This is a genomic window from Ruegeria sp. BHSC043, assembly GCF_059612985.1.
In genome coordinates, this window is record NZ_JBXWRS010000006.1 from 1 (window position 1) to 54,145 (window position 54,145).

Below are 54,145 nucleotides of genomic sequence, written 5' to 3' on the forward strand. Positions count from 1 at the left end.
AGCGCCGACATCCAGCTGATCCAACGGATCCTGCCGCATCGCTATCCGTTCCTGCTGGTTGACAAGGTTGTCGAGATCAACGGCTATCAGTCGGCGGTCGGCATCAAGAACGTCACCATGAACGAGCCGCATTTCCAGGGTCATTTCCCCGGAACGCCGATCATGCCCGGCGTGACAATCGTCGAGGCGATGGCCCAGACCGCTGGCGTGATGCTGGGTGTCGGCATGGACGTGATCGACAGCGAGTTGCTGATCTATTTCATGAACATCGACAAGTGCAAATTCCGCCGCAAGGTAGTGCCGGGCGACGTGCTGAAGATGCATGTGGAAACCGTGCGCGGCAAGAAAGGCGGCAAGATCTTCAAGTTCAGCGGCCGCGCGACCGTGGACGGTGAAGTGGCGGCCGAAGCCGAGTTCTCGGCCTATGTCGATTGGGACATGGAAAAGACAGCATGAGCCGCATTCATCCCAGTGCCATCATCGAAGACGGTGCGCAGATCGGTCAGGATTGCGTGATCGGTCCGTTCTGCCATATCGGCCCCAAGGTCCGGCTGGGCGACCGGGTCGAGTTGAAATCGCACGTGATCGTGACCGGCGACACCTCGATCGGAGAGGACTGCGTAATCTTCAACTTCGCCGTGATCGGTGAAATCCCGCAGGATCTGAAATTCGGCGGAGAGGACACGCGGCTGGAGATCGGCAAACGCAACCGCATCCGCGAGCACGTGACGATCAACACCGGCACCGAGGGCGGCGGCGGCGTGACCCGTATCGGCGATGACTGCTTGCTGATGGCCGGAGTTCATGTGGCCCATGACGTACAGATCGGTAACCGGGTGATCATGGTGAACCATTCCGGCGCCGCCGGTCACTGCATCATCGAGGATGACGTGATCATCGGTGGCATTTCCGGCTTGCATCAATGGGTACGCGTGGGCCGCGGCGCCATCATCGGCGCGTTGACCATGGTGCCCAACGATGTCATCCCCTATGGCTTGGTTCAGGCTCCGCGGGGCGAGTTGGAAGGTCTGAACCTGGTGGGCCTCAAGCGGCGCGGGGTACCGCGTGCGGACATCTCGGCCCTGCGTGCCGCGTTCCGCGAGATGGCGCAAGGCGACGGAACGTTCCTGGACCGCGTCAAGCGGCTGGGGGACGACACCGACAGCGACTATGTCCGCCGGATCGTGGAATTCGTGACCGGCGAGTCCGACCGGTCGTTCCTGACGCCGAGGAAATGAGCCGATGCTGGCCTTGATCGCGGGGACGGGCGTTTTGCCGGATGAACTGGTCTCGCATCTGGCCGAACGTCCGCTGATCTGCGCCCTTGAGGGGTTCGAGCCCGACAGGTTGCGCCCCGACATCACCTTTCCCCTGGAGCATCTCGGCAGTTTCATTGCCGAGCTGAAGGCGCGCGGCGTGACCAATATCTGCATGGCCGGTGCGGTGCGCCGCCCAAAAATCGACCCGGGCCGCATCGACGCGCAGACCGCGCCGCTGGTTCCGATCATCCAGCAGGCGCTGGTGTCGGGCGACGATGGCGCGTTGCGGGCGGTGATCGGTGTTCTCGAGGATGCCGGTCTGCAGGTGCAGGCCGCGCACCAGATCGCGCCCGATCTGCTGCCCCCTCTGGGATGCCTGACCCAGGCGCAACCGACCGAGGCCGAGCTGGCCGATGCCAACCGGGCCGTCGGCGTGTTGCGGGCGATGGGGGCCGCCGATATCGGGCAGGCCTGCGTGGTGCATCAAGGGCAGGTTCTGGCGGTCGAGGGCGCATTCGGTACGGCGTGGATGCTGCAGTCGCTGGCTGCGCGCCCCGATGCCGGCGGCGGCATTCTGTTCAAGGGGCCCAAACCCGGTCAGGACCGGCGCGCCGATCTGCCCGCCATCGGGCCAGACACGGTGACCGGCGCGGTTGCGGCTGGCCTGACCGGTATCGTCGTCGAAAAGGGCGGGGTGATCGTGTTGGACCGGCCCCAAGTGATCTCGGAATGCGACCGCCTGGGCTTGTTTCTCCACGTGCACGAGCGGGCAATGTGATGCGGGTGTTTCTGGTCGCCGGTGAGCCGTCGGGCGACCGTCTCGGCGGTGCGCTGATGGAGGGGGTGAAGACCCTTGTTCCGGATGTCGAATTCGACGGGGTCGGCGGGCCGCTGATGCAGGCCCAGGGTCTGGTCAGCCGCTTTCCGATGTCCGAGCTCAGCGTGATGGGCCTAGTCGAGGTTTTGCCCAAGTTCTTTCACCTCAAGCGCCGCATCGCCGAAACCGCGCAGGCCGTTCTGGACACCCAGCCCGACGTTCTGATCACCATCGACAGCCCCGACTTTTCGCTGCGCGTGGCCAAGCAGGTCAAGGCGCGCAGCAATATACGGACCGTGCACTATGTCGCGCCTAGCGTCTGGGCCTGGCGCCCCAAGAGGGCGGACAAGATGGCCAAGGTCATCGACCATGTTCTGGCCCTGCTGCCGTTCGAGCCGCCCTATATGGAAAACGCCGGAATGGAGTGCGACTTCGTCGGCCACCCGGTGGCCAGCGAGCCGGTTGCAACCGACGCGCAGATCGCGCAGTTCCGCGCCGATCACGGTCTTGGCGACGCGCCGATCCTGCTGGCCTTGCCCGGCTCGCGCCGTGGTGAGGTCGATCGGCTGGCGCCCGTATTTGGCGCGGCGCTTGAACTATACCTGAAAGACCGCCCCGACATGCGGGTGGTGGTTCCTGCGGTCGCGCATGTGGCCGATACCGTGGCCGCCCATGTCCGGTCCTGGCCGGGTCAACCGGTCGTGGTGGACCCCCGCAACATCGACACGGATCAGGCGGTGGCCAGCAAGCGCGCGGCCTTTGCCGCAGCCGAGATCGCCCTGGCCGCGTCCGGCACGGTCTCGCTGGAACTGGCGGCCCAATCTACGCCGATGGTGATTGCCTACAAGCTGACTTGGCTGACCCAGAAGATCGCCGAGCGCATGGTCAAGCTGGATACGGTCACACTGGTCAACCTCGTATCCGAGACCCGAACGGTGCCGGAATGCCTGCTGGATGATTGCACGCCCGAAACCATCGCCGCCGCGCTTGGCGCCGTGTCGGCCGCGCCGGGCGCGCAGGAACAGGCAATGGCCGTCACGATGGAACGTCTCGGCCGCGGTGGCGAAGCGCCCGGTCTTCGGGCTGCACGCGCGGTGTTGGAGCGGATGAAGCCGTGATGCTGGACCATGTGGTCTTTGCGGCCTCGGCCTTCATGGCACAGGTTCTGACCAATCTCGACAACCTCATGGCTCTGGTCGCCCTGATGATCGTCACCGGTCCGCAGCGCGCCGTTCTGGGGTTCCTGCTGGCACAGGGGCTGGTGATCGGCGTGGCCTTCCTGCTGGCACTGGGGGTCGAGGATGTGGTGCCGCACCGGGCTGGCTACCTCGGCACCATCCCTCTGGCCTTGGGGCTTTTCGGAGCCTTTCGACAGCTTCGCGGTGCAAAGGCGCAGGCCGCCCCCGCTGTGCCGGGCAGCGCCTCGGCACTGGTGACCATGCTGGTGTTCACGAGTCTTTCGATGGACACGTTTGCGGTCCTCGCCCCCTTGCTGGCCGACTCGACCCCCGATTTCCGGCTGGCAGGTGTGCTAGGGGCCGGCCTGGCCGCTCTCTTTCTTGCGGTTGTGGGGCTGATCGGTGGGCGCGCCCAGATCATGACGGGACGTCTGGCACAACGTCTGGAATACTTTGTGCCCTATGTCATGATCTGCGCCGGGCTTTATATCCTCAGCAACTCGTGGACCGACGCGGTTCAGTAACCGCGCCAGATCCAGCCACCGCCAAAAATGCGGCTGCCCCCGGTTTCATAAAACACGCAGGCCTGCCCAGGAGAAACACCTTCCTCTGGCGTCAGCAATTCGACCTCGGCAGTAGTGTTCGACAGAGGGCGAATGATCGCCTCGCGCGGGGGGCGGGTCGAACGTACCTTGACCGAGACATGCCATTCCTTTTGCGAAGTAAAGGGTTCGTCGCCCAGCCAGTTGATCTCGCGCACGGGGATGGTGCGGGTGGCCAGCATCTCCTTGGGGCCGACGACGACCTGTTTGCGGTCCACGTCCAGCTTGACGACATAGAGCGGCTCACTGAGCCCGCCGATGCCAAGACCGCGTCGCTGGCCGATCGTGTAGTGGATCACGCCCTCATGCTGACCCAGAACGCGGCCGTCGGCGTGAACGATCTCGCCGGGTTCGGACGCGCCGGGACGCAGTTTCTCGATCACGCTGGCATAGTTGCCGTTGGGCACGAAGCAGATGTCCTGGCTGTCGGGCTTGTCCGCCACGCTCAGCCCGTATTGCGCAGCCATTTGCCGGGTCGCGTCCTTGGACGGCAAGTGCCCCAGCGGAAAGCGCAGGAATTCCAGCTGCTCGGGCGTGGTCGAGAACAGGAAATAGGACTGGTCGCGGTTGGCATCTTCGGCGCAGTGCAATTCGGGGCCATTGGGGCCCATCTTGCGCTGGATGTAGTGGCCGGTGGCCATGCAGTCGGCCTCGAGATCCTTGGCCGTTTCCAGCAGATCTTTGAACTTGACGCGCTCATTGCAGCGGATGCAGGGCACCGGAGTCGCGCCGGCCAGATAGCTGTCGGCGAACTCGTCGATCACGGCGTCCTTGAAGATGTTTTCATAATCCAGAACGTAGTGCGGAAAGCCGCGCTCCTCGGCCACGCGGCGGGCGTCGTGGATGTCGATCCCGGCGCAACAAGCGCCCTTTTTGGCCAGCGCCGCCCCGTGGTCATACAGTTGCAGCGTCACACCGACCACGTCATAGCCCTGATCCGCCAGATAAGCCGCCACGACCGAGCTGTCGACACCGCCCGACATGGCAACGACCACCCGCGTTTCCGACGGGGGTTTGGCAAAGCCAAGCGAGTTCAGAGGAGTCTCGGTGTCGAGGGCCATGGGCTGTTCCAGTCCGGGTTAAGAAAGACCGGCAGAATATAAGAAAATTCTACGCACTCTCAAGAGGCGGTTTCACGCCGCATTAAGTAGACTGACGCCAGCTTTGTGACAAAAGAAAAAGGGTCGCAGGATGTATTTGCACAAAGTTGAGGGACCAAGGTCGATAACCCTGCCGGATGGAACGGTTCTGTCGCGGGCCGATCTGCCGCCGCCCGATACCAGTCGGTGGGTCGCCTCTAGGAAGGCCATGGTAGTGCGCGGCGTACTGTATGGCCTGATCACGTTGTCGGACGCCAAGAAACGCTATGGGCTGAGCGACGAGGAGTTCAACAGCTGGGTTGCGGCGGTGGCCGAACACGGAATCGATGCGCTGAAGGTGACGGCCTTAAAAAAATATAGACGCCCTAAAGGCGAAAGCGAATAAATGAATCAACGGTAACGTCAGATTAACCATTTGTGGTCAGGCTCGGATCAAACCGGAATGAACAGACCTGAACTGGAGCAGCAGAATGCGCATACTTCTTGTCGAGGATGATCCCACAACGTCGAAAAGCATCGAACTGATGCTGACACACGCCAACCTGAACGTCTATGCGACGGATCTGGGCGAGGAAGGGATCGATCTGGCGAAACTGTATGACTATGATCTGATCCTTCTGGACCTGAATCTGCCGGATATGAACGGTCATGAAGTGCTTCGCCAGCTGCGCATCGCCCGAGTTGAAACGCCGATCCTGATCCTGTCGGGGGCCGATGATACCGAAAGCAAGATCAAAGGGTTCGGTTTCGGGGCCGATGATTACCTGACGAAACCGTTCCACCGCGAAGAACTGGTGGCCAGGATCCACGCAATCATCCGACGGTCGAAGGGGCATTCGCAGTCGATTATCCGCACCGGCAAGATCGCGGTGAACCTGGATGCCAAGACCGTCGAGGTGGACGGGCAGGCGGTTCATTTGACCGGCAAGGAATACCAGATGCTAGAACTGCTCAGCCTGCGCAAGGGTACGACCCTGACCAAGGAGATGTTCCTCAACCACCTCTACGGCGGGATGGACGAGCCGGAACTGAAGATCATCGACGTCTTCATCTGCAAGTTGCGCAAGAAGCTCAGCAATGCCACCGGTGGCGACAACTATATCGAGACGGTCTGGGGGCGGGGATACGTGCTGCGCGACCCCCAGAAGGACGGTATCGAGGAAAACCGCCTGGCCGTCGGCGCCTGATCGGCCTCGAGCACGCCGCCGGAGGTCCAGGGCGGCAATTCCACTCCCGGCTCAGCACGTCTGGACCTAGCCATGGCCTCGCCCTATCACTGGTGCCAACCAGACATGACAGGGCGAGGCCATGAGCAATCCGATTCCCGTGCAAGACCTGACCGAAGACCAGGCCAAGGAGGAGCTGGCGCGCCTGGCGTCCGAGTTGACGCGGGCGAATGATTTGTATCACGGTGAGGACGCTCCAGAGATTTCCGACGCGGAATATGATGCGCTGAAGCGCCGAAATCAGGAAATCGAGGCGCGGTTTCCGCATCTGAAACGCCCGGACAGCCCGAGCGAACAGGTCGGGGCTCGCCCGTCGGACGGGTTCGAAAAGGTTCGTCACGCGGTTCGGATGATGTCGCTGGGCAACGCTTTCGACGAGGCGGATGTGCGGGACTTCGTTCGGTCGGTCCAGAAATACCTGGGGCTCCAAGAAGACAAAGTGCCTGAATTTACCGCCGAGCCGAAAATTGACGGGTTGTCACTGTCCCTGCGCTATGAAAACGGCACGTTGGTTCAGGCCGCGACCCGCGGTGACGGTGAGGTAGGCGAGAACGTCACTGCCAACGCGATGACCGTTCGCGACATTCCGAAAACTCTCACCGATGCGCCCGAGATCCTGGAGGTCCGGGGCGAGGTCTACATGTCGCATGAGGATTTCGCCCGGCTGAACCAGAAACAAACTGAAATCGGGGGCAAGCTGTTTGCAAACCCCCGAAACGCGGCGGCGGGATCGCTGCGCCAGTTGAACCCCGAAGTCACCCGTTCGCGCCCACTTCGGTTCTTCGCCTATGCTTGGGGCGAGCTGTCCGAACCGCTGGGGCGTACCCAGGTCGATGGCCTGTCCCGGCTGGCCGCCTTGGGGTTTGCCACCAATGAATTGACGCAACTGTGCCGCTCGGTTGATGAGATGCTGGCCCACTACCGGGCGATCGAAGAGCAGCGCGCGACACTGGGCCATGACATCGATGGCGTGGTCTACAAGGTTAACGACCTGGCGCTGCAGGCGCGGTTGGGCTTTCGCTCGACAACGCCGCGTTGGGCGATCGCGCACAAGTTTCCGGCCGAAACGGCCTGGACCGGGCTCGAAGCAATCGACATTCAGGTCGGCCGAACTGGCGCGCTCAGCCCGGTTGCGCGCCTGCACCCGGTGACCGTGGGGGGCGTGGTTGTATCGAACGCCACGCTGCACAACGAAGACTATATCGCCGGGCGTGACGCCAAGAGCAACGTGATCCGCGATGGCAAGGATATCCGCGTCGGCGACTGGGTGCAGGTCTATCGTGCCGGTGACGTGATTCCAAAGATCGCCGACGTCGATCTGAGCAAACGCCCCGACTGGGCCGTGCCTTTCGAGTTTCCGACCAAGTGCCCCGAATGCGGCAGCGATGCCATCCGAGAGGAGGGCGACGCAGTGCGCCGCTGCACAGGTGGGGTCATCTGCCCGGCGCAGGCCGTTGAAAAGCTGAAACATTTCGTTTCGCGCAAGGCTTTCGACATCGAAGGTTTGGGCGCCAAGCAGATCGAGATGTTCTATGAAGATCCTGATCTGCCCGTGAAAACTCCGGTGGACATCTTCACGCTGCAGCAACGCGACGCGAAGAACCTGAACAAACTGGCCAACCGCAAGGGCTGGGGCCGGCAGAGCGTTGCAAAATTGTGGGCCGCGATCGACGAAAAGCGCACCGTTCCGCTGGCCCGGCTGTTGTTTGCACTGGGGATCCGCCATGTGGGCGAAGCTGCGTCGAACCTGTTGGCCAACCACTATGGCTCGTGGGAGGCGTTTGAAAAAGCGATGACCGCCGCCGCCGATTTTGAGGGCCCCGAATGGCAGGAACTGCTGAGTATCGATGGCGTGGGCGAGGTAATGGCCCGCACCCTGGTTTCGACATTCGCGCAAGAGGCCGAGCGGAAAACCATTGACGACCTGGTGGCGCAGTTGAACGTGCTGGATGCGGTCCGGCCCGATACAAGCAACAGCCCGGTCGCGGGAAAGACCATCGTGTTTACCGGAACGCTCGAGAAAATGACCCGCGCCGAGGCCAAGGCCCGGGCCGAGGCATTGGGGGCCAAGATGTCCGGCTCGGTGAGCAAGAAAACCGATATCGTGGTTGCGGGTCCGGGTGCCGGGTCCAAGGCCAGAAAGGCGGCCGAACTTGGCGTCAAGGTCCTGGATGAAGACGAATGGCTGCACCTGATCGGGGACGCATGAGCGGGCGCCCCGAGCAGCTCTTCCCGCTGTTTGCGGGACTCGAGACGCTGGACGGCGTCGGCCCCAAGACGGCCCGTCTGTTGGGGCAGATGGGGCTCGAGACGCCGCGCGACCTGCTGTTCGCCTTGCCTTATGCGGTGATCGACAGGCGCAGACGTGACACGATCCACGGCGTTGACCTGCCGGCGACCCTGACCGTCGAAGTGACCGTGGGTGCCCATCGTCCGCCGCGCAACCGGGGCGGCGCCTATCGGGTGTTTGTGCAGGACAGCCAGAGTGATTTCCAACTCGTGTTCTTTCATGCGCGCGGCGACTACCTGAAGAAAATCCTGCCGGAAGGGGCGCGGCGGGTGATTTCGGGAAAGCTGGAACTGTTTGACGGTACGGCCCAAATGGTTCACCCCGATCATGTTGTGCCGATCGATCAGGCCGGGTCGATCCCGGAATTCGAGCCGATCTATCACTTGACCCAGGGGGTGACGCAGAAAACCGCCTTCAAGGCGGCGCAAAGCGCGCTGGCCCGGGTGCCGGATCTTGCAGAATGGGCGGACCCGGCCTTGGTTCAGCGCCGGGGATGGCCGGGATGGCCCGAAGCGATCCGCGACGCCCACAATCCACGCGGTGCCGATGACGTTGCCCCATTCGCACCCGCACGCGAGCGTCTGGCCTATGATGAGCTTTTCGCCCACCAACTGACCCTTGCCCTGGCGCGGCAGCGTGAGCGCAAGTCGCGCGGGATCGTCAGCGTCGGCACCGGCGCTTTGCAGTCGAAGGTGCTGAAAAAACTGCCCTATCAACCGACGCAGGCACAACAGCGCGCAATCCGCGAGATCGCGGCCGACATGGCCTCGGACGCGCGGATGAACCGGTTGCTTCAGGGCGATGTCGGCGCGGGCAAGACATTGGTGGCCTTCATGGCCTTGTTGATCGCCGTCGAGGCCGGCGGTCAGGGTGTGATGATGGCGCCGACCGAGATTCTGGCCCGTCAGCACCTGGAAGGGCTGCGCCCGCTGGCCGAAGATGCCGGTGTGGTGCTCGAGATCCTGACCGGGCGCGACAAGGGCGCCGAGCGGCGCGCGAAACTGGCGGCCTTACAGGCCGGGGACATCCAGATTTTGGTCGGAACCCATGCGGTGTTCCAAAGCGATGTCGCGTTCAAGGATCTGCGGCTGGCCATCGTGGATGAACAACACCGGTTCGGGGTGCGCCAGCGGATGGAACTGTCGGAAAAGGGCAGGGGTGCCGATGTTCTGGTCATGACCGCCACGCCGATCCCCCGCAGCCTGGCGCTGTCGCAATACGGCGACATGGACGTGTCGGTGCTTGATGAAAAGCCGCCCGGGCGCAAACCGGTCAAGACCGCTATCGTCAGCACGCAACGCATGAACGAGGTTGTGGACCATCTGCGACGTGCGATCGGCGAGGGGCGGCAGTGCTATTGGGTCTGCCCTCTGGTGGATGAATCCGAGGTTTCGGATCTAACCGCCGCCGAGGAGCGGTTCAAACATCTGCGGGCGCAATTGGACGAAGGCGTGGTCGGGCTGGTGCATGGCCAGATGCCTCCGTCCGAGAAAGACGCGGCCATGGCGGCCTTTCAGGCGGGGCAGACTAAGGTGCTGGTGGCCACGACGGTGATCGAGGTCGGCGTTAACGTGCCCAATGCCACGATCATGGTTATCGAACGCGCCGAGATCTTTGGCCTGGCGCAGCTGCACCAGCTGCGTGGGCGGGTCGGGCGCGGCGAGGGGGCCTCGACCTGCCTGTTGATGTACCAAGCCCCGCTGAGCGAGGGCGGTCGCAGGCGGCTGGAAGTGCTGCGCGAAACCGAGGACGGATTCCGCATCGCGCAGACCGATCTTGAAATGCGCGGAGCAGGCGACCTGATCGGGACGGCGCAGTCCGGTTTGCCCCGGTTCCAGATCGCCGACTTGGAGAGGCAGGCCGGATTGATGGAAATCGCCCAGACGGATGCCCGTGCATTGCTGGCCATCGACCCCAAGCTGACCACCGAGCGCGGCAAGGCGGCGCGCGTTCTTCTGTGGCTGATGAAACAGGATCAAGCGATCCGTTTGATTTCAGTGGGTTAGGGTCTGATTCCCCGAATAGTTCACAAATGTTCTCAAAAAGTTCTTTACCGACTCGGGGAAATATGAGAACAAAAGGTCAACAAAGCATTAAAGCCAGACCGGAGGAGACGCCATGCTGAGCCAGATCAAGACCGCAATCAGCCGTTCGCAGAGCACGCTGCTGCAAGATGCAGCCGGCGCGGCGTCCTTGATCGTGATGCTGATGGTGGCGCTGCATCTGCCTGTCGGGTTCTGACCCTTTCTGCCTGCGATCTCGTGCCGATAGCACCGCGCTGTCATCCCCATCTCAGTCAAGGGTGACCTGCCTGTCCCAAACCCCTTGAAGGGGCCGTGCCTCGGCCCCGCGCGGAACCCGGACCCCACACGAGACACGCATGACTGCCGCCGCCCTTTCGCCCGGAAGGAGCGGCGGTTTTTTATAATTGTCCCGTCTTGATGATTTCCAGCAGCGCCGACAGAACCGAGTTGGCCGCGACCGAGGCGAGGATCATGCCCATCACGCGGCTGATGATGGCAGCGCCGGAATGTCCGATCAGGCGGATGATCGGCTCGGCCAGCAGCATCAATACAAAGGCGGCCGCCAGCACCGTCAGCATGATCAGCGCGGTGATGCCCTGATCGACCAGGCTGTAGCGGTGATTGTCGGTCAGGATGACGATGGCCAGCATCGCTCCGGGCGAGGCCAGAGACGGCACCGCCAGCGGGAAGATTGCGGGGTTGTGCTGGTGCAGCTGGTCCTGCCGGTCTTCCTCGGCCACGCGTTGGTCGACCTCGGGTTTGCTCTCGCCAAAGATCATCGACAGGGCGAACAGAAACAGGATGATTCCGCCAGCCACCTGGAACGAGTTCAGGCCGATATCGAGCGCCTCGATCAACAATTGGCCGAACACCAGGAAGAACAGCAGGACGCCCGCGCTGACAAGGGCCGCCTGCAGGGCGGTCCGTCTGCGCGCGGCGACATCGATGCCGGCGGTTACGGCGATGAAAACCGGAATGGTGCCGATCGGGTCGATGACGACCCACAGGGTCACGAAATGTTCGAGCAGGTTTTCCATTGAAATCTCCGGCAAATATGGCCGGAGGTTAAATGCAACGTGCTGAAAATGCCATGTTCAGGCGCAATTGGCCTGTTCCGCCTGCGCCATGGCCTCGGCGGTGGCGTCCAACGCCAGCATGATCGAGGCGTGGCGGTTCTTGTAGTCGCGCGCGGGCATCAGCACCTCGAGCCCGTCAAAAGGCGCGTCAGGGGCGGGGCCGTCCTGTTTGAGCATGGCCTTGAGTTGATCGCGCGCCTGCTCGATCTGAGCGCGCGTCGCACCGATCACGGCACCGCCGACCACCGAGGCCGCGGCCTGGCCAAGCGCGCAGGCTTTCACATCCTGCCCGAACTCGGAAACCCGGCCATCCTTCACTTTGACGTCCACGGTGACGGTCGACCCGCACAGGGGCGAGCGTTTCTTGACGGTTGCACCGGGGCTTTCCAGGCGCTGCAAATGCGGGATGTCGGCGGCCAGTTCAAGAATGCGGCCGGAATAAAGCTTGATCAGATCGGTTTCGCCGGACATGGGTTCCCCTCGCTGCGTGTTCCCCATACATAGTGGCCATGTTCTGGGATGCAAAAGGTTTTTGCCATGTCGCGCGCCGTCTCATTTGACCCGTCAACGCTGAAATTCAACGAAACGGGGCTGATCCCCGCCATCGCCCAGCAGCACGACACCGGAGAGGTGCTGATGATGGCCTGGATGAATGCCGAGGCCGTGCGCAAGACGCTGGAGACCGGGCGCGTGACCTATTGGTCTCGCTCGCGCCAAGCGTTCTGGATCAAGGGCGAAAGCTCGGGCCATGTGCAAAAGCTGGTCGATCTGCGGGTGGATTGCGACCGCGACTGCCTGCTGGTTCTGGTCGATCAGACCGGCCCGGCCTGTCACACCAATCGGCGCAGCTGCTTCTACACCGCCGTCCGCGATGGTGATGAGGTCGAATTGATGGCGCCGTTGGCCTGACGGCGGTGCCTCACAACCCGACCATTGCGCGGATGTCCTGCGGCGAGGCGCCTTCCTCGCGATATTTCGCGATTGCGCGGGCGTCGTCGCGTTTGGCCAGCCGCTTGCCCGTGTCATCGCGGATCAAGCGGTGATGGTGATAGATCGGCGTCGGCAGTTCCAGAAGACGTTGCAGCACAACGTGGATGCAGGTGGCCTCGAACAGATCCTGCCCGCGCACCACATGGGTGATCTGCTGCGCGGCATCGTCCAGAACCACCGACAGGTGATACGAGGTGCCCATTCCGCGTCGGGATAGAACCACGTCACCGACGGCACTGCGCAGTTGATCAGCCTCGATGGTGATGGCCCCGGTCTCTCCGCCGGGACCGTGACCTTGCTCGATGAATGCCAGCGCAGAATTAGTCGTTTTAGCAGATGGTTGGAGGGCGGAGTTGATCTGTTTCAAGGCCTCGGCCATGTTCAGGCGCAAGGGCAGGTCGGTCGGTCGCGGCTGGCGCGCGGACTCGGGGGTCCAGCGTGAGCGGCACGTTCCGGGATAGACGATCCCGTCCGGGCCCAGCATTGGCTGGCCTTCCTGCGGCGCGCTGGCGGCCGCGGCGATGTCGCGGCGGTTGCAGGTGCAGGGATACAGCAGGCCGCGCGCCCACATTGCGTCCAACGCGCGGTGATACAGGTCCAGCCGATCCGATTGCCGCATGACCGGTTCGGGCCAGCTGAGGCCCAGCCAAGCCAGATCGTCTTTCAGTTGCGCCTCCCAATGGGGGCGGGCGCGGCTCTGGTCGATGTCGTCGATCCTCAGCAGAAACGTCCCGGCCCTGGCGTGGGCCATGTCATGGGCCAGCAGCGCGGAATAGGCGTGCCCTAGATGCAGGGGGCCGGTTGGAGATGGGGCGAAACGGGTGATGAATGTCACAGTTTTTCAACGATATAAACGTCGGACTTCAAATCCAGACCCGGAAGGTGTGGCCCGTGTTCGCGAAACAGCAGCCGCGCGGCGCCGATGTCCAGCCATTCGCTTAGGCGGACGGTATAGGCCGGGTCCTGCAGGGTATGATCGTTGAACGAAAAGGCCAACAGGCCCCCTTTGGGCAAGGCCTTCATCAGCATGTCGAAGGTTTCGGGCGGCGCTGCGCCTGCGCCGATCACACCGATGGCCGTGATGGCGCGATAAGCGCCGGTTTGCACGGGGCTGGGGTCGGTAATCTCGAAGGGGGTCAGGCTGCGATACACTCCCTTGGCCTCGGCCCCCTCCAACATGCGCGGGGTCGGGTCCATACCGTCGATCACGCGAAATCCGGCCTTGTGCAACGCAACGCCCGACAGACCCGTGCCGCATCCGTAATCCAGTACGGGTTCCTGCGGGTGCGGAAACCTGTCCCACAGCGCCTCGGCCACGCGGCCCGGAGTGGCATAGCCGTGTTCGGCCACTTCATCCTCGTAGGACGCGGCCCATTTCTGATAATGCGCCTGCGTTTCCTGGGGCGAATTCAGCTCATAGGTCTTGTCGAGGTATTTTTTGCTCATGCGCTCAGTCTAGGCGGGCGCGGCGTCCTGCGTCCAGTCGGCTTGGGCCAGCCACGCCTGCCATGCGGCCTTGGCGCGGTCGGTATAGGCCTTGTAGCGGTCCTTGCGGCCACGCCGTCCGCCTTTCAACCCGTCGACCGGCCGGAATAGGCCGAAGTTGACGTTCATCGGCTGAAAGGTCTTGGCCTCGGCCCCGCCGGTGATGTGATGGATCAGCGCGCCCATGGCGCTGTCCTGCGGAACCGGGGGCAGGGAGTGGCCCAGAATCTCGGCAGCCGCCAGACGTCCGGCCAGCAGACCCATCGCGGCGCTTTCGACATAGCCTTCGACCCCTGTGATCTGTCCGGCGAACCGGATGTTCGGCCTGGTTTTCAGCCGCATCTGCGCGTCCAGCAGGGTGGGCGAGTTGATGAACGTGTTGCGGTGGATGCCGCCCAGCCGGGCAAAGCTGGCATTCTCGAGCCCCGGAATCATCCGGAACACCTCGGTCTGCGCGCCGTATTTCATCTTGGTCTGGAATCCCACGATGTTGAACAGCGTGCCCAAAGCGTTGTCGCGGCGCAGTTGTACCACCGCATAGGGTTTGACGTCCGGCTGGTGCGGATTGGTCAGGCCCACCGGTTTCATCGGCCCATGGCGGAGGGTCTCGCGGCCCCGTTCGGCCATCACCTCGATCGGCAGGCAGCCGTCGAAATAGCCGGCGGTCTCACCTTCGTGGAACTCGGTCTTGTCGGCGGCCAGCAGCGCATCGATAAAAGCTTCGTACTGGTCGCGGTCCATCGGGCAGTTCAGATAGGCGGTTCGTTCTTCCTCGGTCTCGCCCTTGTCATAGCGCGACTGCATCCACGCCTTGCTCATGTCGATCGTGTCGGCATAGACGATCGGGGCGATCGCGTCGAAAAAGGCCAGCGCTTCGGCGCCGGTCTCGCGCTGGATTGCCTGACCCAGGGCGGGTGAGGTCAGAGGGCCGGTGGCAAAGATCCAGTGGCCTTGGTCCGGCAGCTCTGTCACCTCTTCATGGCTGACGCTGACCCGGGGGTGCGCTTTCAGGCGCGCGGTGACGGTCTCGGCAAAAGGCTCACGGTCGACGGCCAAGGCACCGCCGGCGGGCAGGCGGTGGGCATCAGCGCTGGCCATGATCAGCCCGTTGGCCGCGCGCATCTCCCAATGTAGCAGGCCGACGGCGTTCTGCTCGTCATCGTCCGACCGGAACGAGTTCGAACACACCATCTCGGCCAGGTTGCCGGTCTGGTGCGCAAAGGTGCCAGTTTCGGGGCGCATTTCGTAAATCACGACGTCCACGCCCATCTCGGCGGCCTGCCATGTGGCCTCGGATCCGGCCATGCCGCCGCCCACGATATGCAATTTCTGTGTCATGCGCGTTCACATAAGCCACGCTGGCCGATTGCGCAACGGTCAGCCACAGTTACACGCACTGCTGCGGCAAGCCATTGAAAAAAGGGAAAATCTTGGGGTCGCCGCTGCGGGAATCTTAGCGCCAGTGAGAGAGACCGGCTGGAGGGACCTTCCGCCCACGGCGACCCAAAAGAATGTCAGAGCCTCGGCTCTGTCCCAGCATTGCCACAGAGTTGCCCTTTTGGAAAGTGAAAAAATGCGAACATTCGAGAATTTTGTTCATCACCTTTGCGTCATTGCGTCCAATTGGGCGGTCGTTTTTCGATGAAGGCGGAAATTCCTTCCTCGGTGTCGCGATGCATCATATTCTGTGCCATTACCTCTCCGGTATAGGCATAGGCCTGTTCCAGCGGCATCTGGATCTGCTCATAGAACGCCTGCTTGCCGATCTTGACGGCAGCCCCCAGTTTCGAGGCCAGCTTTTCGGCCAGGGCCCATGTTTCCTGTTGTAACTCGGTTTCGGGGACCGCGCGATTGATCAGGCCCAACTCGGCTGCGCGTTGGGCCGGGATGAAGTCGCCGGTGGTCAGCATTTCAAAGGCCTGTTTGCGCGGGATGTTGCGGCTGAGCGCGACCATCGGCGTCGAGCAGAACAGGCCGATATTCACGCCGTTCACACCGAACCGGGTGCTGTCTGCCGCGATGGCCAGATCACAGGTCGCCACCAACTGGCATCCCGCTGCGGTAGCGATCCCGTGAACCTGCGCGATCACCGGCTGGGGCAGCGACTGGATCGACATCATCATCCGCGCGCAACGGTTGAACAGGTCGGTGAAATAGGCCTTGCCGCCGTCCTCGGCCTGACGGCCCGCCGTCATCTGTTTCAGGTCGTGGCCGGCGCAGAAAGCCTTGCCTGCGCCCGACAGGATCACCGCGCGGATGGACCGGTCATCGCGCAGAGCGTCCAGTTCGGTTTGCATCGCGGCCAGCATCTCGTCGCTCAGGGCGTTCAGTCGCTCGGGCGCGTTCAGTTTCAGATGGGCGATCGCCCCGGTGTCGCTACGTTCCAAAATTGCCATCTTGCCCTCCCGCTGGCTGTCGGGCCAACTCTAGGTCGGCAAATCGAGGAGGGGAAGCATGTCATTGGCAATGAACAAGGAAGAACTGTCGCAGTACCTGGCGCAGGTCTTTCCGCAGGTACACAGGGATTTCGTGATCGAAGCCCTGACCGAGGACACGATCACCATGCGCTTGGTTGTCGAAGACCGGCACCTGCGCCCGGGCGGCACCGTGTCCGGGCCCTCGATGTTCGCCCTGGCCGATGTGTGCGTCTATTCGATGGTTCTGGCGCGAAGGGGCCGGCAATCGCTGGCGGTGACCACCAACAGTTCGATGGATTTCCTGCGCAAGCCCGAAGGCGGCACCGATCTGATCGCGCATTGCCGGTTGCTCAAGCTGGGGCGGTCGCTGGCCGTGGGGGACGTGCTGATGTATTCGGACGGGGCCGACGCCCCCTGCGCCCGGGCCAGCATGACCTATTCGCTGCCCCCCGCGGGCTCGGCTGCGGCGGCGTTCGGATGAAAAAAAGGCCGGGGACTGACCCCGGCCCAGGAAGAGGTCCCGCGAACGGGACTGGGGATGCTTTATTCGATCCAGAAATGGCGTCGGCTTTCGCGGTCCGCCTCGAAACGGTTCAGCCCGACATCGCGCAGCAGGCGATCATCCAGCTTGCCCAGATTGATGCGGCTGCGGCGCCGGCGTTCCCATTTGGTGACAGTCGCCGCAAACCGTACGGCCAATGCGGCGACCAACGGCAGCCGCGGGCTGTCGTTCAGCAGCAGAAGGGCGGAGGTGTGCATTGCGCGTGTCATCTGGGTATCCTTCCAAAATTGTATTGACACAAAACTTAAATGCTCGGTACATTGTCGTGGTACACTCGGGATTGTGATGAAGGCAAAGGAAGAATTGTAATGGATACAATTTGGCCGCAGGCGTTGCCTGAATCCAAGGGACCCAAATATACTCTTGTGGCGGACACAATCCGAAGGGCCATAGAAAACAATACGCTAAAGGTTGGAGCGAAACTGCCGCCGGTGCGCGAGCTGGCCTATCGGCTGAAGATCACCCCCGGTACGGTGGCGCGGGCCTATTCGATCCTGACCGACGAGGGATTGCTGAGCGCCGAGGTCGGACGTGGTACATTCGTGGCGCCGCCCAAGACGCCTCTGCTGGATGACGTATGGTCGCGGCAGTTGCATTTGCGCGATGACAAATACGAAAAGAATGTGAGCCTATTCAGCCCCCGTCTGCCGGATGTGGGGCAGGTGGCCCTGATCCGGTCCTGCCTTGCCCGCGTGGCGCAGAGCGATCCGGCCTTGTTCATGAACTATCCCACCCGCGACGCTTATCAGGGCGTGCGGCAGGCGGTGGTCGACTGGCTTTCCGACCTGCCGCTTGGCGCTTTGAACGCCGACGACGTCGTGCTGACCCATGGTGGCCAAAGCGGGTTGTGCGTTGTGTTCCAGACCCTATTGCGCGGGCCGAAACCCGTGGTTCTAGTCGAGGACCTGTCCTATGCCGGGTTCCGCCGCGCCGGTGAGTTGATGCGGGCCGAGGTCGTCGGGGTAAAGATGGACAAGTGGGGCATCGACCCCGAAGCGCTGGATCATGTACTGCGCCAGACTCCGGCGCAGGCGATCTGCGTCTCGCCCGAGGTGCAGAACCCGACCGGCAGCCACACGCCACTGGAGCGGCGTCAGGAAGTGGTCGAGATCGCCCGACGGCACGACCTGCAGATCATCGAGGACGATTGCTATCGCATGGGCGAGGCGCGTGCGCCCAGCTATCGGGCGCTGGCGCCCGATCGCGGCTGGCATGTCTCGTCCATTTCCAAGACCCTGACTCCGGCCCTGCGTGTGGGTTTTGCTATCGCTCCGCGTGACCGCGGCAGTGATCTACGTCGGTCGGCCGAGTACGGCTATTTTGGCCTTGCCCAGCCTTTGGCCGAGCTGACCCGTCTGCTGCTGACCGATCCCGCGGCCCGTCGGCTGGCACGGGATGTGCGGGTGAAGATGGGGGAGTATGTGCGTGTGGCGGTGAATGCTCTGGGCGGGTTCGATTTGAGCTGGGACCCGGAAATTCCCTTTGTGTGGCTGCACCTGCCGTCAGGCTGGCGCGCCGCTGCTTTCAGTCGCGCGGCCGAGCGTGAGGGGATCCAGATTCGATCCGCCGATGAATTCGCCCTGCGGGACGGGCGCGCACCCAACGCTGTGCGCATCGCGATGAACGGACACGTCTCCCTGCGGAAATTCGAAGAAGCAATGTTGCGCCTGCGTATCCTGCTGGACAATCCACCGGAGCAAATCAGCGTCTGACTTTGTGGGGTAAATAAATACCTATTTTGCAAGTTATTGAAATTCCTCGCTTAAAACACTTCGGTTGCGCTTGACCTGAAGTTTCCTTGCGTCTAGATACCCATCCATCGAATTCGGGCCGCCTCGGCAGGGGCGGTCTTTCACATCAAACAGGATTGTCCTGACATGAAAACCTTCTCTGCAACTCCTGCAGACATCGACAAGAAGTGGATCCTGATCGACGCCGAGGGCGTTGTTCTGGGCCGTCTTGCCTCGATCGTCGCCATGCGCCTGCGTGGCAAGCACAAGCCGTCGTTCACCCCGAACATGGACATGGGCGACAACGTCATCGTCATCAACGCCGACAAGATCCAGATGACCGGAAAGAAGCGCGACGAGCACTTCTACTGGCACACCGGCCATCCGGGTGGCATCAAGTCGCGCACCAAGCAGCAGATCCTGGAAGGCGCGCACCCCGAGCGCGTGGTCTACCAGGCCGTCAAGCGCATGCTGCCGGGCAACCGTCTGTCGCGCAAGCAGATGACCAACCTGCGCATCTATGCCGGTGCCGAGCACCCGCACGAAGCCCAGGCCCCCGAAGTTCTGGATGTCAAATCCATGAACAAGAAAAACACCCGGAGCTAATGACCGATGGCTGATCAGATCAATACTCTCGAAGAGCTGAGCGCCGTCGCAGGCGTTGAAACCGTGGCCGAAGAAACCGTCGTGCGCGAGCCTGTGCGTGACGAGCTGGGTCGCTCCTATGCAACCGGCAAGCGTAAAGACGCTGTTGCCCGCGTTTGGATCAAGCCGGGCTCCGGCAAGGTCACCGTGAACGGCAAAGACCAGGACGTGTATTTCGCACGGCCCGTTCTGCAGCTGATCCTGCGCCAGCCGTTCCAGGTTGCCGGTGTCGAAGGTGAATTCGACGTGGTCGCAACCGTCAAAGGCGGTGGCCTGACCGGTCAGGCCGGTGCGGTCAAGCACGGCATCTCGAAAGCGCTGCAGCTGTACGATCCCAGCCTTCGCGGCGCGCTGAAGGCCGCGGGCTTCCTGACCCGCGACAGCCGCGTCGTGGAACGGAAGAAATACGGCAAGCGCAAAGCCCGCCGTTCATTCCAGTTCTCGAAGCGTTAATCGCTTCCGAGGGCACAAAATGGAAAGGGCTCGCATCCGCGAGCCCTTTTTTCGTGGTCGGAAGTTGGTGTTATTCCTCGTGCATCTTCTTCCACGCCCCGTTTTCCACCACGCTGACATAGACCGTATCGGCGCCCTGATGGTCGTCGGGGCCAAAGGTCATGTGGTTGCCCACCAGATCATCCTGATAATCCAGTGACTCCATCGCAGCGATAAAGCTGTCATGTGTCAGCTCGGGGCCGGCGGCCTCTAGCGCCTTGACCATCATTTCGGCCGCCGCATAGCCCAGCATCGAAAAGCCCACCGGATCTTCGCCGGTGGCGGCCTTGTATTCCTCGATGAAGGCCTTGGGGGCGGGTTCATCCGCGCGGGCCCACAGGTCCTGCCACGAAGCGGCGGCGTAAAAGCCGTCGGTCACGCCACCCGGCACCTGTGCCACCACGGTCAGGAAACTGGCCGAAGTGCCTAGGAACTTCATGTCGGTCAGGCCCATCTTCTTGGCGGTGCCGACCACGGTGATGGCCTGCCGCACGCCCAAGGCGATTGTTACGATGTCGCAACCTTCTTCCTTCAGCTTGCTCAGCGAGCCCACGAAATCGGTTTCGTCAGGTTTATGAGTGGTTTCCGCGGCAAAGGTAATGCCGGCTTCATTGGCGCCTTCCTGGCTGCCTTCAAGGATTTCTTTGCCGAAATCGGTGGGCAGATACATCGTGCAGACCTTGTCGCCGCCGAATTCCTGCGCCAGATATTTCACGCCCGCGCGCGCCTGGTCATAATAGCTGGAAAACGAGGTGAACTTGTTCTTCATCGGTTCCTGCAGCATCTGCCGCGCGGCCGACAAGGGGGCGACATTGGGAATGCCTTTTGGGTCCAGCAGTTTGAACCCGGCCAGATTCATCGGCGTGCCCAGCGATTGCAGCATCGCAAACACCTTGTCGCGGTTCAGCAGCTTGTTGTAGCCCTGCATCGCGCGCGGCATCTGGTAACCGTTGTCTTCGACCACATAGCGGATCTTGCGGCCATGCACGCCGCCATTTGCATTGACCCGGTCGAACACCACGTTCGCGCCCTTGGTGGCCGGAACCCCCACGGCGGCAAAAATGCCGCTGAGGTCATTGACCGAGCCGATGACGATCTCATCGTCGGTCACGCCTTGGGTTTCGGCCCAGCCCATCGAGGCCAGGGCGGAAAGGGCGGTTGCTGCCGCCAGCCGTCTGATTGCTTTGGTCATGTGTCTTCCTCCCTTGGGATTGATCCCTGTTCTATTTGTACATGTCTTCAATGAGATGCGCGTGTTTCTTTTCCACCAGGCTGCGTTTCAGTTTCATCGTCGCGGTCAGTTCGTCATCTTCGGCGGTCAGCAGCACGTCGATCAGGCGGAAATCCTTGATCTGTTCGACCCGCGCGAATTCCTTGTTCACCGCGGCCACTTCCGCGCCGATCAGTTCGCGCACTTCGGCGGCGGCGCAGAGCGAGGCGAAGTTTGAGAACGGCACCTTGCGGTCCTGCGCGAATTTTTCGACATTTTCCTGATCGATCATTACCAGCGCCGTCAGGTACTTGCGGCGATCGCCGATGATCACCGCGTCCGAGATGTAATGCGAGAATTTCAACCGGCTTTCGATCTCGGCCGGGGTGATGTTCTTGCCACCGGCGGTGATGATGATGTCTTTTAGGCGGCCGGTGATGGTGACATAGCCGTCCGCGTCCAGATGCCCCATATCGCCGGTGCGCAGCCAGCCGTCGGCGGTGAAGGTCTCGGCAGTCTTGGCATTGTTGCGCCAGTAGCCCTGGAACACGTTCAGGCCACGGATCTGGATTTCGTCCCCGTCCGAAATGCGCAGATCGATCCCCGGTGCGGGCTTGCCGATGGTGCCGATGCGGTTGGCCTCGGGCGTGTTCAGCGTGGCGATGCCCGAGGTCTCGGTCATGCCAAAGCCCTCGACCAGTGGCACGCCGATGGCCCAGTACCATTTCAGCAGCTCGGGCGAGATCGGGGCCGCGCCCGACCCGCCGCGCCGCAGCCGGTCCATGCCCAGCATCCGGCGCAGGTTGCGCAGCACCAGCCGGTCCCACAGCCAGAAATTCGCGGCCACCGCTGGCGGCACCGGTTTGCCCTGCAGGATGTACTCGGCCCGTTTCATCCCGGCCTTCAGCGCCATGCCAAAGGCGGCACGCCCGGCCGGGGTGGCCTCTTGCGCCATGATCAGCACCTGCGAATAGATCTTCTCCCACACGCGCGGAACGGCGGTGAAGGTCGAGGGCGACACTTCCTGAAGGTTGGCAAAGACCGTCTCGGGGCTTTCCGCGAAGTTCACCGTGCATTTCGAGGCCAGCGGGAAGTAAATCGAAACATCGCGTTCCAGGATATGACACAGCGGCAGAAAGCAAAGCTGCTCATCCGTCTCCAGCGCGGGCAGGCAGCGTGCGCCGCATTCGATCGCGGCCATGATGTTTTCGTTACTAACCATCGCGCCCTTGGGCATGCCGGTGGTGCCCGAGGTATAGATCAGCAGCGCCGTGTCCTGCGGCGTGGCCAGCGCGATTTCGGCTTCGAATCGGCCCGGCTCTTCGCGCTCGGCCTCACGGCCGAGGGCATAGAGATCCTTGATCATCATGCAGCGGGGATGGGCCAGGTCGTGCAGGCCTTCGTCTTCAAGGATGATGACCTTCAACAGGCCGGGCACCTCGTCTTCAATGTCCAGAAACTTGTCCAGCTGCTCCTCGTCCTCAACGATCAGAAAGCGGCTGTCGCTGTCATTGACCAGGTATTTCAGCTGGCTGGCGGAATCGGTGGTGTAGACTCCCGAGGCGATGCCGCCGACGCATTGGATGCCCAGATCGAACCAGGCCCATTCCTTGCGGTCCTCGGACAGGATCGAGACGACCTCACCGCGTTGCAGTCCCAGATTGCGCAGCGCCAGCCCGATCCATTTGGCGTGCTGCCAGTAGTCGGCCCAGGAATAGGATTTCCAGATGCCCAGATCCTTTTCCCGATGCGCGGTGCGGTCGCCCAGGGCGGCGCAGCGTTTCTGGAACAGCTCGGGGATGGTAACGCAGCCATCGACCCTCACGGGGCGCTGGCCGGGCGTGGCGTTGAATTGAACGCCGTTGATGGTGGTCTGCGGGGGCAGGGTGGTCATGTTCATCCGGCTCACCTCCACGTCTTTTTGCGTTTCCAGCGGCGGTTTTCCCGCGCGCCTTCCTCCTGCACGCCCAGATAGAAGTTCTGGATGTCCTCGGACCGCATCAGCACGTCGGCGGGGCCGTCCATCACGATGCGCCCGACCTCCATGACATAACCATGATCGGCCAGTTCCAGCGCGGCGTTGGCGTTCTGCTCGACCAGCATCATGGTCATGTTTTGCTCGTCGTTCAAACGTCTGAGGATGCCAAAGATCTCTTGGACCAGCAGCGGCGACAGGCCCAGCGAGGGTTCGTCCAGCAGCATGATGCATGGGTTGGCCATCAGGCCGCGGCCGATGGCCAGCATCTGCTGCTGCCCACCCGACAAAGTGCCGGCCTCTTGATTGCGGCGTTCCTTCAGGACCGGGAAGTAAGAAAACACCAACTCGCGGTCGCGCTCGATCTGGGCCTTGTCGTGCAGGGTATAGGCCCCCAGGCTGAGGTTTTCGTTCACCGTCAGCAGCGGGAACACCTCGCGCCCCTCGGGCACATGCACGATGCCCTTCTGGACGATCTTGTGCGGCTCTAACCCTTGGATTTCCTCGCCGTCGAAGGTGATGGTTCCCTTTTCCGGGTCCATCACGCCCGAGACGGTCTTCATCAGCGTCGTCTTGCCCGCCCCGTTGGCGCCCAGGATCGAGACGATCTGGCCCGGGTGCACGTCCAGCGACACGCCGCGGATCGCCATGATCGGGCCATAGAAGCTTTCGATGTTGCGGATGCTCAGAATCGGTGCGCTCATGAGGCTTTCCCCAGATAGGCTTCGACGACGGCGGGGTGCGATTGCACCTGCGCCGGTGTCCCTAGGGCCAGTTTCGCCCCATCGGCCATGGCCAGGACCCGGTCGGATACGCCCGAGACCAGCCCCATGTCATGTTCGACCATCAGCACTGTGATCCCCATCTGCCGCCGGATGTCGTCGATCCACCAGCGCATGTCGGTGGTTTCTTCGACCGACAGCCCCGAGGCCGGTTCATCCAGCAGCAGCAGCTTGGGGTCAGTGGCCAGCGCGCGCGCGACCTCGACCACCTTGCGGACGCCGTAGGGCAGGCCGGCGATCATCTTGTCGCGATAGGCCTGCAGGTCGAGGAAATCGATGATCTCTTCAACCTTCTCGCGGTTCTCCAGCTCTTGCCGGCGGGCCGAGGGAGTAAAGAATACCTCAGACAGCAGGTTGGTACGCCGGTGGCGGTGCCGCCCGACCAGCAGGTTCTGCAACACGGTTGCATGATCGAACAGTTCGATGTTCTGGAAGGTGCGCGCCACGCCATAGGCGGCCACGCCCGAGGGCTTGACCTGCAGCAGATCGTGCCCGTCGAACCGGATCTGGCCCGCGTATGGGTCGTAAAAGCGCGAGATCAGGTTGAACACCGTGGATTTGCCCGCCCCGTTCGGGCCGACGATGGCAAAGACCTCGCCTTCCTCGACCGAAAAGGACAGGTCGTTCACCGCCGTCAGGCCACCGAATTTCAGGGTGACGTTCTCGAATTCCAGCAGGCTCATCTCAGGCGCTCCGTCTTGAGATAGGATTTCTGCCGCTTGAACATGTCCTTGCGGTAGAAGGGGAACAGCTCGAACCAGGTGCGGATTTTCAGCCAGCGACCATAGATGCCCATCGGCTCGAACAGGATGAACCCGATCAGGATCATGCCGAAGATGCCGAATTCCAGCCCCGGAATGGCGACGGTTCCGCCACCGAACAGGGCGCCTGCATATTCCTTGGCGATCGACAGGAACTGCGGCAGAAACCCGATGACGATGGCGCCCAGAAACGCGCCGTGGATCGAGCCCAGCCCGCCGATCACGATCATCATCAGCAGCTGGATCGAGATCACCACGCTGAAGGTTTCGTTGTTGAAGGCCCCGGCATAGAGGCCCATCAGCGCACCCGCCCATCCGGTAACGGCGCAAGACAGGGCGAAGGACACTGTCTTGGTGCGCGCGATGTCGATGCCCATCGCCTGCGCGGACACTTCCGAGTCACGCACCGCGATGAAGCTGCGCCCCAGCGGCGTACGCAAAAGGTTGATATAGCCCAGCGTGACCAGAACCGTGACGGCCAGCACCAGCCAGTAGAACTGCTCGGGCGTGCCCCAACGATCGACCAGATGGCCGAATATTTCGACTCCGCCCATGTACTTGCCCGCCACGCCGCCGGTGATTGGTTCGGCAAGAACGATGAGGTCGTCCATCAGGATCGACAGAGCCAGGGTGAAGATCGCCAGATAGATGCCGTGCAGCCGCAGGGCAGGAATGGCGACCGTGACCCCGGCGATGCCGGTCAGAATGCCGGCCAGCGGAAATGCCACCAGAAACGGCACGCCGGCCTCGATCAGGATCACGTTGGCATAACAGCCAAAGGCCAGAAACGCCGCGTGGCCCAGGCTGGCCTGGCCGGTATGCCCGGTCAGGATCATCAGGCCCAGCCCGGCGATGGCCCAGATCAGAACGTTCGTCAGCTCTCCCAGATAGAACGCGTCCAGCCACCAAGGCGCGGCAATGACTACCGCCAGCAGGATCAGATAGAGCGACAACTGGTATCCGTCCTTCCACGGGCGGATGTCCTGCATGTAGTCGGTTTTGAAAACGATCCTCATGCGCTCAGACCTTCTTGACCCGGACCTGGCTGAACAGGCCGTGCGGACGGAAGATCAGCACCGCCAGCAACAGCGCGTAAGGCGCGATCTGGCTGTAGCCCGCGGCGATGTAGCGGCTGGCGAAGGGTTCGATCACGCCGACGATCAGGCCGCCCGCCAAGGCTCCGGGCAGGCTACCGAACCCGCCGATGACTGCCGCCGCAAAGGCCTTGATCCCCAGCAGCCCGGTGGTTGGATCGACCGAGCCCTTGGCGGCAAACAGGATGCCCGCGATTCCGGCCACGACACCGGCCAGCCCCCAGATGAAACCCTGCACACGCTTGACCGGCACCCCCATGTAATAGGCTGCCAGCTGGTTCTGCGAGGCGCCTTGCATCGCCAGACCCAGCTTGGTCTTGCTGAAAAACACGTAGAGCGCCCAGGTCAGCAGCACGGTCACGACGATGACCGCCACGTCCTCCATCCCCAGAACCAGGCCGCCAAAGCGGACCTCCTTGCCGGCCAGCGGATTTTCCAACGTCTGCGGCTCGTGGCCCCAGATCAGCCCGGCGACAAAGCGGATCACGAAGCCCAGGGCGATGGTCAGGATGACCACGGCGGTCTGGCTTTCTCCGAACAGGCGGCGGATGATCAGCCGATCCAGCAGATACCCCAGCGCGCCCATGATCCCCAGCGAGATGGGTAGGGCCAGCCAGAAGGGCAGGCCCATATATTCGGTATTGGTCAACCCGATGGTGACGAAGGCGCCCAGCATCATGAAATCGCCCTGGGCGAAGTTCACCGCTTCGGTCGCCTTGTAGATCAGCACGAAGCCAAGCGCGATCAGGCCGTAGACACAGCCATTCGCCAGCCCGCTGATCAGCAGCTGTGCGTTGTCCAAATTCTCCTCCCAATTGCCGGTTGGCCCGGCGTCTTTTGCGCACCCCGGATCTCCTCCAATCTCCGGGGGGCTTATTCTACTATGGCGTGATGATGACCTTCCCGTCACTCTTTTTCAGCGCATCGGCCAGGCCCGATAGGATGTTCCGTAGCGACAGTTGCGCGGACACGTCGGTTTTCCAGCGTCCGTCGGCAAACCGGGCCTGCACTTCGGCCACCACGCGCATCTGGTCCTCGGGCGGCGTGGACATCATCCACTGAGTCAGCCAGAACCCTTCGATCCGCTTGCTCATGAAAATCAATTGCCCCATCTGGGTCAGTCGCGGGGCCTCGGTGCTCAGCTTGCCATAGCTGACCCAGCGCGCGCCGTTGGGCATGGCGCAGAAGATCTGCTCGGACAGCTGGTCGCAGACCGCATCCAGAAATACGCGCGGTTTCAGGGTTGCGCTGGTCTGCGCGAATTTCTCGACAACATCGCTGTCGGTGGTCACAAGAACCTCGGCCGCGCCGTGGAATTTCAGCAATTCGACCGCCTCGGCCCGGCGAACCATGGCGATGGGCTTCAGCCCCAGATCACGCCCCAACCCGCACATCAGCTTGCCCAACTGGCTGGTTGCCGCCGATACGACAAAGGACTCTCCGGCCGATTTGGCGATATCGACCATCGCCATCGCAGTCAGCGGGTTCACGATCTGCGCGGCCCCGTCGTCATCCGAAATCTCGGCGCGCAACGGGATGCACATCTGTGCCTGGGTCAGCGCATATTCGGCCCAGGCCCCCGAACCCGAGGCGACGAAAGCCACGCGCTGGCCCATCAGCGCCTCGGCCCCTTTTCCGGTGGCGACCACGTCACCGCACCCCTCGAAGCCAGCCGGGGCGCCCTTGACGCGTGGCTGGCCGTATTCACCCTTGATGAAGTGGATGTCGGACGGGTTCACCGAAGCGGCGCGCAGACGGATCAAAACCTGACCGGGCCCCGCAGCGGGCACCGGGATTTCGACCTCGTCCAGCCAGTCCGAGGCTTGCTCGATCACAGGTCCGGTGGCGGTTTTGGCGTATCCTTCGAATTTCTGCACCACGGCGAACATGGTTTTGGGCAACTCGGTCACTTTGCTCTTCCTCTTGGGTCGTTACCCGATTGTTTGTGGCCCGTCCCAAGCGGGTGGATTGCCCGCACGCTGGGATCAACCAAGGCCACAGCCGATCAGGGCAGCCTGTTGAAGCCAAGCCAAGCAAATGCGGCCCTGTCCGTCAATCGACCCGTTCCGTTACGTTACGGAAGCCACTCGGCATGGCCGGACATCCTGGGCCAGGCTGCCGGGCGGCCCAGGAAAACCTCATTGGATCAGCAGGTTGCGTAATTCCTGCAGCTTCAGGGCGGCGGTTTCCGGGGCGGCCTTGATCTCGTCCAGAATGGCAATGACCTTGGCCTGGATGTCCTGGCTCAGCTGACTGTTGCGCACCTCGTCAACCATCTTGTCATAGTCGAACTGATCCGCGGTCAGCATGCCCTCCTGAACCCAAGCGTTGATCAGTTCGCTTCCTTGAGCCGTCAGCGCAGCCACCTGATCGCTGGTCTGATCGGCAAGGTCAGTGGCGGCCTGACCCGCCTGCTCGGCAGTTTCCGAGGCCTGCTCGACGACTGAAGACGCAGCTTCGCTGGCTTGATCTCCAGCTTCCGAAAGTGCTTGCTCTGCGGCTTCGGTCACGGCGGTCGCGGCGTCGCCGATGGCCTCTCCGGCCTGTTGCGCGGCCGATTCAAGTTTCTCGGCCGGAGTGGGTTCGGGTTGGTTCAAATACATGTAGGCGCCGACGCCTAGAACGGCGATGACGGCGACAAGGATCAGGCGGGACATCACGGGTCTCCTCTTTGGATGCATGGTATCGAGATGTGCTCAAACTAGTTGAGTTCAAAAGGGAAAACCCGTGTTTTCCTTCCCCGATCCGCGTTTGAGCCGCCGGGCGCTGATCGGCGCAGCTGGGCCGGCAAGATCACGCCGTCGCGGGAAAAGGGCGCTATCAATTCATCCACGCCGCGTACTGCAATGCGCTCTTGTATTGGGGGTAGTGGCGGAGAGACAGGGATTCGAACCCTGGGTGGGCTTGCACCCACAACGGTTTTCGAGACCGCCCCGTTCGACCACTCCGGCACCTCTCCGCGGGGGTCTGTGAGGGGGGGATTTAGTGATGATCGCCGGAGGGTGCAAGCAGAAAATTCGTCAATATCGCATCCGGCCGATTTTCCATTGCCTGAGCGGTGAAATATCCTAGGCTGAAGCCCATGCAATACTCCATTACCTTCATCGCTCGTATCACTATTTTCTCGCTGGGTCTGCTGTTTGCGCTTGGGCAGGCCGCGCAGGCCGCAAGCCGAGACCGGATTGAGGCCTTCCTGGAAACCACCGGATTCGACGTGGCGCTGGAGAGCATCGCGCTGGCGTCCGCTTCGGCGCCTCAGATGGTGGGGATCGACCCCGAGGGGTTCGGTTCGCAATGGACACGGTTGTCGGAAGAGGTGTTCGACACCGAAAAGATGCACGAAACCGCTGTGTCCATACTGGAGCAGACGCTCAGCGACGACGCCCTGACCCATGCGGTCGAGTTCTATGCCTCGGATCTGGGACAGCGACTGGTCGAGGCGGAGAACGCCTCGCACATGATCGAGGACGATGACGCCAAGCAGGCCGAGGGTCTCAGGATCGTGGCCGATCTGGTCCGAGAGGGGTCGATGCGGGTCGAGATCCTCAAGCGGATGAACAGGGCGATCGACGCCAGCGAAACGGCGCTGCGGGCGGTCCAGGAAATCCAGGTGCGTTTTCTTCTGGCTGCCAGTGCGGCCGGTGTCATCGATCTGCAACTCGACGCCGACGGCCTGCGCGCGATGATGAAGGCGAACGAGACCCAGATGCGCCAATCAATGCAGCAGTCGGCGTTGGCCAATGCCGCTTATACTTATCAAACCTTCTCGGACGCCGATCTCGAGACCTACACCCGCGCGCTCGAGCATCCGTTGATGCAGCAGGTCTATGAACTGCTCAATGCGGTGCAGTACGAGATCATGGCGAACCGGTTCGAGACGCTGGCCGCGCGGATGGCCGAGCTGCGCCCGGTTCAGGACATCTGATGCGGGTTGTTCTGACCCTGTGGCTGATCTGCGCCGGATGGGCGGCCGCCGCGGCAACGTCCGAGACGGCCGAGCGGTTGGCTGCAGCGCTGCACCTGCGCGAGGTGGCGCAGATCCTCAGCAACGAGGGCGTTCAGCAAGTCGGTGACATCGACGCGGCCACGCTGGAGGGCCGGGGCGGCTCGTATCTGCGGGCTCAGATCGAGGACCTCTATGACCCTGCGTGGATGCATGATCGGCTGATCGAGTCCCTGGCCGCCGGGATGACCGCGACCGAGATGACACAGGCGGCCGTGTTTTTCGAGGGCGAGACCGGCCGGACGGTCGTTCGGCTCGAGAATTCCGCCCGGCGGGCCTTTTCGGAAGAATCGATCCGGCAGGCGGCCTTGGACGCCCTTGCCGGGGCGGATCAGGAGGCCGAGTTCTTTCGCTTGATCGACGAATTTGTCCAGATCAATGATCTAGTGGACCAGAATGTCGCCGGCACCCTCGGCGCGGATTACGCGTTTCTGCGCGGGCTCGCCGACGGGCAGGGCGTGGTCGCGGACAGTGACCAGATGCTGGCGCAACTGCTCGAACAGGCCGGAGAAACCGAGGATGACACGCGCGAATGGCTGTCTTCATTCCTGATGTTGGCCTATGGTCCGCTTGATCCGGCGCAGCTGCGCGAAAACATCGCCTTTTCCCGGACCGAGGCCGGCCGGGCGCTGAACCGCGCGTTGTTTGCGGGGCTTGGCGACATGTACGAGGATCTTTCCTATCAGGTTGGCTTTACGGTGGGGCAGTTTCTGAACGCATCAGATCTTTAGGCGCGGTTTGGTGTTGACTTTGGGCCGGTATGCATGGATAAGCGCGCATCCCGGCCGGAACCTCCGCGCCGGGTCTCGTTATTGCTGGCCGGACGGGTGCGCCCTGATGGTCGTTCATCCGCCCGAAAAGGGCGCGCTGTTCGAGGTGGCTTTGGCCGAAACACCCGTCTGACGGGGACCACAGAACGCGGTAGAAAAAGGAAAGACGCATGTTTGCAGTCCTCAAGACTGGCGGCAAGCAGTACAAGGTTCAGGCGGGCGACGTGCTCCGCGTTGAAAAACTGGCTGCCGACGCAGGTGAAAAAGTCCAATTCAACGACGTTCTGATGCTGGGTGGCGATGCCCCCGTTGTCGGTGCGCCGTTCATCGATGGCGCGGCCGTTCAGGCAGAAGTGATCGAACAGATCAAAGGTGACAAGGTCATCAAATTCGTCAAGCGCCGCCGCAAGCACAGCTCGAAGCGCACCGTTGGCCACCGTCAAAAGCTGACCCTGGTCAAGATCACCGACATCCTGCCCTCGGGCGCGGACAAGTCGGGCGTAAAGGCCGCAACCGGTTCGGCTCCGGCAGGTGAAGTCGCGAAAGCAGCGAAACCCGCCAAAAAAGCCGCTGCCAAGGCAGAAGCCCCGGCCGCTGCTGCCGCTGACGATCTGACCAAGATCACCGGTGTTGGTCCCGCAGCTGCCAAGAAACTGGCCGAGGCCGGTATCGAAAGCTTTGCCGCTCTGGCCGCCTTGTCGGACGAGCAGATTGCTGCTATCGAAACGGTCAAAGTGAAACCCGAATGGGTTGAGCAGGCCAAAGAGCTGGCCAAAGGCTAAGGAGAGAGAGAATGGCACATAAAAAAGCTGGCGGTTCCTCCCGTAACGGCCGCGACTCAGCGGGTCGTCGCCTTGGCGTGAAACTGTATGGTGGCCAGGCTGCCGTTGCAGGCAACATCATCGTGCGTCAGCGCGGCACCAAGTTCTGGCCGGGCGAAGGCGTTGGCATGGGCAAGGATCATACCATCTTTGCAACCGTTGATGGCGCCGTGAAGTTCCACAAGGGACTGAAAAACCGCACCTTCATTTCGGTCCTGCCAGTGGCGGAGGCCGCAGAGTAAGCCGAAACCCAGAAGGTTTAAAAAAAATTCATGGGGGACCGGCACAAAGTGCCGGTCCCTTTTTCGTTTTGACGCAGATGTGATCGAAAACCCCGATGCCCGTTGCGACCACCAGTTTCCTGATCTTTGCCGCCAGCCAGGTCGGCACGCCGGGACCGGCCAACATGGTCCTGTTGGGAACGGGTGCGCGCTATGGGTTCCGCGCGGCACTGCCTTTCGTGGCGGGCGTGATTCTGGGCAAGCAGCTGATCATCTGGCCGTTGGGCTTTGGCCTTCTGCAACTGGCGGAACAGGCCCCCACCGCGTTTGCGGTTCTGAAATATGCTTCGGCGGCATATATTTGCTGGCTTGCGTGGAAAATCGCCAACCTGCGCCTGTCCCATCAGGGTACGGGGGAGGCGGTTCCGGGTTTCTGGGCCGGGTTGGTGGTGCACCCACTGAACCCCAAGGCGTGGGCGATGATCATCGCAGGGTTCACCAGTTTCGTCGCAGCGGGGACATCGGTGCTGAGTGCGACGCTCACGATCGCGCTCGTTCTGTTGACTTGCCAGTTGGTCCTGCATCCGATCTGGACCTTTGCGGGGGATAGAATTGCCCGCGTGGTTGCGGGAAGGCCGGCGGAAAAATATCTGATGTGGACTCTCGCGGGTCTGACTGTTGCATCCGTACTTTTCGTGTTGTTCGGAGGAGGAACACACCAATGAAACTTGAGGCAATCATAAATCAGCCGGTCATTGAAACCGAGCGGTTCGACCTGCGCCCGCTGCGCCGGTCGGACATGGGCCTGATCGAGCATTACGCAGGGGACGAGCGCGTGGCGCGCATGACCACGTCGATCCCGCACCCTTTGCCGCCCGGTTCGATCGAGGCTTTCGTAACCCGCGCCATGGCCGAGGATCGGGACGAGGACGTCTGGGCCATGGACGCCACCAAGGATGGCGGGCCCGAGTTGATCGGGGTGATCTCGCTCAAGCGGCTTGATCGCAACCAGTCCGAAGTGGGCTATTGGGTCGCGCCCTTGTACTGGAACACGGGCATCGCCTCGCTGGCGGTGGAAGCGCTGGTTCAGGCGAACCCGCTGGAAAACGCCACGATGTTTGCCAGCGTGTTTCAGGACAATCCCGCCTCGGCGCGTGTTCTGACCCATTGCGGGTTCCAGTATCTTGGCGATGCCGAAAGCTTCTCGGTGGCGCGCGACGCAAATGTGCCCACCTGGACGTACAGCAAAAAACTCTGACTTGTGGCCGATGGGGCCTTTGCAGTAGGGGACTGACATGAAATTTCTCGATCTTGCAAAGGTCTACATCCGGTCCGGGGCCGGCGGTAGCGGGTGCGTCAGCTTCCGACGCGAAAAGTACATCGAATACGGCGGCCCCGATGGCGGGGACGGCGGCAAGGGCGGGTCCGTCTGGGCCGAGGTCGTGGACGGGCTGAACACCCTGATCGACTTCCGTTATCAGCAGCATTTCTTTGCCAAGAACGGCCAGCCCGGCCGGGGCCAGCAGCGCACCGGCAAGGATGGCGACGACATCATTCTGCGTGTGCCCGTGGGAACCGAGATCCTGGACGAGGATCAGGAGACGGTGATCGCCGACCTGACCGAGGTGGGGCAACGTGTCCTTCTGGCGCGGGGCGGCAATGGCGGTTTTGGCAACCTGCATTTCAAATCGGCCACAAACCAGGCGCCGCGCCGGGCCAATCCGGGGCAGCCGGGCGTGGACCGTACGATCTGGCTGCGTCTGAAATTGATTGCCGATGTGGGGTTGCTGGGCCTGCCGAATGCGGGCAAATCGACCTTTCTGGCCGCCACCTCGAACGCCCGGCCCAAGATCGCCGATTATCCCTTTACCACGCTGCACCCCAATCTGGGCGTCGTCGGCGTGGACAACGTAGAGTTCGTGGTGGCCGACATTCCCGGCCTGATCGAAGGCGCGCATGAAGGCCGCGGCATCGGCGACCGTTTCCTGGGCCATGTCGAACGCTGCGCGGTGTTGCTGCATCTGGTCGATGGCACGTCTGAGACCATCGCGCAGGACTATCACACCATCATCCACGAGCTTGAGGCCTATGGCGGCGCGCTGGCCGACAAGCCCCGTATCACCGTGCTGAACAAGATTGACGCGTTGGACGAAGAACAGCTCGAACTGGCCAAGGCCGAGCTGGAAGAGGCTGTGGGTGGCCCTGTCATGACCATGTCGGGCGTCGCCCGGCAGGGCGTGACCGAAGTTCTGCGGGCCCTGCGCGCCCAGATCGACGAGAACCGCCTGCGCCAGAAACCCACCGAGGAGCGCGAGACGTGGCAGCCCTGACCGACGCAAAGCGCCTGGTGGTCAAGATCGGCTCGGCGTTGCTGGTCGATCGTGCGACCGGCAAGCTGCGTTCGGACTGGTTGCATTCGCTGGCGCAGGACGTGGCGTGGCTCAAAGGGCAGGGGACGGATGTGGTTCTGGTCTCTTCCGGTTCGATCGCCCTGGGGCGCGGTGTTCTGGGCCTGCCCGCAACCGCACTGTCGCTGGAGCAATCTCAAGCCGCTGCCGCCGTCGGGCAGATCCGGCTGGCGCGGGCCTATGAAGAGGCGTTGGCACCGCACAACATCACCACGGCGCAGGTTCTGGTGACGCTCGAAGACAGCGAGAACCGCCGCCGGTACCTGAATTCGCGCGCGACGCTGGAAACTCTGCTGGGGTTGGGTGTTGTGCCCATCGTGAACGAGAACGATACGGTGGCCACGGATGAAATCCGTTACGGCGACAATGATCGCCTAGCCGCGCAGATCGCCGTGACCGTCGGTGCGGACCAATTGATTCTGCTGTCCGATGTCGATGGATTCTACACCGGCAACCCTGCCGAGGACCTTTCTGCCACCCGGTTTGACGTGATCGACGCGATCACGCCCGAGATCGAAGCGATGGCCGGTGACGCCGGTTCGGGGCTGTCCAAGGGCGGCATGAAGACCAAGCTGATGGCCGCGCAGATGGCGACGGCGGCGGGCTGCGACATGGCGATTACGGAAGGATCGCCTTTGAACCCGCTGAAGCTGCTGAACAATGGCGCGAACAGCACTTGGTTCAAGGCCAAGCTGGACCCGCATGCGGCGCGCAAACGCTGGATCTCGGCGATGAAGCCGCGGGGCGAGATCACGGTCGATGCAGGGGCCGCGCGGGCGCTGGAGAATGGCAAAAGCCTGTTGCCGGCCGGCATCGTCGAGGTGACGGGCGATTTCGGACGGGGCGACCCGGTGGCCATCAAGGACCACGAGGGCCGACGCATGGGATTGGGGCTCAGCCGCTACACCGCGTACGAGGCCGACGCCATCAAGGGTCGCAAATCCTCCGAGATCGAGGACACCCTCGGCTATCCCGGCCGTGCGGTGATGATCCACCGTGACGATCTGGCTTTGTAGCCGCGAAAACTGATAGATTTGGCTGGTCCGACGACCGGAAAGGCAGATGACATGAAGGACTTTGACAGCATTCCCGCCCTGATGGCCGATCTTGGCAAGCGCGCCAAGGATGCGTCTCGGGACCTGGCCTTCGCCTCGGCCGAACGCAAACACGCGGCGTTGATGGCCGCCGCCGAAGCCGTGTGGAAGAAGCGCGCACAGATCATCGAGGCCAACAAGAAAGACCTGGACTATGGCCGCGAAAAGGGTCTGAGCCCGGCCATGATGGACCGTCTGATGCTGGACGAGGCGCGCATTCAGGGCATGGTCGACGGGTTGCGCACCGTGGCCGAACAGACCGATCCGGTGGGTGAGGTTCTGGCCGAATGGGACATGCCCTCGGGGCTGAACATCCGCCGGGTACGCACCCCGCTTGGCGTGATCGGCGTGATCTATGAAAGCCGCCCGAACGTGACCGCGGATGCCGGGGCGCTGTGCCTGAAATCGGGCAACGCCGTGATCCTGCGCGGCGGATCCGAGAGCTTTCATTCCTCGACCGCGATCCACGCCTGTCTGGTCGAGGGTCTGAAGGCCGCAAACCTGCCCGAGGATGCGATCCAGCTGGTCCCGACCCGTGACCGGGCGGCGGTGCAGGAATTGCTGACCATGACCGACTATGTCGACGTCATCGTTCCGCGAGGCGGCAAGGGGCTGGTCGGGCTGGTTCAGCGCGAGGCGCGGGTGCCGGTTTTTGCCCATCTTGAAGGGATCGTGCACATCTACATCGACAAGGCAGCGGATCCGCAGAAAACGCTGGACGTGGTGCTGAACGCCAAGACCCGCCGCACCGGCATCTGCGGTGCGGCAGAATGCCTGCTGGTGCATCAGGATATCGCGGAAACGCTGGGGCGCGACGTAATCGCCGCGCTGTTGGCCGCGGGCGTCGAGGTGCATGCCGCAGGTGCGCTGGCCACCGACGGCACTGTGCCGGCCAGCGATGACGATTGGGGCAAGGAGTTTCTGGACAGCATCATCGCCGCAAAACCGGTGGCCGATATCGACGCGGCAATCGCGCATATCCGCCAATACGGATCGAACCACACCGATTGCATCATGACCGAGGATCCGTCCGCCGCCGACCGCTTCTTTGAACGGGTCGACAGTGCGATCTTGATGCACAACGCCTCGACCCAGTTTGCCGACGGAGGTGAGTTCGGAATGGGCGCCGAGATCGGGATCGCCACGGGCAAGATGCACGCACGCGGCCCGGTGGGGGCGGCGCAGCTGACCAGCTTCAAATACCTGGTGCGCGGCAACGGCACGACGCGCGCCTGAGTCGCCGCGTCAAAACCGCAGCACCACGCGGGTCGCGCCCGTCTCGGCCGTGACCCGTCGGCCCTGTGCGGCCGCCGTCTGCGGCAGCAGGGCGAACTGCACCTGCGCCGGCGTAACCTTGTTGGCGAATGTGCCGGTCGGAAGGCTTTTCCACAGGTCCGGATCAACATTCATGCGGTCGGCCGTACCAGTGACCGTCCATTTGTCGCCCACGCTGTCGATCTTGACCTCGCCGCCCATCGGCATGGCGCTTTCGCAGCACATGATGGCCAGAAAGGCCAGTTTGATCTGATTGCGCGGCATCGCCTCGGTGACGTTCCAATGCACCCGGACACGGCCCGCACGCTCGACATCACGCAGCAGGTCCGTCACTTCGCTGCGGCCCAGCGGCTGATCGCTGGCCGCGCCAAAGGCCACGCGGAAGAACCGGATTCGCGCCCCGGCGCTGCCGACGCTGCCTGTGATCAGCTCCATCTCGGGGCCTTGGGTGCCGCCAACCATTTCCAACAGCTCCAGCCCATTGGTGATCGCGCCGATCGGGCTGATCAGATCGTGGCAGATCCGAGAGCCGATCAACTCGGCCAGGTTGACGTTGGTGTCGCCCATGCGTACCTCCTGAAATATCCGACCATGCACGACCCGGAGCCGCCGCATGACAGATATGAATGCCATTCTTGCACCGGGCATGTATGTCCGCCACCCCGATTTCCCCGATTGGGGTGTTGGACAGGTCCAGTCCAACATCGCGGGCAAGATCACCGTGAACTTTCGCGACCAGGGCAAAGTGGTGATTGACGGAACACGCATCGCCTTGATGCCGGTTCTTGATCCCTGAAACTGGTTTAGGAAAGGTTAACATTGCTCGCCACCCGGTTCGTGTTGCCATTCGCCGTGCGGCTGCGGTATCAGCGCTGAGATCGCAACTGGGAACCGACCTTGTCACATGCCGGACGCAGGCCTTTCATTCAAAGTCAAACTTGCCGAAACCGATGACGAACTGCGCGCTGCGCAGCGACTGCGTTATGACGTCTTCGTGCGAGAACTGGGCGGCGGTGGTGAGATGGTCGATCACGCCGAACGCCTTGAGCGCGACCGGTTCGATCCGTATTTCGATCACATGCTGGCCTATGACGACTCGACCGGTGCGGTTGTCGGCGTCTATCGCCTGCTGCCCGGAGACCGGGCGGCCGAACTGGGCCAGTTCTATTCCGAAGACGAATATGACCTGACGGTCCTGAAGCGCAGCGGGCGCAAGCTGCTGGAGCTGGGCCGGTCATGCCTGCATCCCGATTATCGCGGCGGAACCGCGATGTATCATCTGTGGAACGGGCTGGCGCGCTATGTGGCCGAGCGGGACATCGAGGTTCTGTTCGGAGTCGCCAGTTTCCACGGAACCGACGTGCAGGCGCTGGCGCAGCCCTTGTCGATGCTGCACCACAACCACCTGGCCCCGCCAGAACTGCGCGTGCGGGCGCAACCAGACGTGTTTCAAAGCATGGACCTGGTCGCCCCCGACAAGCTGGACCGCCGCGCGGCGATGGTGCAGGTGCCCGCGCTGATCAAGGCCTATCTGCGGCTGGGCGGGTTCGTTGGGGAGGGGGCCTTCATCGACCACGCCTTCAACACCACCGATGTCTGCCTGATCCTGGACACCAGGCGCATGAACGACCGGCAGAGGCGCATCTATGGCGGAGCGTGACGTGACGAACCAGGCGCTTTGGTACAGCGACGACGCCCCCGATCCGGTCCGGCTGGGCCCGCTGGGCTGGGTTCTGGTGCTGGTGCGCGGGCTGCCGTTGGCGCTGTTGGTGTTCGTTGGGCTGATCGTTCTGCTGACCATCCGCCTGTTCGAACGCCCCCTATGCGGGATACGCCGCCCGGTTTCGGCCTTTGTCCCGCAATTCGTGTCGCGCAACGCATTTCGTATCCTGGGCATCGGTTTCCAGACCTCGGGCGCGTTGATGCGACAGCACGGCGCGGTTGTGGCCAACCATTCATCGTGGCTGGACATCTTCGCGCTCAATGCCCGAAAGCGGGTGTATTTCGTGTCCAAGGCCGAGGTGGCCAAATGGCCCGGCATCGGCTTTCTAGCCCGCGCCGCCGGGACCGTGTTCATCGAACGTGACCGCAGAAAGGCCCACGCGCAGACCAAGCTGTTCGAAGAGCGCCTGAAAGCCGGGCACAAGCTGCTGTTCTTCCCAGAAGGCACCTCGACCGACGGGTTGCGGGTTCTGCCCTTCAAAACAACGCTTTTTGCGGCGTTCTTCGCCGAGGAACTGCGTGACTTCATGTATGTTCAGCCGGTGACGGTGATCTATCATGCACCAGCCGGGCAACCGGTCAGGTTCTATGGCTGGTGGGGCGACATGGATTTCGGGCCGCATCTGCTCAAGACACTGGGCGCGCGGCGTCAGGGGCGGGTCGAACTGATCTATCACGCGCCGGCCAAGGTCAGCGATTTTCCCGACCGCAAGGCGCTGGCGGCCCATTGCGAAGAGGCCATCCGCCATGCGCACGCCTTGGCGCGCCCTGAAAAATAGGGGCGGTTACCCCTTGCGTTGCCCGATATCCTGCCGTATACGCGCGCCATTCAAACCCGCAGGCGGGGTTTGGCCGTTTTGAGGGAGACATCCTCATCACGGCCGCCGGTTGGAGCAACCGCTTCTTTCACCCCCGCCAAGGCGTAAACCGGAAAAGGAAAACACAGCATGGCTCTTCCCGAGTTCACCATGCGTCAGCTGCTGGAAGCTGGCGTTCATTTCGGCCACCAGACCCAACGTTGGAACCCGCGCATGGCTCCGTACATCTACGGCGCGCGGAACGGCATCCACATCATCGACCTGACCCAGACCGTTCCGATGCTGGACCAGGCGCTGCAGGCCGTTCGTGACACCGTCGCCAAGGGCGGGCGTGTTCTGTTCGTGGGCACCAAGCGCCAGGCTGCTGGCCCGATCGCCGAAGCCGCCGAGAAATCGGCCCAATACTACATGAACCACCGCTGGCTGGGCGGCACGCTGACCAACTGGAAAACCGTTTCCCAGTCGATCCAGCGTTTGAACCAGATCGACGAAGCCATGGAATCGGGCGCCGAAGGCCTGACCAAAAAAGAGCGTCTGGGCATGGAGCGTGACCAAGCCAAGCTGCAGGCCTCGCTGGGCGGTATCCGCGAGATGGGCGGCGTTCCGGATCTGCTGTTCGTCATCGACGTCAAGAAAGAAGCCTTGGCCATTGCCGAAGCCAACAAGCTGGGCATCCCGGTCGTGGCCGTGGTTGACACCAACTGCTCGCCCGATGGCGTGGACTATGTGATCCCGGGCAACGACGACGCAGCCCGCGCGATCGCGCTGTACTGCGACCTGGCAGCACGCGCGGCGCTGGACGGCATGTCGGCGCAGCTGGGTGCCGCTGGCGTCGATCTGGGCGCATTGGAGGAAGCTCCGGCAGAAGAAGCCGTGGCCGAAACCAGCGAAGCCCCCGCCGAGGCGTAAGCTGCCTGTCACATGACTGACATATGGGGCAGGGTATGACCTGCCCCAATCCCATTTGAATTGAGGAGAGCCGAACCATGGCAATCACAGCAGCACTGGTGAAAGAACTGCGCGACGCGACGGGCGCAGGCATGATGGACGCCAAGAAGGCGCTGACCGAAACCAATGGTGACATGGAGGCCGCCGTCGACTGGCTGCGCACCAAGGGTCTGGCCAAAGCGGCCAAGAAATCGGGCCGCACCGCGGCCGAAGGCCTGGTGGCCGTCATCGTCGATGGGGGCAAGGGTGTTGCCGTCGAAGTCAACGCCGAAACCGACTTCGTCGCCAAGAATGCCGAGTTCCAGGAAATGGTCGGCGAGATCGCAAAAGCGGCGCTGAATGTCGACGATGTCGAAGCGCTGAAGGCCGCCGATCTGGGCGGCAAGACCGTTGCCGACATCCTGACCGACAAGATCGCCAAGATCGGCGAGAACATGTCGCTGCGCCGGATGGCCAAGATCGAAGGCGACAGCGTGGTGTCCTATGTGCACAACGCCGCAAACCCCGGCATGGGCAAGATCGGTGTTCTGGTTGCTCTGTCGGGTGGTGACGAAGCAATCGGCAAACAGATTGCTATGCACATCGCCGCCGTGAACCCGGCCGCTCTGTCTGAAGCCGATCTGGATCCGGCCGTGGTCGAGAAGGAAAAGCAGGTTCAGATGGACATCGCCCGCGAATCCGGCAAGCCCGAGCAGGTGATCGAAAAGATGATCGAAGGCCGCATGAAGAAGTTCGTGGCCGAGTCGACCCTGCTGAACCAGCAGTTCGTGGTGAACCCGGACCTGACCGTCGAAGCCGCGGCCAAGGAAGCCGGCGCAACCATCACCGGTTTCGTGCGCCTGGAAGTGGGCGAAGGCATCGTGGTCGAGAAAGAAGACTTTGCCGCCGAGGTCGCCAAGGCCGCGCAAGGCTGACCCGGCCAGCGCCCGGCAATTGTGCCGGGCCAACCAGACCGAACCGGTTGCGCCCCGCGCAGCCGGTTTTTTATAGTGCGAAAGTCGGAAGAAGAATGTCGGGAGGCCTCGCTACTAATGGGGATGGACGAGGCCCCCCGTGATTACCAACAACGGATCGCGGACGAATAAGCGCCCGTCGCCAGAGGTGGTCGAACTGCCTTGGAAATACAAGGATCCGACCCAATGTTCCCTGGCCAAAGCCACCACTCACGGAACGATATTACTGTGCGATTTTGGGGGCGTTCGGGAAAGTCATGTATTCCTTACCCAGCGTCAACTTGAAGTTGGGCGCGGGTGTGCAGGTTAGGCTTCCATGACGAATATCTGATTGTGCAGCGACGCCTTCAGCACGGCCTGGGCCGTGGTTTCGACCGATAGCGCCTCGCGCGCGAGACGCAGGTGTTTTTCGACCGTGGCCGAGGTCAGCCCCATCAGCAGCGCGATGTCCTGCGTCGTCTTGCCGTCTCCGACCCACTCCAGCGCCTCTCGTTGCCGTTTGGTTAGCGCGCGGTTCGGCGGAACATAGGGCAGGGTGAGGATCTTGAGATGCGCGACATTGTTCATGAGCAGGATATCGGCACCATGCTCGGCCCAGATCGCGTCCAATTCGTCCTGCGTGCGGCTCAGCGAGGCCAGCGAGATCGCACCCTTCGAGCGAACCGACACCGAGGTAAAGCTGACCGTGTAACCGACTGTTATTCCCTTGGATTTGTTGAAATCGTAGACCTTGCGCTCCTCGGCCGTCATGGTGCCGCTGGACATCATATCCTGAATCATGCGCCAACTGGCCGCACCTTCGTGATTCAGGGCCCATTTCAGCATCGGCGCGTGGAAATACAGCCCATCGCGCAGGAACCCGTCCATGTATTCCTTGCAGTGGTTGGTCAGGATCACGAAATCTTCGGGATCTCCCAGCGATGTAGGCGTGCGGTATTGAGTATGGCCATACAAAAGCCGATCGAACCCGTATTGCTCCATCTGGTCGGTATGAGCGGCCCAGAGCTCTTCTAGGGTTTTCACATAGCTCAGGAAATTCAGATACTCGCTTAGGTTCATGCGCCCCCCGTGTCCTGCAAATGAGCGGCAAGGGCGTCCAAAGCCAGAACATAGCTCTGTGCGCCGAAACCGCAGATCTGCCCGAGCGCGACCGGCGCGATGTAGGATCTGTGCCGAAAGGATTCGCGTGCATGGATGTTGGACATGTGCACTTCGACCACCGGCAACTGGACGGATGAGATCGCATCCATCAACGCGATCGAGCTGTGCGTGTAGGCGCCGGCGTTCAGGATGATGCCGTCATGGACACCGCGTGCGGCATGAATGGCATCGATCAGCGCGCCCTCGTGGTTGGACTGAAAGGTTTCGACCGTCACGCCGATGGCTTTGCCATGCGCAACGCACTGGTCTTCCAGCATCTGCAGGGTCGTATGGCCATAGACCTCGGGTTGCCGGCTGCCCAGCAGATTCAAATTCGGCCCGTTCAATACAAGAATACTGTGCATTATCATCCTGTCCCCATGCCTTTTCATAACCTTGAATCGCGCATGCGTCTACAAAGCTTGCTCGCATGAGGCGAACAAGGAGAATCGCACTGGCATTTTTGTTTTTCGGTATGGCCGCGTAGGCGTTCAGGCTGTCTCCATCGTGACCACAACTTTCCCGAGCACCGAACGATCCTCGATCAGTTCAAGCGCCTTGCCCGCCTCTTCGAGCGGAAATTTCGCGGTTATACGCGGTCGGATCTTGCCTGCCAGGTACAGTCCGAACAGCTCGTTGACGTTTTCCGCATGGCCCTTGGGGTCACGAAACACCGACGCGCCCCAGAACACGCCGACGATTTCGCAGCCCTTCAAAAGGGGCAGGTTGAGGGGAATATTGGGAATGCCGGCCGGGAACCCGACCACAAGATACCGGCCTTTCCACGCCATCGCCCGCAAGGCGGGTTCGGCATAGTCGCCGCCGACCGCGTCATAGACGATATCGACGCCTTCACCACCCGCAAGTTTCTTGATCTCGGCAGACAGGGCTTTTTGGGCTTCGCGATCCATGTCGCGGGGATAGACTAGGGTTTCGTCTGCGCCCAGGTCGCGGCAGAAATCGGCCTTGTCCTGCGAGGACACCGCAGCAATCACCCGTGCGCCCATGGCTTTGCCCAGTTCCACCGCCGCCGAACCGACGCCGCCCGCGGCGCCCAGCACCAGCAGGGTCTGGCCAGGCCGCAACGCCGCGCGGTCCTTGAGCCCATGATACGAGGTGCCATAGGTGAAAATGAAGCCTGCGGCGTCTTCGTAGGACATAGAATCGGGAAACCTGACGGCGCTGGCGGCCGAAACGCAGATCTGTTCGGCAAAGCCGCCATGCCCGGTCAGGGCCAGCACACGGTCGCCGACCTCCAGATCCGACACGCCATCGCCCAACGCGATCACGTCGCCCGCAATCTCGCCGCCGGGGGCAAATGGGCGGGGCGGCTTCATCTGGTACAGATCGCGGATGATCAGCGTGTCGGGAAAGTTAACGCCGGCGGCGCGGACGCGGACAGCAATCTGACCCTTTTTCGGCGCGGGATCGGGCAGGGTGGTCAGTTTCAGGGTTTCCGGACCGCCCGGGGCGACGCTGAGTAAAGCTTGCATTTGGTATTCCGATCCTCGTCATCTGTTGGCTTGAAGGTCCGATTGCGGCGCGATGTTGTCAAGGAAGTTGTGAAATGCAATTCTGCACAGTGAAACGGATCGCGGCCGATCGGCAGGACGGATCGAAAAATTCGGATTGGGGAGGAGAGCCATGACACCAGACAACCTGTTTTCTCTGAACGGAAAAACGGCGCTGGTTACCGGAGGCGCCACGGGAATCGGGCGCATGGCCGCCGAGGCTTTGGTGCGCGCCGGCGCGCGCGTGCTGATTGCCTCGCGCAAGGGCGCGGACTGCGCGGTCGTGGCCGATGAACTCAACGCGCTGGATGCGCCGGGTCGCGCCGAAGGGTTTGCCGGGGACGTCGGCTGCGAGGCCGGGATCGACGCGCTGGTATCCGAGGTCAACACCCGAACGCAACGTCTTGATATCCTGATGAACAACGCGGGCGTATCCTGGGGCGCACCTTTGGGGCAGTTCCCCTATGACGCGTGGGACAAGGTCATGTCGGTGAACGTAACCGGTGTGTTTCACCTGACGCAGAAACTGCTGCCGCTGTTGATCAAGTCCGGGTCCGATGATGACCCGGCCCGGGTGGTCAATGTCGGCTCGGTCATGGGCGAGGTTCCGATGGGCGATGGCGCCTACAGCTATTCGGCCTCGAAAGCGGCGGTGATCCACCTGACCAAGATCCTCGCCAAAGAGCTGTCGCCCCACCGCGTCACCGTCAATGCGTTGGCACCGGGGCCGTTCGTATCGCGGATGACCGCCTTTGCTACGGCGGACGAGGACAAACGCGAGAAGGTCGGGAAATCGGTGCCGCTGGGCCGTGTGGGTCGTGATGAGGACATCGCGGGATCGATGCTGTTTTTGTGCGGGCGCGGCGGCAGCTATGTGACAGGCGCCGTGATTCCCGTCTCGGGCGGTATCAACGTTCTGACCGGCGGGAACATCTTTGCCGAAGCCATGTAACGGTCGCGGAACAGGACGGGTGACATGACCCAAGACTCCAACGAACTGGACCTCGCTGCGGTCGATGCCTATCTCGGCGCGCATCTGCCGGGCTATCGCGGCCCGCTCGACGCCACCAAATTCGCGGTCGGGCAATCCAACCCGACCTACGAATTGCGGACACCGGAACGGCGCTATGTCCTGCGGCGCAAACCGCCGGGCGCGTTGCTGAAATCCGCCCACGCCGTTGACCGCGAATACCGGGTGCAACGCGCTTTGGCCGACAGCAATGTGCCTGTGCCGCGCATGTTGCTGTTGTGCGAAGACGAGTCGGTGATCGGCTCGGCCTTCTACGTCATGGAGCGGCTTGAGGGGCGCATCTTCCTTGAACCCACGATGAAAGGCGAAAGCAACGAAACCCGCGCCGCGATCCTGCACGAGATGAACCGGGTGCTGGCCGAGTTGCACATGGTCGACATCGATGCGGTCGGCCTGTCAGATTATGGGCCGACGGGCAACTACTATGAACGGCAGATCTCGCGCTGGACCAAACAGTACCGCGCATCCGAGACCAGTACCATCGGTGACATGGATCGGTTGATCGGCGCGCTGACCGCCTCGATCCCCGAGGAGGACGGGCAGAGAACGCTTGTTCACGGTGACTACCGTATCGACAATCTGATGTTTGACACCGTCGGCACCCGCTGCGTGGGCGTTCTGGATTGGGAGTTGTCGACGATCGGCCACCCCTATGCCGATCTGGCCGCGGTCATCATGCAATGGCAGATGCCGCCCGGAAAAGAGGGGCGCGGCCTGGCCGGCATAGACCGCGCAGCGCTTGGACTTCCGTCCGATGCGGAATTCATCGCCGAATACTGTGCCCGGCGCGGGTTGTCAGGAATCGACAATTTCGGCTTTTACCTGGCGTTCAATTTCTTCAGGATGGCGGCCATCCTTCAGGGGGTCTACAAACGGGCGCTGGACGGCAATGCATCCGACCCGACCCGCGCACAGGCTTTCGGCGCATATGTTCCGATCTTCGCCCAACACGGGCTTGCGGCCCTGGAATCGCGGGGCGATTGACCAGTGACCACCCGTCGGGCACAGCTGGAACCAGATGAAAAGGACCGCAACTTCGTCACGGCCCTGGCTCGGGGGCTGCAGATCCTGCGGGCATTCCGGCACGGCGATACCGCGCTGACCAATACCGACTTTGCCGACCGCACCGGCCTGCCAAAGCCGACCATTTCCCGGTTGACGCATACGCTGTGCCAATTGGGGTACCTGGTGCATGATCAGCCCGGCGGCGCCTATCGTCTGGGGGTCGGAGTTCTGCGGCTGGGCTTCGGCGTTCTGGGCAGCACCGATATCTGCGAACGCGCTGGCGAGGTTCTGCGTGAACTGCGCGCCGGCGCCAACCCATATCTGACGGCGGCCCTGGGCGAAGCGCACCGGGCCGAGGTCGTTTATGTAGCCGTCAGCCGATCCACCCAGAACGTCGCGCTGACGATGCATGTCGGTTCACGGTTGCCGCTGTTCTCGTCGGCGATGGGGCGCGCCATTCTGGTGGGCATGACCCCCGATCAACGCGCCGCCGCCGTCGAAGCGGCCCAGCAGGATCTGGGGCTGCAACGCGACGATCTGCAGCGATCGATAGAAATGGCGCAGGATGAATATGTTGCGCGCGGATATTGCACCGGTTTTTCGCTGTGGCGGGATGACGTGCACGCAATTTCGGTGCCGGTTCCTTCGGCGGATGACGGGCGGGTGTTCGGCCTGAACATCGGCGGCCCGAGCTTTTATGTGACGCCCGAAGAACTTGCCTCTGAACACGCCGCCAAGCTGATCGACGCGGCCAGGCAACTGAGTCTGCGGCCATGACGGTTGCCACACGCCCCTGCATTGGTGGATTTACTATCAGGGAGGTCGCGCCATGACCTTTGCCCCTACACGGCTGGAACGCATCAATTCCTGGATGCAAGCCTATGTCGATAGGAAAAAATATCCCGGCTGCTCGGTTCTGCTGCGCCACGGCGGCGACGAGGTGCATTTTCACGCTTGCGGTCAGCGCAACATCGAGGCGGGCTTGCCTTTCAGGCGCGACACGATCGTGCGCATCTATTCCATGACCAAGCCGTTCACCTCGGTTGCGTTGATGATGCTGGCAGAACGGGGACTGTTTCACCTAGATGCCCCGGTGTCCGAGTTTTTGCCCGAATTCTTGGACATGCAGGCGCTGATCCCGAATGCGACGCGGTTGGATCAGACCGAACCGGCGCCGTCGCCGACGCTGCACCAATTGCTGACCCATACCAGTGGGCTGAGCTACCCGTTCAATCCGGGCCTTCTGCCGGCGGAGATGGACGCGCGCGACCTGATGTTCAAGCCCGATCAAGGCTGCCTTGCCGATCAGGTGCAGGCGCTGGCCGACCTGCCGCTGGCCTTTCAACCGGGCGCGCGATGGGAATACTCGGTTGGCATCGACGTGATCGGGCGCGTGATCGAGGTTGCATCGGGCCAGACTCTGGACCGGTTCCTGGCTGAAAACGTATTTGCGCCGCTGGGCATGACGGAAACCGGGTTTTCCGTTCCCACGGGGGCAGGGGAGCAGTTCGCGTCCCTGTACACCCCGCTTGAGGGCGACGCGATGGCGCTGAATGCCGCCAAAGCAGGCAATGAGACGCTGCGGTTGGTCGATCAGCCCGGCGAGTCGGCCTTCGAGGCAGCTACGCTGTTTTCCGGTGGCGGCGGGCTGGTCGGTACCATCGACGACTATGCCCGCTTCGCCGATATGCTGCGCAACCAGGGCACCGGTAACGGCAATCGCCTGCTGGGGCCGAAAACCGTGGATTTCATGCTGCGCAACCACTTGCCGGGCGACATTGCATCAATGGGACCGCAGAGTTTCGCCGAACAGCCGATGGAGGGCATGGGGTTCGGCATCGGCGGTGCAGTGGTTTTGGACCCGGCCCGCGCCCGCACGCCCGGCTCGGTCGGAGATTTCAGTTGGGGCGGCATGGCGTCCACATTTTTCTGGATCGACCCGGTTCTCGATCTGACCGTGGTGTTCTTCACGCAACTGGCACCGTCCAGTTCCTATCCGTCGCGATCTCAGTTGAAGGCGCTGGTCCAGGCCGCCCTGATTGAATGACCGTCGCGGGGCTGCTAGGCGAGGCCTTAACCGTGATTCCGGAGACAAGCCCATGACCGAAGCCGAACGCATTCTGCTGGATCTGCTGGATATCGAACGCCTCGAGGTGGACCTGTTCCGCGGCGTGGGCTCGGGCGGAGAAACGCCAACGCGGATTTTCGGCGGCCAGGTGATCGCCCAGGCTCTGGCGGCGGCCTACAAGACGGTCGAGGACCGGCTGTGCCATTCGTTGCACGCCTATTTCATCCGCCCCGGTGACCCGGATATTCCGGTTGTTTATCAAGTGGATCGCGCACGAGACGGAGGCAGTTTCACAACCCGTCGCGTGGTGGCGATTCAGCACGGCAAGCAGATCCTGAACATGTCGGCCTCGTTCCACATTCAGGATGAGGGTTGGGAGCACCAACACCCGATGCCGGATGTCGCGCCGCCCGAAAAGCACCCCTCGCGCGATGACCTGCGGCAGCGGTATCTTACCCGCGTACCGAACCATCTGCGCGCGGAATTGCTGCGTGAACGCCCGATCGAAGTGCGAGAGGTCGATCCGCTGGACATCTTTCAACCCGTAAAGGCCGATGACCGCAATTTCCTGTGGTTCCGCATGGGCGCCGCCGATCAGGCCGATCACGTCACGCAGCACCTTCTGCTGGCCTATGCCTCCGACATGGCGCTGCTGAGCTCGGGGATGAGGCCGCATGGTCTGAGTTGGTTCTCCGGAGAGATCAACGGCGCCAGCCTGGACCATGCGATCTGGTTCCACGCGCCGGTGCAATTCCAGAACTGGCACCTCTACGCGATGGATGCGCCGTGGACGGGGCAGGGGCGCAGCTTCAACCGCGGTGCGATCTATGCGCAGGACGGCACGCTGGTGGCGTCGGTCGCGCAGGAAGGCCTGCTGCGACGCACCCGAAAACCGCGTTAGATATCTCCGACAAACTTTTGATTAAGCTTCCGCATTCCGCTCAGCCAGCGGTCATAATCAGCGATTTTCAGCCGCATGTAGTCCAGAACCTGCGGATGCGGAAGCACCAGAAAAGTCTCGGCTCGGATGGCCTCGACGCAGGCCTGGGCCACGTCCTCGGGCTCGAGCATTCCGTCGATCGAGGCGACCGAGTCCTCGAACCCCTTGGTCATTTCCGAGCGTACCGCCTGGGGGCATAGGACCGAAACGCGGATACCCTTGTCGCCATAGGTCAGCGCCAGCCATTCGGCAAAACCCACGGCCGCGTGTTTGGTCACGCCATAAGGCGCCGCGCCGGGCTGGTTCAGCAGACCGGCGGCGGAAGCGGTCGTCAGGATATAGCCGCCACCGCGCGCGACCATGCGCGGCACCAGATGACGGGCCGTCCAGACATGCGACATCACGTTGATCTTCCAAATCCGGTCCCAGTGGTCGTCGGGCACGTTCAGTCCGCCCAAGGTCAGGATCCCGGCATTAGCACAGAATAGATCGATCGGGCCGACCGAGGCCTCGACGTTGTCGATCAGATCGCGGATGTCATCCTCATTGGCAACGTCGCATCGGATCGCATGACCACCAATGGTGCTGGCAACCATCTGGGCGCCATCCAGATCAATATCGGCGCAGACGACCCGGGCGCCTTCGCGGGCGAAGCGCTCGGCCAATCCTTTGCCAATTCCATGGGCCGCGCCGGTGATGACAGCGATCTTGTCCTGCAATTCCATGTCGTGTTCCGCCTTCATTGGTTTCGCTGTCGACGGTAACAGCATGAAATCACGCCGCCAACGTGGACGTGGCGGCGTTGACACTACCTAAATTTACCATAATACCGATTACGCGTAATTCGTGTGGGATCAGTAGAAAGCCTGCAAACCGGTCTGTGCCCGCCCCAGGATCAAGGCGTGGACATCATGCGTGCCTTCATAGGTATTCACAGTTTCCAGGTTGACCATGTGCCGGATCACCTGGAATTCCAGCGAGATCCCGTTCCCACCATGCATGTCGCGGGCCATGCGCGCGATGTCCAGCGCCTTGCCGCAATTGTTGCGCTTGATGATCGAGATCATCTCGGGCGCGGCTTCGGCCTGATCCATCAGGCGCCCGACCCGCAGGCTGGCCTGCAGGCCCAACGCGATCTCAGTCTGCATGTCGGCCAGCTTCTTCTGGAACAGCTGCGTCTGGGCCAGCGGACGGTTGAACTGTTTGCGATCCAGCCCATATTGCCGTGCCGCGTGCCAACAGCACTCGGCCGCGCCCATCACGCCCCAGCTGATACCATAGCGTGCGCGGTTCAGACAGCCGAACGGCCCCTTGAGACCCTGAACATGCGGCAACAGCGCGTCCTCGCCGACTTCGACGCCGTCCAGAACGATCTCGCCGGTGATTGAAGCACGCAGGCTGAGCTTGTTCTCGATCTTGGGCGCGCTGAGCCCTTTGGCGCCTTTGTCCAGCACGAAACCGCGGATCTTGCCGTCATGCGCATCGGACTTGGCCCAGACGACGAACACGTCGGCGATCGGCGCGTTCGAAATCCACATCTTGCTGCCGGTCAACCGATAGCCGCCGTCGATCTTCTCGGCCCGGGTCTTCATCCCGGCCGGATCCGATCCGGCATCCGGCTCGGTCAGTCCGAAACAGCCGATCCATTCGCCGCTGGCCAGTTTGGGCAGGTATTTGCGGCGCTGCTCCTCGCTGCCATAAGCATAGATTGGATACATCACCAGCGAGCTTTGCACCGACATCATAGAGCGATAGCCGGAATCCACGCGCTCGACCTCGCGCGCGACCAGGCCATAGGTCACATAGCCCGCGCCGATGCCGCCATATTCCTCGGGGATCGTGGTGCCCAGCAGGCCCATTTCGCCCATCTCGCGAAAGATCTCGGGGTCGGTTTCCTCATTCTGGAAAGCAGCCGTGACCCGAGGCTGCAGCTTTTCCTGCGCATAAGCGCGGGCGCTGTCGGCCACCAGGCGTTCGTCCTCGGTCAGTTGATCGTTCAGGCGGAACGGATCATCCCAGGCAAATCGGCCCAGATCGGGCGCATCCTTGGCGCGCAGCGCAGGTTTTGTATCGGGGGCATTCATGTCTTCGCTCCGGATTTCAAGGTTTGCCGCACCCTACCCCGCAATTTGCGCAAAATACAGCGAGACATTTGCAAGGTTTCATGAGTAAAACGCATGGATGGAGACCAAACGCCGCCTGTTCCCTTCGATTTCATCCCTGCGCGCGCTCGAGGCACTGGATCGGCTTGGCTCGGCCTCGGCCGCCGCGGACGAACTGTCCTTGACCCAAAGTGCGGTCAGCCGGCAATTGCAGACCCTCGAGGCGCAGCTGGGCGTTCGCTTGATCCAGCGTGACCGGAAACGGCTGACGCTGACCTCGGCGGCTCGGGAGTATGTGGCCGAGATCCGTCAAAGCCTGAACCAGATCGCGCAGGCTTCGTTGCGGCTGCATGTGACGCCGGCGGGCGGCACATTGCAGTTGGCCATTCTTCCGACCTTCGGAATGCGCTGGCTGGTACCACGCTTGCCCGATTTTGCGCGGCTGCATCCCGACATCACGATCAATATGTCGACCCGGCTGCGCCCGTTCAATTTTTCCGCCGAACCCTTTGATGCAGCGATACATTTCGGCGAACCGGATTGGCCCGGAACCGAGCGGCTGCTGCTGAAGGTCGAGCGTGTCGTCCCGGTGTGTGCGCCCGCGCTGCTGCCGTCCGGTGCGCCGAAGGATGCGGCAAAGTTGCTGAAACTGCCTTTGCTGCACATTCAGACCCGACCGCGCGCCTGGCAGGACTGGTTCGCCCAGCAGGGCATTACAGCGCCCAGCCCCCTGCCCGGTACCGTCCATGACCAATTCACCACCATCAACCAGGCGGCGGTTCACGGGTTGGGTGTGGCGCTGCTGCCCAGCTATCTGATTGAGCAGGATTTGGCCACCGGGCGGCTGATCACCGCCTTTTCGGGCGCCGTCGAGACGATGGGCGCCTATTTCCTGGTCTGGCCCAGCACGAAGTCAGGCGATCCGTCGCTGCGCGAATTCCGGCACTGGCTGGGATCGCAGGCCCAAAACGAAGAAACCCTGCCCCGCTGATCGCGCCGCGTTCAGACGGTTTGCGATGTCGTGTCCGCCTTGGGCCGCGACTCGGTCGGACGCTCGCCGGTGACAAGATAGATCACCTGCTCGGCGATCGCCGTCACGTGGTCGCCCATGCGCTCGGTGTTCTTGGCGATGAAATGCAGATGCATGCAGGCCGTGATGTTGCGCGGGTCCTCGGCCATGAAGGTCAGAAGCTCGCGGAACAGGCCGTTGTACATCAGGTCCACGTCCTCGTCGCGTCGGATGACGTCCTGCGCCAGTTCGGAGTCGCGCTGGATATAGGCGTCGAGCGCATCACGCAGCATCGTTTCGACATCTCGCGCCATACGGCGCAGCGCGGCCGCGCTGCTGCCGATATGCGGGGCCTCGACCAGCGTGGTCGTGCGCTTGGCGATGTTCTTGGCATAGTCGCCGATGCGCTCAAGGTTGCCCGACACTTTCAGCACCGACAGCACAAGCCGCAGGTCGCCGGCCGTGGGCGCGCGCAGGGCGATCAACCGCGCCGTTTCTTCATTGATCATGTCCTCGAGCGCGTCGATCTCCTTGTCGCCCTGACGCACCTGCTGGGCCAGTTCTTCGTCGCGTGTCTCGAGCGACCGGGCGGCGTTGCTGATGGCGACTTCGACCAGACCGCCCATCTTCATGATATGGGCTTGGACAGCTTCAAGATCGCGGTCGAATGCAGAGGCGATATGTTGTTCACTCATGGCGTATTCCTGTCCTCAGCCGATGCGGCCGGTAATATAGCTTTCGGTTCTCGGGTCCTGGGGCTTGGTGAAGATCTGGCCGGTGTCACCGTATTCGACAAGGCTGCCCAGGTGGAAAAACGCGGTTTTCTGGCTGACGCGGGCGGCCTGCTGCATCGAATGGGTCACGATCACCACCGAGAACCGCTCGCGCAGTTCGTCGATCAGTTCTTCCACCTGCGCGGTGGCGATCGGGTCCAGTGCCGAGCATGGCTCGTCCATCAACAGCACCTCGGGCGAGGTGGCGATGGCGCGGGCGATGCACAGGCGCTGCTGCTGGCCGCCCGACAGCCCGGTGCCGGGCGCATCCAGGCGGTCCTTGACCTCGTCCCAGATGGCACCGCGGCGCAGGGATTTTTCCACGATCTCGTCCAGCTCGGCCTTGGTCTTGGCCAGGCCGTGGATGCGCGGGCCGTAGGCGATGTTGTCATAGATCGACTTGGGGAACGGGTTGGGTTTCTGGAACACCATTCCCACCCGCGCCCGCAACTGCACCGGGTCGACACTCTTGTCATAGATGTTTTCGCCATCCAGCCGGATATCACCTTCAACCCGGCAGATGTCGATCGTGTCGTTCATTCGGTTGAGGCAGCGAAGGAACGTCGACTTGCCGCAGCCCGACGGCCCGATGAAGGCCGTGACCGTTTTGTCCTCGATTTCGACGTTCACGTCCTTGATGGCATGCGTGTCGCCGTAGTGGACATTGACGTCCCGCGCCGAGATCTTGATCGTTTTTTCGCCCACTTCCTGCTCCGCTCGCGCCAGTTTATCCGGTTGCCGCAGGTAAAGACGCACATTGCCGAAAGGGCGTCCCCCGCAACCGGGCCATCGCATGCCGGGCGGTCAAAGGTCAAGCTTTGCCGCTTGTGCGGGGATCGGATCGATCACAGCGGCAGAATGACCGTAAACACCGCGCCCTTGCCCAGATCGCTCTCGACCCGCAGCCGGCCCCGATGCCGGTTGACGATATGTTTCACGATGGCCAGGCCCAGGCCCGTGCCGCCCAGTTGCCGCGACCGGTGGCTGTCGGCGCGATAGAACCGCTCGGTCAGGCGCGGCAGGTGTACCGGGTCGATGCCCGGGCCCTTGTCGATGACCTGAACCCGAACCGCAGCGCCGCGGACCGCCGGATCGCGCTCGGCAACCGCAACCCGCAGTTCGACGCTGCCGCCGCTGCCGCCATACTTGATCGCGTTCTCGACCAGATTCGTGAACACCTGCCGCAACTGGTCGGCGTCTCCGGGCAGGTGCACCGGCGCCTCGGGCGTCGTCAGAGCCAGCGTCACGCCCGCGCTCTCGGCCAGGGGGCGCAGAGTGGCCAAGGTGGACTCCAGCACTTCGGTCAGGTTCAGCCGTTCCGTCGGGCGCACCCTCTCTTCGCTTTCGACCCGGTTCAACGACAGCAAGTCCCCGACCAGCCGGTTCATGCGGCTGGCCTCGTCGGCCATGATCTGCAGGAACCTGTCCCGCGCGGCAGGGTCGTCGCGGGCCGGGCCGCGCAGGGTTTCAATGAACCCCATCAGGGCCGTCAGCGGCGTGCGCAGCTCATGGCTGACATTGGCCACGAAATCCCGGCGCATCTGCCGCGCCTGTTCCAGATGGGTCACGTCCAAGAAACTGGCCAGAACAGCACCGGCCGACACAGCGCCGACACCATCAATGTAACGGCAGTGGACCTGGAAGGTGGTGTCCTGCGCCCCGTCATTGGCCAGGTGCCGCGCGCTGGCCGACCCCTTGGCGCGCAGGCTCTTCTCGATCGCTTCGACGACCGGCGGCTGGCGCAGGATTGTGGCGAAGTGCCGGTTGTCGAGATTGCGCCCCAACAGGGTTCTGGCTTCGGCGTTCGCGGCGATAATCC

60 protein-coding genes and 1 tRNA gene (1 of these 61 cut by a window edge) are annotated in these 54,145 nt (G+C 62.4%); 35 read left to right on the top strand and 26 right to left on the bottom strand.

Annotated features, from left to right (window positions below; genetic code table 11):
* The 5 genes from fabZ to AC2FMM_RS11000 form a co-directional block, all read left to right on the top strand.
* The coding region (fabZ, locus tag AC2FMM_RS10980) for a 3-hydroxyacyl-ACP dehydratase FabZ (RefSeq protein ID WP_496796567.1) at positions 1–456 on the top strand (456 nt) is incomplete at its 5' end.
* The gene (lpxA, locus tag AC2FMM_RS10985) at positions 453–1,238 is read left to right on the top strand and encodes an acyl-ACP--UDP-N-acetylglucosamine O-acyltransferase (RefSeq protein ID WP_496796568.1); all 786 of its coding nucleotides are present in this window, start codon (positions 453–455) and stop codon (positions 1,236–1,238) included. The genes fabZ and lpxA, both read left to right, overlap by 4 nt.
* A gap of 4 nt (positions 1,239–1,242) precedes the next feature.
* Positions 1,243–2,037: an LpxI family protein gene (locus AC2FMM_RS10990; protein WP_496796569.1), complete on the top strand. Its 795-nt coding sequence runs from the start codon at positions 1,243–1,245 to the stop codon at positions 2,035–2,037.
* On the top strand, positions 2,037–3,194 hold the full coding sequence (lpxB, locus tag AC2FMM_RS10995) for a lipid-A-disaccharide synthase (protein WP_496741221.1): 1,158 nt from the start codon (positions 2,037–2,039) through the stop codon (positions 3,192–3,194). Before AC2FMM_RS10990 ends, lpxB begins: the two co-directional genes overlap by 1 nt.
* Entirely contained in the window at positions 3,194–3,778 is a 585-nt protein-coding gene (locus AC2FMM_RS11000) for a hypothetical protein (RefSeq protein WP_496679958.1), read from the top strand. The genes lpxB and AC2FMM_RS11000 overlap by 1 nt, the downstream gene beginning before the upstream one ends.
* On the opposite strand, the gene mnmA is transcribed toward AC2FMM_RS11000, so the two are convergent.
* Positions 3,772–4,917: a tRNA 2-thiouridine(34) synthase MnmA gene (gene mnmA, locus AC2FMM_RS11005; RefSeq protein ID WP_496796570.1), complete on the bottom strand. Its 1,146-nt coding sequence runs from the start codon at positions 4,915–4,917 to the stop codon at positions 3,772–3,774. The two genes, AC2FMM_RS11000 and mnmA, sit on opposite strands and share 7 nt — an antisense overlap.
* A 130-nt stretch (positions 4,918–5,047) precedes the next feature.
* On the opposite strand from mnmA, the gene sciP reads away from it, so the two are divergent.
* The 5 genes from sciP to AC2FMM_RS11030 all read left to right on the top strand — a co-directional run bounded on the left by sciP (position 5,048) and on the right by AC2FMM_RS11030 (position 10,713).
* Positions 5,048–5,341 carry a CtrA inhibitor SciP gene (gene sciP / locus AC2FMM_RS11010; protein WP_496796571.1) on the top strand — a complete coding sequence of 98 codons (294 nt, stop codon included), beginning with the start codon at positions 5,048–5,050 and terminating at the stop codon, positions 5,339–5,341.
* A gap of 85 nt (positions 5,342–5,426) precedes the next feature.
* The gene (gene ctrA / locus AC2FMM_RS11015) at positions 5,427–6,143 is read left to right on the top strand and encodes a response regulator transcription factor CtrA (protein WP_149775137.1); all 717 of its coding nucleotides are present in this window, start codon (positions 5,427–5,429) and stop codon (positions 6,141–6,143) included.
* 121 nt (positions 6,144–6,264) lie between these two features.
* A complete protein-coding gene (gene ligA / locus AC2FMM_RS11020) occupies positions 6,265–8,391 on the top strand; it encodes an NAD-dependent DNA ligase LigA (protein WP_496796572.1) in 2,127 nt (708 codons plus the stop codon).
* A complete protein-coding gene (gene recG / locus AC2FMM_RS11025; protein WP_496796663.1) occupies positions 8,388–10,478 on the top strand; it encodes an ATP-dependent DNA helicase RecG in 2,091 nt (696 codons plus the stop codon). The genes ligA and recG overlap by 4 nt, the downstream gene beginning before the upstream one ends.
* Before the next feature lie 112 nt (positions 10,479–10,590).
* On the top strand, positions 10,591–10,713 hold the full coding sequence (locus AC2FMM_RS11030) for a hypothetical protein (protein ID WP_262504552.1): 123 nt from the start codon (positions 10,591–10,593) through the stop codon (positions 10,711–10,713).
* Between the two features lie 181 nt (positions 10,714–10,894).
* Here AC2FMM_RS11030 and AC2FMM_RS11035 read toward each other — a convergent pair whose 3' ends face one another.
* Positions 10,895–11,533, bottom strand: a complete 639-nt coding sequence (locus tag AC2FMM_RS11035; protein ID WP_496682892.1) for a MarC family protein — start codon at positions 11,531–11,533, stop codon at positions 10,895–10,897.
* Between the two features lie 57 nt (positions 11,534–11,590).
* The gene (locus tag AC2FMM_RS11040; protein ID WP_496711120.1) at positions 11,591–12,043 is read right to left on the bottom strand and encodes an iron-sulfur cluster assembly scaffold protein; all 453 of its coding nucleotides are present in this window, start codon (positions 12,041–12,043) and stop codon (positions 11,591–11,593) included.
* A 48-nt stretch (positions 12,044–12,091) separates the two neighbouring features.
* Here AC2FMM_RS11040 and hisI point away from each other — a divergent pair, with 48 nt between their 5' ends.
* Entirely contained in the window at positions 12,092–12,481 is a 390-nt protein-coding gene (gene hisI / locus AC2FMM_RS11045) for a phosphoribosyl-AMP cyclohydrolase (RefSeq protein ID WP_496689244.1), read from the top strand.
* A 10-nt stretch (positions 12,482–12,491) separates the two neighbouring features.
* Here the strand turns inward: hisI and gluQRS are convergent, their stop codons facing one another.
* The 4 genes from gluQRS to AC2FMM_RS11065 form a co-directional block, all read right to left on the bottom strand.
* Positions 12,492–13,397, bottom strand: coding sequence for a tRNA glutamyl-Q(34) synthetase GluQRS (gene gluQRS / locus AC2FMM_RS11050; protein WP_496796573.1), 906 nt, complete (start codon positions 13,395–13,397; stop codon positions 12,492–12,494).
* Positions 13,394–14,008: a class I SAM-dependent DNA methyltransferase gene (locus tag AC2FMM_RS11055; RefSeq protein WP_496689247.1), complete on the bottom strand. Its 615-nt coding sequence runs from the start codon at positions 14,006–14,008 to the stop codon at positions 13,394–13,396. Before AC2FMM_RS11055 ends, gluQRS begins: the two co-directional genes overlap by 4 nt.
* A 9-nt stretch (positions 14,009–14,017) precedes the next feature.
* Positions 14,018–15,385, bottom strand: a complete 1,368-nt coding sequence (trmFO, locus tag AC2FMM_RS11060) for a methylenetetrahydrofolate--tRNA-(uracil(54)-C(5))-methyltransferase (FADH(2)-oxidizing) TrmFO (RefSeq protein ID WP_496796574.1) — start codon at positions 15,383–15,385, stop codon at positions 14,018–14,020.
* Between the two features lie 272 nt (positions 15,386–15,657).
* Positions 15,658–16,443 (bottom strand): enoyl-CoA hydratase, encoded by a 786-nt coding sequence (locus tag AC2FMM_RS11065; RefSeq protein WP_496711116.1) that lies wholly within the window; start codon positions 16,441–16,443, stop codon positions 15,658–15,660.
* Between the two features lie 58 nt (positions 16,444–16,501).
* Here AC2FMM_RS11065 and AC2FMM_RS11070 point away from each other — a divergent pair, with 58 nt between their 5' ends.
* Positions 16,502–16,945 carry a PaaI family thioesterase gene (locus AC2FMM_RS11070; RefSeq protein ID WP_496796575.1) on the top strand — a complete coding sequence of 148 codons (444 nt, stop codon included), beginning with the start codon at positions 16,502–16,504 and terminating at the stop codon, positions 16,943–16,945.
* 62 nt (positions 16,946–17,007) lie between these two features.
* On the opposite strand, the gene AC2FMM_RS11075 is transcribed toward AC2FMM_RS11070, so the two are convergent.
* Positions 17,008–17,235: a DUF1127 domain-containing protein gene (locus AC2FMM_RS11075; RefSeq protein WP_496682912.1), complete on the bottom strand. Its 228-nt coding sequence runs from the start codon at positions 17,233–17,235 to the stop codon at positions 17,008–17,010.
* A 99-nt stretch (positions 17,236–17,334) separates the two neighbouring features.
* Here AC2FMM_RS11075 and AC2FMM_RS11080 point away from each other — a divergent pair, with 99 nt between their 5' ends.
* The 3 genes from AC2FMM_RS11080 to rpsI all read left to right on the top strand — a co-directional run bounded on the left by AC2FMM_RS11080 (position 17,335) and on the right by rpsI (position 19,854).
* Entirely contained in the window at positions 17,335–18,738 is a 1,404-nt protein-coding gene (locus tag AC2FMM_RS11080) for an aminotransferase-like domain-containing protein (protein WP_496796576.1), read from the top strand.
* 165 nt (positions 18,739–18,903) lie between these two features.
* Positions 18,904–19,362, top strand: a complete 459-nt coding sequence (rplM, locus tag AC2FMM_RS11085; protein WP_005983012.1) for a 50S ribosomal protein L13 — start codon at positions 18,904–18,906, stop codon at positions 19,360–19,362.
* Between the two features lie 6 nt (positions 19,363–19,368).
* Positions 19,369–19,854, top strand: a complete 486-nt coding sequence (rpsI, locus tag AC2FMM_RS11090) for a 30S ribosomal protein S9 (RefSeq protein WP_149775125.1) — start codon at positions 19,369–19,371, stop codon at positions 19,852–19,854.
* A 70-nt stretch (positions 19,855–19,924) separates the two neighbouring features.
* Here the strand turns inward: rpsI and AC2FMM_RS11095 are convergent, their stop codons facing one another.
* The 9 genes from AC2FMM_RS11095 to AC2FMM_RS11135 all read right to left on the bottom strand — a co-directional run bounded on the left by AC2FMM_RS11095 (position 19,925) and on the right by AC2FMM_RS11135 (position 28,674).
* Positions 19,925–21,085: an ABC transporter substrate-binding protein gene (locus AC2FMM_RS11095; RefSeq protein WP_496796577.1), complete on the bottom strand. Its 1,161-nt coding sequence runs from the start codon at positions 21,083–21,085 to the stop codon at positions 19,925–19,927.
* Between the two features lie 31 nt (positions 21,086–21,116).
* Positions 21,117–23,003, bottom strand: coding sequence for an AMP-dependent synthetase/ligase (locus AC2FMM_RS11100; RefSeq protein WP_496796578.1), 1,887 nt, complete (start codon positions 23,001–23,003; stop codon positions 21,117–21,119).
* A gap of 5 nt (positions 23,004–23,008) precedes the next feature.
* Positions 23,009–23,782 carry an ABC transporter ATP-binding protein gene (locus AC2FMM_RS11105; RefSeq protein WP_496796579.1) on the bottom strand — a complete coding sequence of 258 codons (774 nt, stop codon included), beginning with the start codon at positions 23,780–23,782 and terminating at the stop codon, positions 23,009–23,011.
* The gene (locus AC2FMM_RS11110) at positions 23,779–24,543 is read right to left on the bottom strand and encodes an ABC transporter ATP-binding protein (RefSeq protein WP_496796580.1); all 765 of its coding nucleotides are present in this window, start codon (positions 24,541–24,543) and stop codon (positions 23,779–23,781) included. The genes AC2FMM_RS11105 and AC2FMM_RS11110 overlap by 4 nt, the downstream gene beginning before the upstream one ends.
* On the bottom strand, positions 24,540–25,637 hold the full coding sequence (locus tag AC2FMM_RS11115; protein ID WP_496741195.1) for a branched-chain amino acid ABC transporter permease: 1,098 nt from the start codon (positions 25,635–25,637) through the stop codon (positions 24,540–24,542). The genes AC2FMM_RS11110 and AC2FMM_RS11115 overlap by 4 nt, the downstream gene beginning before the upstream one ends.
* A 4-nt stretch (positions 25,638–25,641) precedes the next feature.
* A complete protein-coding gene (locus tag AC2FMM_RS11120) occupies positions 25,642–26,517 on the bottom strand; it encodes a branched-chain amino acid ABC transporter permease (protein ID WP_170450009.1) in 876 nt (291 codons plus the stop codon).
* Between the two features lie 79 nt (positions 26,518–26,596).
* A complete protein-coding gene (locus tag AC2FMM_RS11125; RefSeq protein WP_496796581.1) occupies positions 26,597–27,625 on the bottom strand; it encodes an alcohol dehydrogenase catalytic domain-containing protein in 1,029 nt (342 codons plus the stop codon).
* A gap of 228 nt (positions 27,626–27,853) precedes the next feature.
* Entirely contained in the window at positions 27,854–28,372 is a 519-nt protein-coding gene (locus AC2FMM_RS11130) for a hypothetical protein (protein WP_496711106.1), read from the bottom strand.
* 212 nt (positions 28,373–28,584) lie between these two features.
* Positions 28,585–28,674: transfer RNA gene (locus AC2FMM_RS11135), tRNA-Ser, on the bottom strand.
* 123 nt (positions 28,675–28,797) lie between these two features.
* Between AC2FMM_RS11135 and AC2FMM_RS11140 the strand changes: the two genes are divergently transcribed.
* The 9 genes from AC2FMM_RS11140 to AC2FMM_RS11180 all read left to right on the top strand — a co-directional run bounded on the left by AC2FMM_RS11140 (position 28,798) and on the right by AC2FMM_RS11180 (position 36,268).
* Complete coding sequence (locus tag AC2FMM_RS11140; RefSeq protein ID WP_496796582.1) at positions 28,798–29,640, top strand: DUF2059 domain-containing protein; 843 nt, start codon at positions 28,798–28,800, stop codon at positions 29,638–29,640.
* Positions 29,640–30,449 (top strand): DUF2059 domain-containing protein, encoded by an 810-nt coding sequence (locus tag AC2FMM_RS11145; protein ID WP_496796583.1) that lies wholly within the window; start codon positions 29,640–29,642, stop codon positions 30,447–30,449. Before AC2FMM_RS11140 ends, AC2FMM_RS11145 begins: the two co-directional genes overlap by 1 nt.
* A gap of 209 nt (positions 30,450–30,658) precedes the next feature.
* The gene (locus tag AC2FMM_RS11150; RefSeq protein ID WP_496689267.1) at positions 30,659–31,270 is read left to right on the top strand and encodes a 50S ribosomal protein L21; all 612 of its coding nucleotides are present in this window, start codon (positions 30,659–30,661) and stop codon (positions 31,268–31,270) included.
* Between the two features lie 11 nt (positions 31,271–31,281).
* Complete coding sequence (rpmA, locus tag AC2FMM_RS11155) at positions 31,282–31,551, top strand: 50S ribosomal protein L27 (RefSeq protein ID WP_005983052.1); 270 nt, start codon at positions 31,282–31,284, stop codon at positions 31,549–31,551.
* 95 nt (positions 31,552–31,646) lie between these two features.
* A complete protein-coding gene (locus tag AC2FMM_RS11160) occupies positions 31,647–32,255 on the top strand; it encodes a LysE family translocator (protein WP_496796584.1) in 609 nt (202 codons plus the stop codon).
* A complete protein-coding gene (locus AC2FMM_RS11165) occupies positions 32,252–32,788 on the top strand; it encodes a GNAT family N-acetyltransferase (protein ID WP_093962048.1) in 537 nt (178 codons plus the stop codon). Before AC2FMM_RS11160 ends, AC2FMM_RS11165 begins: the two co-directional genes overlap by 4 nt.
* A gap of 37 nt (positions 32,789–32,825) precedes the next feature.
* Entirely contained in the window at positions 32,826–33,860 is a 1,035-nt protein-coding gene (obgE, locus tag AC2FMM_RS11170; protein WP_005983058.1) for a GTPase ObgE, read from the top strand.
* On the top strand, positions 33,848–34,954 hold the full coding sequence (gene proB / locus AC2FMM_RS11175) for a glutamate 5-kinase (protein WP_496682943.1): 1,107 nt from the start codon (positions 33,848–33,850) through the stop codon (positions 34,952–34,954). The genes obgE and proB overlap by 13 nt, the downstream gene beginning before the upstream one ends.
* 51 nt (positions 34,955–35,005) lie before the next feature.
* Positions 35,006–36,268, top strand: coding sequence for a glutamate-5-semialdehyde dehydrogenase (locus AC2FMM_RS11180; RefSeq protein ID WP_496796585.1), 1,263 nt, complete (start codon positions 35,006–35,008; stop codon positions 36,266–36,268).
* A gap of 9 nt (positions 36,269–36,277) precedes the next feature.
* Here AC2FMM_RS11180 and AC2FMM_RS11185 read toward each other — a convergent pair whose 3' ends face one another.
* The gene (locus tag AC2FMM_RS11185) at positions 36,278–36,874 is read right to left on the bottom strand and encodes a histidine phosphotransferase family protein (RefSeq protein WP_496682948.1); all 597 of its coding nucleotides are present in this window, start codon (positions 36,872–36,874) and stop codon (positions 36,278–36,280) included.
* A gap of 46 nt (positions 36,875–36,920) precedes the next feature.
* Here AC2FMM_RS11185 and AC2FMM_RS11190 point away from each other — a divergent pair, with 46 nt between their 5' ends.
* The 5 genes from AC2FMM_RS11190 to tsf all read left to right on the top strand — a co-directional run bounded on the left by AC2FMM_RS11190 (position 36,921) and on the right by tsf (position 40,709).
* The gene (locus tag AC2FMM_RS11190; RefSeq protein WP_496682951.1) at positions 36,921–37,103 is read left to right on the top strand and encodes a DUF3553 domain-containing protein; all 183 of its coding nucleotides are present in this window, start codon (positions 36,921–36,923) and stop codon (positions 37,101–37,103) included.
* Positions 37,104–37,211: 108 nt separating this feature from the next.
* Positions 37,212–37,967, top strand: coding sequence for an L-ornithine N(alpha)-acyltransferase (gene olsB, locus AC2FMM_RS11195; RefSeq protein WP_496796586.1), 756 nt, complete (start codon positions 37,212–37,214; stop codon positions 37,965–37,967).
* A complete protein-coding gene (gene olsA, locus AC2FMM_RS11200) occupies positions 37,954–38,808 on the top strand; it encodes a lyso-ornithine lipid O-acyltransferase (RefSeq protein WP_496796587.1) in 855 nt (284 codons plus the stop codon). Before olsB ends, olsA begins: the two co-directional genes overlap by 14 nt.
* 168 nt (positions 38,809–38,976) lie before the next feature.
* Complete coding sequence (rpsB, locus tag AC2FMM_RS11205) at positions 38,977–39,756, top strand: 30S ribosomal protein S2 (RefSeq protein WP_490360883.1); 780 nt, start codon at positions 38,977–38,979, stop codon at positions 39,754–39,756.
* 77 nt (positions 39,757–39,833) lie between these two features.
* A complete protein-coding gene (gene tsf / locus AC2FMM_RS11210) occupies positions 39,834–40,709 on the top strand; it encodes a translation elongation factor Ts (RefSeq protein ID WP_496682959.1) in 876 nt (291 codons plus the stop codon).
* A gap of 345 nt (positions 40,710–41,054) precedes the next feature.
* Here tsf and AC2FMM_RS11215 read toward each other — a convergent pair whose 3' ends face one another.
* The 3 genes from AC2FMM_RS11215 to AC2FMM_RS11225 all read right to left on the bottom strand — a co-directional run bounded on the left by AC2FMM_RS11215 (position 41,055) and on the right by AC2FMM_RS11225 (position 43,381).
* Complete coding sequence (locus tag AC2FMM_RS11215; RefSeq protein ID WP_496682961.1) at positions 41,055–41,807, bottom strand: helix-turn-helix transcriptional regulator; 753 nt, start codon at positions 41,805–41,807, stop codon at positions 41,055–41,057.
* Positions 41,804–42,253, bottom strand: coding sequence for a type II 3-dehydroquinate dehydratase (gene aroQ / locus AC2FMM_RS11220; protein ID WP_496796588.1), 450 nt, complete (start codon positions 42,251–42,253; stop codon positions 41,804–41,806). The genes AC2FMM_RS11215 and aroQ overlap by 4 nt, the downstream gene beginning before the upstream one ends.
* Before the next feature lie 126 nt (positions 42,254–42,379).
* Positions 42,380–43,381 (bottom strand): NADPH:quinone oxidoreductase family protein, encoded by a 1,002-nt coding sequence (locus tag AC2FMM_RS11225; protein ID WP_496684354.1) that lies wholly within the window; start codon positions 43,379–43,381, stop codon positions 42,380–42,382.
* Positions 43,382–43,532: 151 nt separating this feature from the next.
* Here AC2FMM_RS11225 and AC2FMM_RS11230 point away from each other — a divergent pair, with 151 nt between their 5' ends.
* The 5 genes from AC2FMM_RS11230 to AC2FMM_RS11250 are packed head-to-tail and all read left to right on the top strand — an operon-like array spanning position 43,533 to position 48,403.
* Positions 43,533–44,351, top strand: coding sequence for an SDR family NAD(P)-dependent oxidoreductase (locus AC2FMM_RS11230; protein ID WP_496796589.1), 819 nt, complete (start codon positions 43,533–43,535; stop codon positions 44,349–44,351).
* A gap of 24 nt (positions 44,352–44,375) precedes the next feature.
* The gene (locus AC2FMM_RS11235; RefSeq protein ID WP_496795269.1) at positions 44,376–45,413 is read left to right on the top strand and encodes a phosphotransferase; all 1,038 of its coding nucleotides are present in this window, start codon (positions 44,376–44,378) and stop codon (positions 45,411–45,413) included.
* 3 nt (positions 45,414–45,416) lie between these two features.
* Complete coding sequence (locus tag AC2FMM_RS11240; RefSeq protein ID WP_496796590.1) at positions 45,417–46,211, top strand: IclR family transcriptional regulator; 795 nt, start codon at positions 45,417–45,419, stop codon at positions 46,209–46,211.
* A gap of 52 nt (positions 46,212–46,263) precedes the next feature.
* Complete coding sequence (locus tag AC2FMM_RS11245; protein WP_496796591.1) at positions 46,264–47,481, top strand: serine hydrolase domain-containing protein; 1,218 nt, start codon at positions 46,264–46,266, stop codon at positions 47,479–47,481.
* A 52-nt stretch (positions 47,482–47,533) separates the two neighbouring features.
* Entirely contained in the window at positions 47,534–48,403 is an 870-nt protein-coding gene (locus tag AC2FMM_RS11250; protein WP_496796592.1) for an acyl-CoA thioesterase, read from the top strand.
* Here the strand turns inward: AC2FMM_RS11250 and AC2FMM_RS11255 are convergent.
* Together AC2FMM_RS11255 and AC2FMM_RS11260 are read right to left on the bottom strand one after the other, a co-directional pair.
* Positions 48,400–49,167 carry an SDR family oxidoreductase gene (locus tag AC2FMM_RS11255; protein ID WP_496796664.1) on the bottom strand — a complete coding sequence of 256 codons (768 nt, stop codon included), beginning with the start codon at positions 49,165–49,167 and terminating at the stop codon, positions 48,400–48,402. The two genes, AC2FMM_RS11250 and AC2FMM_RS11255, sit on opposite strands and share 4 nt — an antisense overlap.
* 129 nt (positions 49,168–49,296) lie before the next feature.
* Positions 49,297–50,526 carry an acyl-CoA dehydrogenase gene (locus AC2FMM_RS11260; RefSeq protein ID WP_496796593.1) on the bottom strand — a complete coding sequence of 410 codons (1,230 nt, stop codon included), beginning with the start codon at positions 50,524–50,526 and terminating at the stop codon, positions 49,297–49,299.
* A 97-nt stretch (positions 50,527–50,623) separates the two neighbouring features.
* Between AC2FMM_RS11260 and AC2FMM_RS11265 the strand changes: the two genes are divergently transcribed.
* On the top strand, positions 50,624–51,535 hold the full coding sequence (locus AC2FMM_RS11265) for a LysR family transcriptional regulator (protein WP_496796594.1): 912 nt from the start codon (positions 50,624–50,626) through the stop codon (positions 51,533–51,535).
* An 11-nt stretch (positions 51,536–51,546) separates the two neighbouring features.
* Here AC2FMM_RS11265 and phoU read toward each other — a convergent pair whose 3' ends face one another.
* The 3 genes from phoU to AC2FMM_RS11280 form a co-directional block, all read right to left on the bottom strand.
* On the bottom strand, positions 51,547–52,248 hold the full coding sequence (gene phoU, locus AC2FMM_RS11270) for a phosphate signaling complex protein PhoU (protein ID WP_496711087.1): 702 nt from the start codon (positions 52,246–52,248) through the stop codon (positions 51,547–51,549).
* A 15-nt stretch (positions 52,249–52,263) separates the two neighbouring features.
* Positions 52,264–53,031, bottom strand: a complete 768-nt coding sequence (gene pstB, locus AC2FMM_RS11275; protein WP_496796595.1) for a phosphate ABC transporter ATP-binding protein PstB — start codon at positions 53,029–53,031, stop codon at positions 52,264–52,266.
* Positions 53,032–53,171: 140 nt separating this feature from the next.
* Positions 53,172–54,145: the 3' portion of a sensor histidine kinase gene (locus AC2FMM_RS11280; protein ID WP_496711085.1), read on the bottom strand. It continues 73 nt past the right edge of the window; 974 of the gene's 1,047 nt are visible here — the last part of the coding sequence; its start codon lies off the right edge, out of view; its stop codon occupies positions 53,172–53,174.

Excerpts from the sequence above, each read along its gene's own strand:
- AC2FMM_RS11115 (WP_496741195.1), bottom strand. The coding sequence starts at position 25,637 with ATGAGGATCGTTTTCAAAACCGACTACATGCAGGACATCCGCCCGTGG.
- rpsB (WP_490360883.1), top strand. The coding sequence starts at position 38,977 with ATGGCTCTTCCCGAGTTCACCATGCGTCAGCTGCTGGAAGCTGGCGTT.
- AC2FMM_RS11150 (WP_496689267.1), top strand. The coding sequence starts at position 30,659 with ATGTTTGCAGTCCTCAAGACTGGCGGCAAGCAGTACAAGGTTCAGGCG.
- obgE (WP_005983058.1), top strand. The coding sequence starts at position 32,826 with ATGAAATTTCTCGATCTTGCAAAGGTCTACATCCGGTCCGGGGCCGGC.
- hisI (WP_496689244.1), top strand. The coding sequence starts at position 12,092 with ATGCAAAAGGTTTTTGCCATGTCGCGCGCCGTCTCATTTGACCCGTCA.
- AC2FMM_RS11075 (WP_496682912.1), bottom strand. The coding sequence starts at position 17,235 with ATGACACGCGCAATGCACACCTCCGCCCTTCTGCTGCTGAACGACAGC.
- AC2FMM_RS11215 (WP_496682961.1), bottom strand. The coding sequence starts at position 41,807 with ATGAACCTAAGCGAGTATCTGAATTTCCTGAGCTATGTGAAAACCCTA.
- AC2FMM_RS11110 (WP_496796580.1), bottom strand. The coding sequence starts at position 24,543 with ATGAGCCTGCTGGAATTCGAGAACGTCACCCTGAAATTCGGTGGCCTG.
- AC2FMM_RS11235 (WP_496795269.1), top strand. The coding sequence starts at position 44,376 with ATGACCCAAGACTCCAACGAACTGGACCTCGCTGCGGTCGATGCCTAT.
- AC2FMM_RS11130 (WP_496711106.1), bottom strand. The coding sequence starts at position 28,372 with ATGTCCCGCCTGATCCTTGTCGCCGTCATCGCCGTTCTAGGCGTCGGC.
- ctrA (WP_149775137.1), top strand. The coding sequence starts at position 5,427 with ATGCGCATACTTCTTGTCGAGGATGATCCCACAACGTCGAAAAGCATC.
- AC2FMM_RS11055 (WP_496689247.1), bottom strand. The coding sequence starts at position 14,008 with ATGAGCAAAAAATACCTCGACAAGACCTATGAGCTGAATTCGCCCCAG.
- AC2FMM_RS11180 (WP_496796585.1), top strand. The coding sequence starts at position 35,006 with ATGAAGGACTTTGACAGCATTCCCGCCCTGATGGCCGATCTTGGCAAG.
- rplM (WP_005983012.1), top strand. The coding sequence starts at position 18,904 with ATGAAAACCTTCTCTGCAACTCCTGCAGACATCGACAAGAAGTGGATC.
- olsA (WP_496796587.1), top strand. The coding sequence starts at position 37,954 with ATGGCGGAGCGTGACGTGACGAACCAGGCGCTTTGGTACAGCGACGAC.
- phoU (WP_496711087.1), bottom strand. The coding sequence starts at position 52,248 with ATGAGTGAACAACATATCGCCTCTGCATTCGACCGCGATCTTGAAGCT.
- AC2FMM_RS10990 (WP_496796569.1), top strand. The coding sequence starts at position 1,243 with ATGCTGGCCTTGATCGCGGGGACGGGCGTTTTGCCGGATGAACTGGTC.
- AC2FMM_RS11190 (WP_496682951.1), top strand. The coding sequence starts at position 36,921 with ATGACAGATATGAATGCCATTCTTGCACCGGGCATGTATGTCCGCCAC.
- recG (WP_496796663.1), top strand. The coding sequence starts at position 8,388 with ATGAGCGGGCGCCCCGAGCAGCTCTTCCCGCTGTTTGCGGGACTCGAG.
- AC2FMM_RS11160 (WP_496796584.1), top strand. The coding sequence starts at position 31,647 with ATGCCCGTTGCGACCACCAGTTTCCTGATCTTTGCCGCCAGCCAGGTC.
- AC2FMM_RS11040 (WP_496711120.1), bottom strand. The coding sequence starts at position 12,043 with ATGTCCGGCGAAACCGATCTGATCAAGCTTTATTCCGGCCGCATTCTT.
- rpsI (WP_149775125.1), top strand. The coding sequence starts at position 19,369 with ATGGCTGATCAGATCAATACTCTCGAAGAGCTGAGCGCCGTCGCAGGC.
- AC2FMM_RS11245 (WP_496796591.1), top strand. The coding sequence starts at position 46,264 with ATGACCTTTGCCCCTACACGGCTGGAACGCATCAATTCCTGGATGCAA.
- tsf (WP_496682959.1), top strand. The coding sequence starts at position 39,834 with ATGGCAATCACAGCAGCACTGGTGAAAGAACTGCGCGACGCGACGGGC.
- AC2FMM_RS11105 (WP_496796579.1), bottom strand. The coding sequence starts at position 23,782 with ATGAGCGCACCGATTCTGAGCATCCGCAACATCGAAAGCTTCTATGGC.
- AC2FMM_RS11000 (WP_496679958.1), top strand. The coding sequence starts at position 3,194 with ATGCTGGACCATGTGGTCTTTGCGGCCTCGGCCTTCATGGCACAGGTT.
- AC2FMM_RS11095 (WP_496796577.1), bottom strand. The coding sequence starts at position 21,085 with ATGACCAAAGCAATCAGACGGCTGGCGGCAGCAACCGCCCTTTCCGCC.
- rpmA (WP_005983052.1), top strand. The coding sequence starts at position 31,282 with ATGGCACATAAAAAAGCTGGCGGTTCCTCCCGTAACGGCCGCGACTCA.
- AC2FMM_RS11070 (WP_496796575.1), top strand. The coding sequence starts at position 16,502 with ATGTCATTGGCAATGAACAAGGAAGAACTGTCGCAGTACCTGGCGCAG.
- ligA (WP_496796572.1), top strand. The coding sequence starts at position 6,265 with ATGAGCAATCCGATTCCCGTGCAAGACCTGACCGAAGACCAGGCCAAG.
- AC2FMM_RS11065 (WP_496711116.1), bottom strand. The coding sequence starts at position 16,443 with ATGGCAATTTTGGAACGTAGCGACACCGGGGCGATCGCCCATCTGAAA.
- AC2FMM_RS11265 (WP_496796594.1), top strand. The coding sequence starts at position 50,624 with ATGGAGACCAAACGCCGCCTGTTCCCTTCGATTTCATCCCTGCGCGCG.
- AC2FMM_RS11080 (WP_496796576.1), top strand. The coding sequence starts at position 17,335 with ATGGATACAATTTGGCCGCAGGCGTTGCCTGAATCCAAGGGACCCAAA.
- AC2FMM_RS11030 (WP_262504552.1), top strand. The coding sequence starts at position 10,591 with ATGCTGAGCCAGATCAAGACCGCAATCAGCCGTTCGCAGAGCACGCTG.
- AC2FMM_RS11250 (WP_496796592.1), top strand. The coding sequence starts at position 47,534 with ATGACCGAAGCCGAACGCATTCTGCTGGATCTGCTGGATATCGAACGC.
- AC2FMM_RS11255 (WP_496796664.1), bottom strand. The coding sequence starts at position 49,167 with ATGGAATTGCAGGACAAGATCGCTGTCATCACCGGCGCGGCCCATGGA.
- olsB (WP_496796586.1), top strand. The coding sequence starts at position 37,212 with ATGCCGGACGCAGGCCTTTCATTCAAAGTCAAACTTGCCGAAACCGAT.
- mnmA (WP_496796570.1), bottom strand. The coding sequence starts at position 4,917 with ATGGCCCTCGACACCGAGACTCCTCTGAACTCGCTTGGCTTTGCCAAA.
- AC2FMM_RS11140 (WP_496796582.1), top strand. The coding sequence starts at position 28,798 with ATGCAATACTCCATTACCTTCATCGCTCGTATCACTATTTTCTCGCTG.
- AC2FMM_RS11035 (WP_496682892.1), bottom strand. The coding sequence starts at position 11,533 with ATGGAAAACCTGCTCGAACATTTCGTGACCCTGTGGGTCGTCATCGAC.
- AC2FMM_RS11230 (WP_496796589.1), top strand. The coding sequence starts at position 43,533 with ATGACACCAGACAACCTGTTTTCTCTGAACGGAAAAACGGCGCTGGTT.
- AC2FMM_RS11165 (WP_093962048.1), top strand. The coding sequence starts at position 32,252 with ATGAAACTTGAGGCAATCATAAATCAGCCGGTCATTGAAACCGAGCGG.
- AC2FMM_RS11185 (WP_496682948.1), bottom strand. The coding sequence starts at position 36,874 with ATGGGCGACACCAACGTCAACCTGGCCGAGTTGATCGGCTCTCGGATC.
- lpxB (WP_496741221.1), top strand. The coding sequence starts at position 2,037 with ATGCGGGTGTTTCTGGTCGCCGGTGAGCCGTCGGGCGACCGTCTCGGC.
- AC2FMM_RS11260 (WP_496796593.1), bottom strand. The coding sequence starts at position 50,526 with ATGAATGCCCCCGATACAAAACCTGCGCTGCGCGCCAAGGATGCGCCC.
- trmFO (WP_496796574.1), bottom strand. The coding sequence starts at position 15,385 with ATGACACAGAAATTGCATATCGTGGGCGGCGGCATGGCCGGATCCGAG.
- aroQ (WP_496796588.1), bottom strand. The coding sequence starts at position 42,253 with ATGCACAGTATTCTTGTATTGAACGGGCCGAATTTGAATCTGCTGGGC.
- AC2FMM_RS11100 (WP_496796578.1), bottom strand. The coding sequence starts at position 23,003 with ATGAACATGACCACCCTGCCCCCGCAGACCACCATCAACGGCGTTCAA.
- lpxA (WP_496796568.1), top strand. The coding sequence starts at position 453 with ATGAGCCGCATTCATCCCAGTGCCATCATCGAAGACGGTGCGCAGATC.
- sciP (WP_496796571.1), top strand. The coding sequence starts at position 5,048 with ATGTATTTGCACAAAGTTGAGGGACCAAGGTCGATAACCCTGCCGGAT.
- AC2FMM_RS11145 (WP_496796583.1), top strand. The coding sequence starts at position 29,640 with ATGCGGGTTGTTCTGACCCTGTGGCTGATCTGCGCCGGATGGGCGGCC.
- AC2FMM_RS11225 (WP_496684354.1), bottom strand. The coding sequence starts at position 43,381 with ATGCAAGCTTTACTCAGCGTCGCCCCGGGCGGTCCGGAAACCCTGAAA.